The sequence below is a fragment of the Catellatospora bangladeshensis genome (assembly GCF_016862575.1).
Classification (GTDB): domain Bacteria; phylum Actinomycetota; class Actinomycetes; order Mycobacteriales; family Micromonosporaceae; genus Catellatospora; species Catellatospora bangladeshensis.
Genome location: NZ_BONF01000062.1, coordinates 1 through 50162 on the forward strand (window position 1 = coordinate 1; position 50162 = coordinate 50162).

Below are 50162 nucleotides of genomic sequence, written 5' to 3' on the forward strand. Positions count from 1 at the left end.
TGTCGTCGTTCGCCGACGAGGTGACGCGCGTGGCGCGCGAGGTGGGTTCCGAGGGCAAGCTGGGCGGTCAGGCGCAGGTGCCCGCGGTCGCCGGCACGTGGCGCGACCTGACCGACAACGTGAACTTCATGGCGTCGAACCTGACCGGTCAGGTGCGTAACATCGCGCAGGTCACCACGGCGGTGGCCAAGGGCGACCTGAGCCAGAAGATCACGGTCGACGCGCACGGCGAGATCCTGGAGCTGAAGAACACCGTCAACACGATGGTGGACCAGCTCAGCTCGTTCGCCGACGAGGTCACGCGCGTGGCACGCGAGGTCGGTTCGGAGGGCAAGCTGGGCGGTCAGGCGCAGGTGCGCGGGGTGTCCGGCACCTGGCGGGACCTGACCGAGAACGTGAACCAGCTCGCCTCGACGCTGACCATCCAGCTGCGCGCCATCGCGCAGGTGTCCACGGCGGTGACCCGCGGCGACCTCACCCAGCGCATCTCGGTCGAGGCGCTGGGCGAGGTGGCCGAGCTGAAGGACAACATCAACCAGATGATCGTCACCCTGCGCGACACCACGAAGAAGAACGCCGAGCAGGGCTGGCTGGACTCCAACCTGGCCCGCGCCGGTGAGCTGCTACAGGGCCAGCGGGACCTGGAGCAGGTCTGCCGCATGATCATGTCGGATGTGACGCCGCTGATCGACGCGCAGCTCGGGGCGTTCTTCCTCGGCGAGCCGGACGGCGAGGAGGTCCGGCTGCAGCTGGCCGCCGCGTACGGGTACGCCGGGGGCGGCACCGAGACCGGCTACGCGGCGGGGGAGGGCCTGGTCGGCCAGGCCGCGGTGGACCGGCGCACCATCCGGGTGGGCGCCGGGCGGACCCGGATGACGGTGCGCTCGGGCATCGCCGACACGAAGGTGTCCGACCTGATCGTGGTGCCGATCGTGTTCGAGGGCGAGTCGCTGGGCGTCATCGAGTTCGGCAGCGTGGGCACGTTCTCCGAGCTGCACCTGGACTTCCTGGACCGGCTGGCGGGCACGCTGGGCATCGCGCTCAACACGATCCTGGCCAACCGCCGCACCGAGGAGCTGCTGGCCCAGTCGCAGCGGCTGGCGCAGGAGCTGCGCGACCGGTCGGTGGAGCTGCAGCGCACCAACAACGAGCTGGAGGAGAAGGCCGCCCAGCTTTCGGAGCAGAACCGCAACATCGAGATCAAGAACCGGGAGATCGAGCTGGCCCGGCTCGGCCTGGAGGACAAGGCCCGGCAGCTGTCGGCGGCCTCGCAGTACAAGTCGGAGTTCCTGGCGAACATGAGCCACGAGCTGCGTACGCCGCTGAACTCGCTGCTGCTGCTGTCGCGGCTGCTGGCCGACAACCCGGAGGCCAACCTCACCCCGAAGCAGATCGACTTCGCGCGCACCATCCACAGCGCCGGGTCGGACCTGCTGGCGCTGATCGACGACATCCTGGACCTGTCGAAGATCGAGGCGGGCCGGATGGACGTCGAGCCCGGCGAGGTGCGCTTCGCCGACATCTGCGAGTACGTGGAGCAGGCGTTCCGGCCGCAGACCGAGGAGAAGGGGCTGGACCTGCAGGTCAGCCTGTCCGAGGCGCTGCCCGCCGGCATGATCACCGACTCGCAGCGGCTCCAGCAGATCCTGCGCAACCTGCTGTCCAACGCGGTGAAGTTCACCGACACCGGCACGGTGCACCTGGAGATCGGGCCGGCCCCGGCCGACCTGGTGTTCGAGGAGGCGTCGCTGAGCCAGGCCGGCGAGGTGGTGATGTTCGGCGTGCACGACACCGGCATCGGCATCTCGGCGAGCAAGCTCGCGCTGATCTTCGACGAGTTCCAGCAGGCCGACGGCACCACCAGCCGCAAGTACGGCGGCACCGGCCTGGGTCTGTCGATCAGCCGGGAGCTGGCCCGCCTGCTGGGCGGCACGATCACGGTCACCTCGGCGCCGGGCCAGGGTTCGACGTTCACGCTGTACCTGCCGGGCATGCTGACCGGCCCGACGGCGCCGCCGCTGCTGCCCGCGCTGCCGCCCCCGGCGCCGATCGCCGGGGGGCCGATCGGGGCGGTCCCGGTCGGGCCGACGGCGCAGCCGGTGTACGCGACGCCGAGTTCGCGGCCGATCATCAGCCGGGCGTCCAGCGACGTGGTCAGCGACGACGTCGCGGCCACCCTGGACGGGGCCCGGGTGCTGATCGTCGACGACGACGTGCGCAACGTGTTCGCCCTGGCCAGCGCCCTGGAGCACCACGGCATGCAGGTGCTGTACGCCGACAACGGCAACGACGGCATCCAGTTGCTGGCCGAGCACCCGGACATCGACATCGTGCTGATGGACGCGATGATGCCGGAGCAGGACGGCTACGAGACGACCCGGATCATCCGGCGCAACCCGCACCTGACGGCGCTGCCGGTGGTCTTCCTGACCGCCAAGGCGATGCCCGGCGACCGAGAGGTCGCGCTGGGCGCGGGGGCCAGTGACTACATCACCAAACCGGTGGACCTCGACGAGCTGCTGCGCCTGATGGCGCGCTGGGTCGGGCAGGAGAAGTGAGCATGAGCGAGCGCAGCGGAGCGGGTGCATGAGCGAGCGTAGCGAGCGAATCATGTTGGCCGGGTCGGCTCAGGCGGCCGCGGAGCGCAGCGGAGCGGACGCATGAGCGAGGAGATGGTCTTCGCGACGGCGAAGGTGCTGCTGGTCGACGACCGGCAGGACAACCTCGTCGCGCTGGAGGCGATGCTGCAGGGGCTGCCGGTGGAGCCGGTGGCCGTGAGCAGCGGCGAGGCGGCGCTGAAGCGGCTGCTGGTGGACGACTTCGCGGTGATCCTGATGGACGCGCAGATGCCGGGCCTGGACGGGTTCGAGACGGCCGGGCACATCAAGCGCCGCGAGCGCACCCGGCACATCCCGATCATCTTCCTGACGGCGGCGGACCGGGACGCGCGGCTGGCGCTGCGCGGTTACGCGGCGGGCGCGGTGGACTACCTGACCAAGCCGTTCGACCCGTGGGTGCTGCGGGCGAAGGTGGCCATCTTCGTCGACCTGTGGGTCAAGACGCAGCAGCTGCGCCACCAGGCGCAGCAGTGGGCGCGGCTGGCCGGGGCGGCGCGGGAGGCGGTGCGGCTGCTCGGCGAGCCGCACCTGGGCGCCCAGGCCGAACAGGCGCGGGAACAGCTGCGCGCCGCGCTGCCGCTGGAGGCGGAGCCGGCCACGATCCGCCACCTGCGCTAGCTTCTCGTGATCGAAAGCTCCCGACGGGCCGTTCTGGCGGCCTGGCGGGAGCTTCGCTCATGGGGCGGGGGGTACGTCGAGGATGAGCAGGCAGGCCTCGTCGTCGCGTTCGGGCGGGGTGAGCTGCCACAGCTCCTGGGTGCCGCCCGCGCGGTGGGCGGCCGCGACCCGCTTGCCGAAGTCGGCCAGCGGGTCGCGCTTGCGCTTGTGCAGCACGCCGTCGGTGAACGAGACGAAGGTGTCACCGGGCCGCAGGTGCAGCGTGTGGGTGTCGAAGCGCTGGCCTTCGAGCAGGCCGAGCAGCGGCCCGGCCGGGTCGTCGACGACGTGCGCGGCGCCGTCGCGGACCAGCAGCGGCTGCAGGTGCCCGGCCGAGGCCCAGTGCAGGATGCCGCCGGCCGGCTGGTAGTGGCCGATGAGGAGGCTGGCCAGCGGCCCGTCCGGCGCCTGCATGATCATGCCGTTGACGATGCGGAGGATCTCCGCCGGTGCGGTGCCGGCCGCGCCGAGCGTCACCACGGGGAAGCGCAGCCGGACCACCGCCGCGGCGGCGACCAGACCGGTGCCGAACGCGTCGCCGATGACGAACAGCAGCGACCCGTCGTCGAGGCGCTCGGCGTCGCAGAAGTCGCCGCGCAGCTGCGTACGCGGGGACGTGGCGGCGTAGTGGCGGCCGGTCACCCGGGCGCCGGACGTCGCCAGCTCCAGGTCGCGGCCGGGGTAGAGGAGCCGGGTCAGGTTCGCGGTGAGCGACTGCTCGGCGGCGAGCTGGATCTGCCGGGACGCGGCGACGGTCTCGCTGCGCATGGAGCGGTCCTCGGCGGCGTACTTCTCGCTGACGTCGTGCAGCACCAGGCGCAGCAGGCGGACCTCGCCGTCGACGAGGTCGGCCTCGGCGAACACGCGCACCGGGGTGGGCCCGTTCGGCGTGTTCAGGCGCAGGTCGGCCAGGTCGGGGCGGCCCTTGGCGAGCCCGGCGCGCAGCTCGCGGAACAGGCCCCGGTCGGCCGCGGCGAAGAACCCGGCGAACTTGTCCAGCGTGGTGGGCCCGTGCGCGGGGTCGCGCCCGACCAGGCCGTACAGGCCGGGGGACCAGACCGCGTCCCCGGCGCGCAGGTCCCACTCGGCCCAGCCGGAGCGGCTCAGCGTCTCCAGCCGGCCGATGCGCTCGTCGTTGCTGACGGCGTCGTCGATGCGCTCCCAGGAGGCGAGCAGGCCGTCGCCGAGCCGGGCGGCGCGGCGGTTCAGGATGACCCGGCGCGGCTTGCCGTTGACGAACACGTCCTCGGCGACGCCGACCCGGGCGAACGGCGCGTCCTGCGCCAGCACCCGCACGTAGTCGTCGAACACGCCGTTGACCCGCAGGCCGGGGTAGACGTCGAGCAGGCGGCGGCCCACGGTGTCGCCGTCGGTCTGGCGTACGCCCCGGTTGGCGGCGGTGATGGTGAAGTCGGTGATCGCGCCGTGCTCGTCGTGGACGGGGGCGAGCAGGTGGCTGTGGCCGCCGGCGACGTCGAGGGCGGTGGCGAGCCAGACCGGGATGCCGGCGACGCCGGTGTCGGCGGTCGCGTCGTCCCACAGCCGGCGCAGCGCCCGCCCGGCGGCGACGGCGAGCCGGTCCAGGTAAGCGCGGTCGGTGTCGGTGAACTCGCGGGGCTCGCCCCACAGCAGGGCGAGCGCGCCGACGGTGTGCTCGCCGGCGGTCAGCGGGTACACCACGCGCATCGCGCCGGGTCCGATGAGGACGAAGTCGTGCGGGTCCCGCACGTCGAGCAGCAGGGGGCGGCCGGTGCGCAGTGCGGTGCCGACCATGGTGTTGAGGGAGCTGGGGGAGCGGCGCCATTCGCCGGCGACCCGGGCGGGCCAGCCGTGGCTGGCGATGAGGCGGACCGTGCCGTCGGTCTCGGCGGCGAACACGGCGGCCACGCCGCCGGGCGGGTCCTCCAGCCCGACCTCGACCAGCACCTCGACCAGGGCGGACAGGTCGGTGGCGGCGTCCATGGCGGCCGTGCAGCGGCGCAGCAGGCGCGACCTGGGCTGCGGCAGTGGCCGTGCGGGGTCGTGGTCGAGGCCGGCGGCGGTGCGCAGCTCCACGGCGGCCGCCTGGGACAGCGCCAGCTCCGGCGGGGTCGGCGGGTCCTGGGCGGGGACGGTGTCGGGCACGGTGGCGCCGACGAGGTCGGCGGCCAGGTCGACCACGCTGATGTTCTGCCGCTGCGACATCACGGACAGGTGCTTGAACGCGGTCTCCGGATCGCAGCCCAGCCGCTCCGCGAGCAGGCCCTTGGCCTGGTCGATGAGGCCGCGGGTGCGCATCGCCCGGCGCAGCCCGGACAGCTCCGACTCCAGCCGCTGTACGCGCGCGACCCAGTCCGCGTCCCCGGGCCGCTGTTCGGCGTGCCGTGCCATGATTCGTACTCTGCCCATCGTCTTGAGCGCCGAAACGGAGATCACACTATTGTCCGGTAGGGCGGTGCCCACAAGGTGGGCGGGTGTGCGAAACGCGCCGAGCGTGCGTTAATGGAACTGTTCCTGGGTGGTGGAGGGATAGCCGGATGAACCGAGGTTTCGGTGTCGAGCGGGTGGTGGACGCCGACCGCCTCGTGGTCAAGGTGCGGGGCGAGATCGACCTGATGACCGCGGGCACGCTGCGCGACGAGCTCGTCGACGCGGTGAAGCAGTCGCCGGAGGTGATGGTCGACCTGTCGGAGGTGGGCTTCCTGGACTCGACCGGGGTGCGGTCGCTGTTCGACGCCTACCGTGCCGCGGGTGAGCTGGGCCACCGCTTCTACGTCTCCGGTGCGCGGCAGTGGGTCGCGAAGGTGCTGGACGTGACGGGGGTCGGCAAGCTGCTGGCCCCGCCCGGCTGAGCCCGGCCCCCGGCTGAAATTCCCGTTGGATCCGAAAAAATCGTGGGCGCAGGCGTGGCCGCCGTGCCGGAAGGGCACTTGGAGCTTATGTCCATGCTGGTGTGCCACGTGCGACGGCAACAGCCGTACGCAGTGATCGCGATGGCGGGCACCCTCGACAAGGATTCGCTGATCCAGGCCGGGGTGACCCTGGCCGACTGCCTGGCCGACCAGCCGGAGGCGGTGGTGCTGGATCTGAGCGGCGCCCGGTGCGCCGACGACCGGCTGCCGGGCTGGCTGCATCGGGCCGCGGTGGGCGCGGCCCGCTGGCCGGGGGCGCCGATCATCGTGGCCGCGCCGCCGTGCCCGGTGCCCGACGGCCAGGACGGCATCGCCGTGTACGACGACCTGGCCGAGGCGGAGAAGGCGGCCGCGGTCCTGCCGGTGAGCCCGCGCCGGGCGGTGACGCTGCCGCCGACGGCCGCCAGCTGCGCCCGCGCCCGTGACCTGGCGCAGCGGGCGTGCACCGCGTTCGGGCTGCCCCGGCTGGGCCAGCTGACGCAGTTGCTGGCCTCGGAGCTGACGGCCAACGCGGTCACCCACGCGCGGACCGAGATGGAGCTGACCCTGCGCCGCTCCGGCGAGTCCGTGATCGTGGCGGTGCGCGACGGCGACCCGCGCCTGCCCCACGAGGCCGGGCCGGAGGACCGTGGCGCCGGGCTGGAGCTGGTTTCGGCAATGGCCACGGACTGGGGCAGCCTGCTGACCAGCGCCGGGAAGGTGGTCTGGGCACGGGCCTCGGTCGACAAACCGGTGCGTGCCGCGGACCTCTGAACAGCGGCGTTCGACGTAGACTGGTGGTGCCGCTCCGGCGGCGATGCCGCGACCTGAGCTTCGGCTCCAGGCTGCGGCGGGCGCTCCAGCAGCAGGGCGCCGACCAGCCAGGATATGCCTGCCGGCCCGTGCGGGGCACGGGTGACGCGACGCAGGCGAATGGCAGGTGCGACGGCGATGCCGAACGCGACTGTTTCACCCGAGACGTCCTCGGCGAGCGCGCTCGACGTGTTCGCGAAGTTCCAGGACTCTCTGCTGCTCCTGCACCGCCTGCCCGGCAGTGACGCGGGCCGGGCGGCGCTGCGTGACGAGATCATCTGTGGCTGTGCCCCGGTGGCGCGTCGGCTGGCGATGCGTTTCCGCAACCGGGGTGAGGACGTCCAGGATCTCGTCCAGGTGGCCATGATCGGTCTGATCAAGGCCGTGGACCGGTACGAACCCGACCGCGGGGTGCCCTTCGCCAACTACGTCATGCCGACGATGCTGGGCGAGATCAAGCGCTACTTCCGTGATCGGACCTGGACCCTGCACGTGCAGCGGTCCCTCCAGGAGCTGCATCTGGCGGTGTGCCGGGTCATCCCGGAACTCAGCCAGACCCTGCAGCGCACGCCGACGGTCGAGGACATCGCCGACCATCTGGGCGTCAGCGAGGACGAGGTGCTGCGCGGCATGCGATGCGCCTCCGCGTACACCACCAGCTCGCTGAACGCGCCCGCGACCGCGGACGACAACGAGGGTCAGCTGCAGGACCTCATCGGGGAGTACGACGGCGCCCTGGAGGCGCTGCCCGAACGCGAGGCCCTGCGCCAGGCCATCGACACGCTTCCCGAACGCGAGCAGCGGATCCTGCGGATGCGCTTCGTGGACTGCATGACGCAGTCGGAGATCGCCGAACAGGTCGGAGTCTCCCAGATGCACGTGTCGCGCCTGCTGACGCGCGCGTTCGAGGTCCTCAGAGAGGAGCTCACCGCGGCGGACGCCGTCTGAGGCGCCCGCCGGGCGGACCGCCGGTCCGCGGGTCCCGTCTCACGGGGACCCGCCGGGCGGGCGGTCCTCCCATGGCTGGCCCATGTCGGGGCCGTACTCGTCGAGCCCGATCGGGGGCAGGCTGGGGTCGGCGGGCTCGGCCGGCGGCTGGTGCAGCGGCTCGGCGTCGGCCGGGGGCTCGAAATCCTCGGCGGGCGGCACGAACCGCGGGCCGCTCATGCGGGCATCCCGGGCCGTGCCGGGTCCGGCTCGCTGCACTGGCTCATGCGCCCAGTGTCGCCCCGCCCCCGCGGCGGCGCGGCCGTTTCGCGGGGGCGGAGCGCACCTCACATCCGGGTCGGCGCCTGGATGCCGAGCAGGTCAAGGCCCTGCGCCAGGGTGCGGGCGGTCAGCTCGCAGAGCAGCAGCCGGGAGGCGCGCAGCGCGTCGCCGTCGGCCTTCAGCACCGGGCAGGCCTCGTAGAACGCCGTGTACGCCCCGGCCAGCCCCTGCAGGTAGCCGGTGATCCGGTGGAACTGCAGCGTGCGGCCCGCCTCTGCGACGACCGCCGGAAAGCCCAACAGCTCCATCGCCAGGGCCCGCTCCGTCGGGTGGTCCAGCACGACCGCGGCGTGCGGGTCGGCGGCCACCTCGCCCCGGCGGAAGATGGAGCAGATCCGGGCGTGGGTGTACTGCAGGTAGGCCCCGGTGTCGCCGGAGAACGACAGCATCCGGTCCCACGCGAACGTGTAGTCCTTGATCCGGTCGCCGGCCAGGTCCACGTACTTGATCGCGCCGATGCCGACCATCCGGGCCACCTCGGCCTGGGTGTCCGCGTCCAGGTCGGGGTTCTTCTCGGCGACGATCGCCGCGGCCCGGACGACCGCCTCGTCGAGCAGCTCGACCAGCTTGACGCTCTGCCCCGCCCGCGACGCCAGCTTCTTGCCGTCGGCGCCGAGCACCTGCCCGAAGCCGACGTGCTCGGCCCGCGCGGGCTCGGCCAGCCAGCCGGCCTCCCGCGCGGTCTGGTGCACCATCGCCAGGTGCTGGTGCTGCGGGGTGCCGACCACGTACAGCAGCCGGGTCGCGGCCAGGTCCTGGGTGCGGTGCCGGATCGCGGCCAGGTCGGTGGCGCCGTACCCGTAGCCGCCGTCGCGCTTGCGCACGATCAGCGGCAGCGGCTCGCCGTCGCGCCCGGTGAACCCCTGCGGGAACACGCACAGCGCGCCGTCGCTCTCCCGCAACAGGCCGAGCCCGTCCAGCGCGTCCACGACCGGGGCGAGCAGGTCGTTGTAGTAGGACTCGCCGTAGAAGTCCGCGGCGGTCAGGGTGACGCCGAGCTTGTCGTACACCGCGAGGAAGTACTTCTCGCTCTCGTCGACCAGCAGCCGCCACAGCCGCAGCGTGGTCGCGTCGCCCGACTGCAGCGCAACCACCCGCTGCCGGGAGCGCTCGGCGAAGCCCGGGTCGGCGTCGAACTTCGCCCGCGCGCCCTGGTAGAAGCCGTTCAGGTCACCGACCGACAGCTCGTGCGCGGCCTCGGTCTCACCCAGGTCGAGCAGGTGCTCGATGAGCATGCCGAACGGCGTGCCCCAGTCGCCGACGTGGTTGGCCCGCCGCACGTCGTGGCCGAGCCAGGTCAGCGTCCGCGCCGCCGCGTCGCCGATCACGGTCGAGCGCAGGTGCCCGACGTGCATCTCCTTGGCCACGTTGGGCGCCGAGTAGTCGACGATCACGGTCTCCGGGGCGCCGGTGACGGGCACGCCCAGCCGCTGGTCGGTGCTCATCGCGGTGACCAGCCCGGCCAGCGCGTCGTCGCGCAGGCGCAGGTTGATGAAGCCCGGTCCGGAGATCTCGGCGGTGGCGACCAGGCCGGCCAGGTCCGCGCGGCCCAGCGCGTCGGCGGCGACCTCGCGCGGGGCCCGGCCCAGCCGCCGGGCCAGCGGCAGCGCGCCGTCGGCCTGGAAGTCGGCGTGCTGCGAGCGGCGCACCACGGGGTCCACCCGCTCACCGGCGACCGCCGCGAAGGCGTCCGCCAACCGCTCGCTGAGCAGATTCTCCAGATCAGTCACGTCAGACCGGCTTTCTTGCACCATGGGTGCAGGCAGGATGGCACGAAGATCGACATCAGGGTCGACCCCGCGGGAAACGTGGAGAAGGGCAGCGCCGGACGCGGCGAAGGCGTCAGCGAGCTGCCGTGATTCGTCGTCGCGCGATGGCGGCGACGCGCCCCGGCCGGCGCAGCGCGACGAGGCCACGAACGTGGCCGGCGTGCACAACGGCGGGGAACATGCCCAGCACCATACCAAAGAAAGGAAGGGCACCTTGTTATCGGAATCTGTAGTAGAAGGTGCCCTTCCTGACGTCTCGGCGGTCGTGGAGCGCGCACCGCACGTGGCGCACCGCCGGTAGGCTCGCCCGCGACACGACCGGCCACCCCCCACCCCGGAGGTTCTCCCGATCATGCTCGGCCGCCCCTCGCCCCGCCCCGCCCTGCTCGCGGTCACCGCCGCCGCCACCGTGCTCGCGCTGAGCGCCTGCACCGGTCACGGCGAGCACGCCGCCCCGGATCCGTCGGCGACCGCCAGCTCTGCGGTCGGGGTGTTCAACGGCGCCGACACCGCGTTCGCGCAGGGCATGATCGCCCACCACCAGCAGGCGGTGGAGATGGCCGAGCTGGCCGCGCAGCGGCAGGCCGGGCCGCAGGTGGCGGCGCTGGCCGCGCGGATCAAGCGGGCGCAGGAGCCGGAGATCGCCACCATGCGGATGTGGCTGGCCGCCTGGGGGCAGCCGACCGCCGGCCCCGCCCACGGCGCCGCCCACCCCGACACCGGGATGCTGACCGACGCGCAGCTCAACAAGCTGCGCGTGGCCTCCGGCGCGGACTTCGACCGGCTCTTCTGCGAACTGATGATCGTCCACCACGAGGGTGCGATCGCCATGGCGCAGCGGGTACGCGCCGACGGCGCCAGCCCGCAGGCCGAGCAGCTGGCCGCCAACATCGTCACCGCCCAGCAGGCCGAGATCGGCGAGATGCGGGCGCTGCTGCGCAAGTGAGACCGGTCAGGCCCGGCAGATGATCTCGCCGTGCGGCACGATGAACCAGCCGTCGTCGGCCGCGGCCCACTCCCGCCAGCCGCCGGCCATCCGGCGCAGGTCGTCCGTCGTGGCCAGACCCAGCGAGACGGCCTTGCGGGCCAGCGCCGACTGCACCACCCGGTCCGCCCACATGCCGCCCCACCAGGCCCGCTCCTCGGGCGCGGCGTAGCACCAGACGCTCGCCGTCGCGGTCACCTCGGTGAAGCCGGCCGCCCTGGCCCAGGCGTGCATCCTGCGCCCGGCGTCCGGCTCGCCGCCGTTGTGCCGGGCGACCGTACGGTAGAGCGCCAGCCACTCGTCCAGCGCGGGGATCAGCGGATACCAGGTGAACGCGGCGTAGTCGCCGTCGCGGGCGGCCACCACGCCGCCGGGGCGGCACACCCGGCGCATCTCGCGCAGCGCCGCCACCGGATCGGCCAGATGCTGCAGCACCTGGTGCGCGTGCACCACGTCGAAGCTGCCGTCGGGCACGTCGAGGGCGTGCACGTCCCCGGTGCGGAACTCGACGTTGGCCGTGCCCCGCGCGGCGATCTCGGCACGGGACAGGTCCAGGGCGTCGTCGGTCAGCTCCAGCGCGGTGAGCCGGCCGGGCGCGACGGCGTCGGCCAGCTCGGCGGTGATGGTGCCCGGCCCGCAGCCCACGTCGAGCAGCGCCTGCCCGGGGCGCAGGTGGGGCAGCAGGTATGCCGCCGAGTTGGCCGCGGTGCGCCAGCGGTGCGACACCAGCACCGTCTCGTGGTGGCCGTGCGTGTACGTCGTCATGTCCCATCCCTCCTACCAGGACGACACTAGATCTCCGTCCCGTGATACGGGAGAAGAATCCTGAATAGTGGACATGTTTGAGAGATGCGCAGGTGAGGGAATGCATGTTCGGTGAGAAGCGGGCGTCGAATGACGTCGGCCGATGCCTTCCGCTGGGGAGCGGCGGGCGCGGGGGGCGTCGCGGTGGTCGTGATCGCCCTGGCCGCGGTCTGGGCGGTGCGCGGCATCCTGGTCCTCGTGCTGGTCGCGCTGTTCGCCGCGGTCAGCCTCGATCCGGCCGTACGCTGGCTCGTCCGGCACCACGTGCGCCGGCCGTACGCCGTGGTGATCATCCTGGTCGCGACGCTGGCCCTGATCGGGGTCCTGCTGGCGGGCATCGGCCCGCCGCTGGTGCGCCAGGCCGGGCAGCTGTCCACCGACCTGCCCGGCTACATCGACGACCTCGACGAGCGCTCCCGCGCGTTCCGCGAGCTCAGCGCCCGCTACGGGCTCGGCGACCGGCTCAACGAGCTAGCCGCGACCGTGCCCGAGAAGGTCGGCACCAGCCTGCTCAGCCTGTTCCGGACCTTCCTCGGGGTGCTCGCCGCCGCGCTGACCGTGCTGGTGCTGGCGCTGTACTTCCTGGCCGACATGCCCCGGCTGCGGCGCCGGGTGCAGCTGCTCGCCCCCGACCGGCACCGTGAGCGCACCCGCCGCATCGTCGACGTGGTCGTGGACAAGGTCGGCTCGTACATGATCGGCAACCTGCTCATCTCGCTGATCGCGGGCGTCGTGGCGTACGTGGGCCTGCTGGTGCTGGACATCCCGTTCGCGCTGCCGCTGGCGCTGATCGTCGCGGTGACCGACCTGATCCCGCTGGTCGGCGCCACCCTCGGCACCGCCGTCTGCGGCATCGTCGCGGCGATCGCCGCCGGGCTGTGGCCCGCCGCGGTCGGCATCGTCGTCTGGCTGCTGATCTACCAGCAGATCGAGAACTACGTGATCGTGCCCAAGGTGATGAAGCAGAGCCTGGACATGCCCGCGCTGGAGGTGCTGCTGGCCAGCCTGCTCGGCGCGGGCCTGCTCGGCCTCGTCGGCGCGCTGATGGCCATCCCGCTCGCGGCCACCTTCCGGGCGATCCGCGCCGAGCTGCGCACCCCGCTGCCGCCGGAGCATCCACCCGTCGCCGCCCATGATTCAGAAGCCGGACCTGCGGGTACGCACTGACGCATGCGAGTCGTCGTGGTGGGGGCGACCGGCAACATCGGCACCGCGGTGCTGCGCCGGCTGCTCGACGGGGAAGAGTTCGACCAGGTCACCGGGATCGCGCGGCGCCTGCCGAGGGAGGGCGCCGGGCCGCCGTACGACCGGGTCCGCTGGCACGCCCTCGACGTGGGCGCGCCCGGCGCGACCGCCGAGCTGACCAGCCTGTTCGCCGGGGCCGCGGCCGTGATCCAGCTGGCCTGGCAGATCCAGCCCAGCCACGACCGGGCACGCATCCGGCAGACCAACGTCACCGGCACGGCCAACGTCGCCGCCGCGACGGTCGCCGCGTCGGTGCCGATGCTGCTGGTCGCCTCGTCCGTCGGCGCGTACGCGCCCGGCCCCAAGGACGACCGCGTCGACGAGGACTGGCCGGTCACCGGCGTGGCCGGCTCCACCTACAGCGAGGACAAGGCCGAGGTCGAGGCGCTGCTGGACGTGCTGGAGCAGGAGCACCCGCAGCTGCGCGTGGTACGCGTGCGCAACGGCCTGGCCTTCCAGCGCTCCGCCGCGGCCGAGATCGCCCGGCTGTTCATCGGGCCGCTCGCGCCGCTCAGCCTGCTGCGCCACGGCCGCATCCCGCTGCTGCCCGGCGGCAAGGCGCTGCGGGTGCAGGCGGTGCACAGCGACGACGTCGCCGAGGCGTACGCCCGCGCGATCCTGGCCCGCGCCCACGGCGCCTTCAACATCGCCGCCGACCCGGTGCTCGACGCGGCCAGTGTCGGCGCCCGCTTCCACGGCCTGGCCGTGCCCACCCCGCCCGCGCTGCTGCACGCCGCCGCCGCGCTGACCTGGACCGCCCGCCTGCAGCCGACCGAGCCCGGCTGGATCCGGCTCGCCGCGAACTGCCCGCTCATGTCCTGCCACCGCGCGGAGGTCGAACTCGGCTGGCGGCCCCGCACCGATGCCCTGGACGCGTTCACAGAGTTGATCGAGGGGATGGCCGACGGCACCGGCGACGGCTCGGCCCCGCTGCGGAGCCGGCCCAGCGCGACCGCCCGGCTGCTCGCCATGGCCGGCGGGCGGCTGCCCGGCCACGGCGACCCGTACTGAGCACAACCGGGGGAGACCCATGTTCCTGCGACCGAAGACCGACGAAACGCCGCCCGAGCGCCCCACCAAGCTGACCAAGCGCGACTGGAAGGACGTGCTCAAGCGGACCGTCAAGGAGTACCAGGTCGACAACCTCAGCGACTGGGCCGCGGCGCTGACCTACCGCGGCGTCATGTCGCTGTTCCCGGGCATCCTCGTGCTCGTCGCGCTGCTCGGGCTCACCGGCCAGGACACCGCCCAGCGCGCCGTCGACCAGGTCGGCCGGTACGCGCCCGGCGCCGTCCGGCAGGTCGTCGACAACGCGCTCACCGAGCTGCAACGCGGCCGCCAGGGCGCCGCCGGGCTGGTCGCGCTGCTCGGCGTGCTGCTGGCGCTGTGGTCGGCGTCCGGGTACGTGTCCGCGTTCATGCGCGCCGCCAACGCCATCTACGACGTGCCCGAGGGGCGGCCGTTCTGGAAGACGCTGCCGATCCGGATCGGCGTGACGGTGGTGGCCAGCCTCGCCATCACCGCGGTCGCTATGGCCCTGGTGTTCACCGGGCCGGTCGCGCAGCAGGCCGGGGAGTTCATCGGCCTCGGCACCGGCTTTCTGAAGGTATGGGACATCGTGAAGTGGCCGATCGTGCTCGGCGTGGTCGCGCTGATCTTCGCGCTGCTCTACTGGGCCTCGCCCAACGCCCGGCAGGGCGGCTGGCGCTGGGTAACCCCCGGCAGCCTCGTCGCCGTGCTGCTGTGGATCATCGCCTCCGCCGGGTTCGCGCTGTACGCGGCCAACTTCGGCTCGTACAACAAGATCTACGGCAGCCTGGCCGGCATCATCGTGTTCCTGATCTGGCTCTGGATCGGCAACATCGCCCTGCTCCTGGGCGCCGAACTCGACGCCGAACTCCACCGCGAACGCGCCGTCGCCGCCGGCCACCCCGAGGGCGAGGAGCCCTACATGGAACTCCGCGACGAGCCCAAAAACAAAGACCGCTCCGACACAGATCTCCGCTGACCCCGGGGTCGCCGCTCGCCGCGGCTGCCCTGGTGCGTCGATCTTGCGTGAACTGTGGGTGCGACACGCACTATCCGGGCAAAAGGGCAACACTTCGCGCAAGATCAACGCGATCTTGAGGCCGTCGCGGGGTCCGGGGCGGGTGGCGAGCGCCATGATCGCGGTTTCGTGGCAAAAGGTGAGGTCACGCTGCACTTTTGGACACGAAACCGCGATCATGGCCGGAGCCGGAGCCGGAGCCGGAGCCGGAGCCGGAGCCGGAGCCGGAGCCGGGGTGTTAGGCGGTGGTGGGGACGGGGGTGGGGGTGGGCAGGGGCGGGGGGCTGGTGGCGCGGCGGAGGTTGCGGATGGGGCGCAGCAGGAGCAGCAGCGCGCAGCCCGCGACGCCGACCGCCGCGGACGTGCCCAGTACCAGCTCCGGTCCGACCAGCCCGCCCACGGGCCCGGCCAGCACCTGCCCGATGGGGATGCCCATGATCGAGCCGGCGACCTCGTACGCCGAGACCCGGTTGAGCACGTCGCGAGGCACCTGGGTCTGGATGCTGGTCGCCCACATGACCGACCAGAACGCCCACGACGCGCCGCCGACCGCGTGCGCGGCGAGCAGCAGCGGCAGCGGCGCCTGCACCGAGATCGACAGCGGGATCAGCGCGAACCCGAACAGCGCGGCCGCGCCCGCGGCCAGCGGCCGGTCGGGGCGGACCCGCATCGCGACCAGCCCGCCGAGCACCGTGCCGGCGCCCATGGCCGACATCGCCCACCCGTACGCGTTCTCGCCGAGATACCCCGTGATCAGGCCGGAGCCGAGCGGGATGATCGGCCCGAAGACGAGGATGCCGAACGCCACCCAGACCAGGATCACGCTCCACATCCAGCTGCGCGACCGGAACTCGTGCCAGCCCTCGCGCAGGTCGTGCCGCATGCTCGCGATGCCCTGGCGGGCGGCGCGGGCCACCGGCGGCAGCCGCAGCGCGAGCAGGCAGGCGGCGCTGACGGCGAAGGTCGCCGCGTTGATCGCGTACACCGTGCCGGGGCCGGTGAGCACGACGAGGGTGGCGGACAGGGCGGGACCGAGCAGCTGCGCCCCGGCGTCGGCGACGCGCAGGACCCCGTTGGCGCGCTGCACGTCCGCGGCGATGAGCGGCACCATGCTCGCGACGCCGGGCTGGAACATCGCGGCGGCCCCGCCGGCCACGGCCGACATCGCCACCAGCAGCCACAGCGGGGCGTTCCCGCTGATCAGCGCGTACGCGACGACGGCCTGGGTGGCCACGCGCACCACGTCGGCGCCGATCATCATGCGCCGGGCGCCGAACCGGTCGGCGAACACGCCGCCGAACAGGATGAGCGCCACGGCCGGGGTCATCCAGGAGGCCAGCACGAGCCCGACGCCGCTGTCGCCGTGCCCCGCGTCGCGCACGGCGAGCGCGACGGCGACGGGCAGCATCCCGTCCCCGAGCAAGGCTACGGCGCGCCCGGCGAAGTAGAGCCTGAAGTCGCGCGTCCACATACGACCTGCATTACCGATAGTCACGTCGATCATGAACGCGGAACAGTAAACAACCCTTCCCGATTGCACGATCTTTTTGCGTACCACTTGACAGGCATATAACCAGAGGGGCATGTTAGCTGGGTGACGGTGGTGGGCGCGTTCGCGGTGCTGGGTGAGGCCAACCGGCTGCGCATCCTGGAGCTGCTGCGCGGCGCGGAGCTGAGCGTCGGCGAGCTGGTGGACCGGCTGGGCATGAGCCAGCCGGCCGTCTCCAAGCACCTCAAGGTGCTGCGCGAGGCCGGTTTCGTGTCCAGCCGCATCGCCGCGCAGCAGCGTTTCTACCGCATCGAACCTGAGCCGTTCGCCGAGGTCGAGCTCTGGCTGGCGCCATACCGCAGGATCTGGGACCGCCACCTCGACGCTCTGGAACGCCATCTCGACGACATGGAGTGACCGATGAACCCCATCGACCCCGGCCCGCTCGCGCCCGTGCAGGTCGAACCCGCGGCCGGGCGCTGGACCCTCGTCATGCGGCGCGACCTGCGCCACCCGCCCGCGAAGGTGTGGGCGGCGCTGACCGAGCCCGGACAGCTGGAGCGGTGGGCGCCGTTCCTGGCCGACCGCGACCTGGGCCGCCCCGGCGCCGTGACGCTCACCATGGTCGACGGGGACGAGCGTCACCCGATGCCCGCGACCGTGCAGCGGGCCGAGCCGCCGCACCTGCTCGTCCACACCTGGGGCGAGGACCTGCTGCGCTGGGAGCTGACCCCGGCCGAGACCGGCACCCGGCTGGTGCTGCGGCACACCCTGGCCGACCGGCACTGGGCACCCAAGGTCGCCGCGGGCTGGCACCTGTGCCTGGTGGTGGCCGAGCGCCTGCTCGACGGCGCGCCCGTGCCGCCGATCCGGGGCAGCGAGGCGAAGGAGCACGGCTGGCGCGAGCTGAACGAGGCGTACGGCAAGGAGCTGGGCATCCCCACCGACGACGACACCGGAGAGGCTGACTCGCAGTAACCGTATACGCTCCTGCGCTGACGGTTTCCGGTCCAGGCGGACGGGTCTGGCCACGGCGATGGGGAGAGCTGAACGGGCATGGCGGCAGACAGCGGTTACCTGAAGGTCCTGTCCTGGAATCTGTGGCTGGCGGGCGGCTGCGTCGACGACGCCCGCCCCAAGCAGCTGGCGTTCCTGCGCGAGCACGCGCCGGACGTCGTCGGGCTCCAGGAGACGCTCGGCTTCGCCGCGCGCGAGCTGGCCGAGGAGCTGGGCTGGTCCTATCAGCAGGGCGGTAGCTGCGGCGTCATCTCGCCGCACCCGATCGTCGAGCGCTACGGCGACGAGCAGATGTGGGGCGTGGGCGCCCGGCTGCGCCTGCCGGACGGCGCCGAGCTGGTGGCCTGGAGCGCGCACCTCAACTACGACCCGTACGGGCCGTACGACTACCACCTGGCCGGGATGCGCGTGCCCGAGGTGCTGGCCCGCGAGGCCGACTCGGGCCGCCCCGCCCAGATGGACGAGATCCTGGCCGCGATGCGCCCGGCGCTGGCCGAGCCGGGCCTGCCGGTGCTGCTGACCGGCGACTTCAACGTGCCGTCGCACCTGGACTGGCCCGAGCTGCCCTGGCAGGTCAGCGTCGCGGTGGAGCAGGCCGGGCTGCGCGACTCCTACCGGGTGGCCCACCCGGACCCGGTGGCCGCGCCCGGCCACACCTGGTCACCGCTGAACCCGTGGCACGAGCAGCGGCCCGGCATCCCCGAGCCGCAGGACCGGATCGACTTCGTGCACTTCGCGGGGCCCCTGCGCGTGGTGACGTCGGATACCGTCGGGGTGGGCCGGCCGCAGCCCATGCCCCACCACGCGGACAATGACTGGACCTCGGACCACTGGGCGGTGCTCAGCACCTTCGCGCGGGAGTAGTGATGATCGACCTCAGCACGTACGACGCGGTACTGCTGGACATGGACGGCACGCTCGTCGACACCGAGTCGCTGTGGATCCAGGCCGTCGTCGAGGTCGCCACCGGCCTCGGCGCCGCCCCGCTGGACCAGACGCGGCTGATCGGCGGCACGGTCGCGAGCATCGTCGCCGTCGTCGGCGCCGCCCTCGGCGGCCGGGTCGCCGCCGCCGAGCTGACCGTCCTGATCGACGAGGGCGTCAAGCGCAAGGTGGCCCAGGCCGGCATCGTGCTCCGGCCCGGCGCCCGCGCGCTGCTGGACGGCCTGATCTCCGCAGGTATGCCGTGCGCGCTGGTCACCTCGTCGGGCCGGGCCGACACCGAGCTGATCCTCGACGTGCTGGGCCGGGACGCGTTCGCGTACACGGTCACCGCCGACGACGTGCCCCGCCACAAACCGGACCCGCTGCCGTACGCGACCGCGGCGGCGCTGCTCGGCGCCGAACCGTCGCGCTGCGTCGCCGTCGAGGACTCGCTCGCGGGCCTGGCCGCCGCCGAGGCCGCCGGCTGCGCCACCATCGCCGTGCCGCATCTGCAGCCCGTCCCGGCCGCGCCCGGCCGCCTCGTGCTGACGAGCCTGGAGCAGATCCGCGTGACCTCGGCTAAGGTGACTCGATGATCCTCACCGTCACCCCCAACGCCGCCCTGGACGTGACGTACCAGGTGGACAGTCTCACGCCGTACGCGACGCACCGCGTCTCGGCGGTGGCGGAACGGGCCGGTGGCAAGGGGGTCAACGTCGCGCGGGTGCTGCACAGCCTCGGCGAGCCCGTGCTCGCCACCGGCCTGGCCGGCGGGCCGACCGGCGTACGGCTGCGTGAGCTGCTCGCCGCCGACACCGTCGCCGAGGCGTTCCTGCCCGTCGCCGGGGACGCGCGGCGCACCGTCGTGGTCGCCGACCGGGCCGACGCCACCGGCTTCTGGGAGCCCGGCCCGATCGTCACCGCCGCCGAGTGGTCGGCGTTCACCGCGCACTTCGCCTCGCTGCTGCAGGGCGTGCGGGTGGTCGTGCTGTCCGGCTCGCTGCCGCCGGGCGTGCCCGCGACCGCGTACGCCGAGCTGCTCGCGCTCGCCCACGCGGCCGGTGCGGCGACCATCCTGGACGCCGACGGCGACCCGCTGCGCCAGGGCCTGCGCGTGCAGCCCGCCCTGGTCAAGCCGAACGCGGCCGAGCTGCACGCGCTCACCGGCGTACGCGTCGACGGGCCCGACGCCGCTCGCCGCGCCGTCGAGACGCTGCGCGAACTCGGCGCGGGCGACGTGGTGGCCTCGCTGGGCGGGGGCGGCCTGGTGGCGGTCTGCGCCGACGGGGTGTGGCGGGCCCGGCTGCCCGAGCCGCTCGACGGCAACCCGACCGGAGCGGGGGACGCCTGCGTCGCGGCGCTGGCCCGCGGCCTGCTCGCCGGGCAGCCCTGGCCCGAGCGGCTGCGCGACGCCGTCGCCCTGTCCGCCGCAGCGGTGCTGCACCCGGTCGCCGGCACGGTCGACGTGGACAGCTTCCACCGCCTGCGCACCCAGGTCATCGTCGAATCCTGCTGAGCCTGCGCATCAACTGCGATCCCGGTCCAAACGGGACGTCATCTAGGCTCGCCGGCATGACCGCAGTCCGCCTGGCCCACTCGTGGCGCGTCGATGCCGCACCCGAGACGGTGTTCGCGCACCTGTCCGACCCGTACAGCTACCTCGGGCTGTCGCCGCTGCTCGTCGAGGTCCGCGACGTGCGTCCCGGCGCCGACGAGCAGGGGCCGCTGACCGACTACGTCGCCGTGGAGCGGTTCCGGTTCCTGGGCGTGCTGCGCTGGGACAACCCGATCCGGGTGCGTATGCGTGCCACCGCGCCCGGTCTGGTGCGGCAGAGCGTGGTCAGCCCCGGCGGGGTGCGTCTGGAGTCGACGGTGCGGCTCACTCCCGACGGCGAGGGCACCCTGGTCGATGAGGAGATCGAGCTGACGGCCGCCGCCCCGCTGCGCCGGTTCGCCGCCGGCCAGGCGCGCTCCGTGCAGCTGCACCGGGCCGGAGAACTCACGCGACGGATGGCCCGGCCCGGCCCTAGTCTGGCGGCGTGAACCGGCGCCGTGCCAAGAAACTCGCCCACCGGCTGGTGATCGCCGGTCTGACCAGCGATACCGCCGCCGCGGCCAGGCTGCTGCGCGCCGGAGCCGATCCCGACCGGCCCAACGCCGAGGGCACGACCCCGCTCTACCAGGCCGCGGTGCACGGCGTGGCCCCGATCGTCGCGCTGCTGCTCGCCGCGGGCGCGACACCGGACCTGGAGAGCGGGCACGGCACCGAGGGCACGCCGCTGTGCGCCGCCGCCCTCTGGGCGCACGACGACGTGGTACGCGAGCTGCTCGCCTACGGCGCGGACCCGGAGCTGCGCGAAGACGGCGGCACCGGCCACACCCCGCTGGACTGGGCACGCCACTTCGGCCACACCGAGACGATCCGGCTGCTCGAAGCGGCTCGGCGTCTCAGCTGACGGCCCACGGCGGCCACCCGCCCCGCCTGGTGGCGCGGCCTTTCCGGGTAGCTCGCCGGCCCGCCCGGGGTCTCTGCGGCGGCGTGGCGGCCGAAGATCGCTATCTCGTGTCAAGATCTGCGGTCAGACCGCAGATCTTGACACGAGACGCCGATCATCCCCACCCGCGACGAGACCCGGCACCGTCAGCGGGCGGCCACCTCGGCGAGCATTGCCGCGACGTGTGGATCGCCGCCGCTCTGCGTGAGGTCGTCGGCGAACACCGCGATCGCGTGCTCGTCCTCGCCCAGCTCCGCGCGCAGCGACTGCCACGCCCACAGGTTCGGGTGCGGGATCGAGGTGCACGCGTTGGCGGGGGCGAGCATCGTGATCGCGCGGTCCAGCTCGGCGGGGGAGAGGCGGTAGGAGGCCGGGCCGCTGACGTGGCCCACGACCGTGCCCAGCACCACGGCGGGCAGGAAGCCGTCCCCCGCGGCGATGCGCGCGAACTCGGGCCTGCCCTCCACCAGCCGCGCGATCCCGAACGCGGCGGGCCGCCGCCAGCCCGGAACCGCCGCCTCGAACCTGTCCCGGGCCGCGTCGATCTCCGCGATGGTGCTCCACTGCTCGCTCATCAGCGGATCATGGCACGCCCGCCGGGGCGAGCGGGATGCGGGCCACGGGGGTCCAGTGGTACGAGGCGGTGCGCAGGTCCTGGGTGACGTCGAGCAGGTGCACGGCGCGCACGGTGAGGGCGGCATGGCTGGGGCGGACCTGCTGGCGCAGGGCGGCCTGGACCCGGCCGGAGTCGCCGGTGCCGGTGGCGTAGGCGAGGGTCAGGTGGCCCGGCATCGCCTCGTACGCGACCGCCTCGGACCCGAGCACGCCGGAGATCGCATCCCGGCAGCGGGCGTGCACCGTGTGCAGCGGCTGTCCGGGCAGGTCACCGTCGAGATCGGCCAGCACGACGGTGACGCTGGCCAGCGCCGATCCGGCGGTGAGGGTGAACGCGGGCACGTCCGCGAGCGCCTCGGTGAGCCGGTCGGTGAGCTTGGCGCGTTCGCCGGGGCCGATCTCGGCGGCGGGGATGCCCATCACCGGCTGGACCGTGACGTGCAGCCACGGGTCGGGCACGGGCGCCAGGAACGGGAACGGCGCCATCGCCGCCCGGCAGCCGTGCACCAGCCGGGCCAGGTCACGGTCCTGTGCGAAGTCCGGCAGCAGGTACACGTGCAGCCGGGTCCAGCCCGCGGGCCAGACCCGCCCACCGGTCAGGAAGGGTTTCACTTCCCGCGCGGCGGCTGCCACAGCTCGAAGCGGTTGTCCTCGGCGTCGTACGCCCAGCCGAACCGCCCGAACTCCCCGTCCTCGACCTCGTCGGCGACCTTGACCCCCGCCTCGCGCAGCTGCGCCAGCATGGCGTCCAGGTCGTCCACCCGATAATTGATCATGTATGGCTGCTCGGGCCGCCCGAGGTAGTCGGAGTCCTGCTCGAAGACCGACCAGGCCGTCGAGCCGCCCGCGTGCCAGCGGAAGGTGAACCCGCCCCACTCGCTCACGTCGATGCCGAGATGCTCGGCGTACCAGGCCCGCAGGGCTGCGGCATCGCGGGCGCGGAGGAACACCCCGCCGATTCCGGTCACTCGCTGCATTCGGACATTCTGACATGAAAGTCCAGAGAGCGCCGGACCTTGGCGGGCGGGCCCGGCGGGAGCATGATGCTGGCATGCTCTCATCGATGATCGACGGCGTTGCGGTGGCCGGCGGCGCGCGCGTGCAGGACAGCCGCAACCCGGCCGACCTCGCCGACGTGGTCGGGCAGGTCGCGCTCGCCGACGCGGACACCGTGACGGCCGCCGCCCGCTCGGCGCACGCCGCGCAGCGCGCCTGGGCGGACGTGCCCGCGCCGGTGCGCGGCCAGGTGATCGCGAACATCGGCGCGCTGGTCGAGGCGAACGCCGAGGCACTGGCCCGGCTGGTCACCCGCGAGATCGGCAAGCCGCTGGCCGAGTCCCGGGGCGAGGTGCAGGAGATCGTGGACACCTGCCGCTTCTTCCTGGGTGAGGGGCGGCGCCTCTACGGCCAGACGGTGCCCTCGGAGATGCCCGACAAGCAGCTGTTCACCTTTCGCGAGCCGGTCGGCACCGCCATGATCATCACGGCGGGCAACTTCCCCGTCGCCGTACCCTCCTGGTATCTGGTGCCCGCGCTGCTGTGCGGCAACACGGTGGTGTGGAAGCCCGCCGCGTACGCGGCCGTCGCCGCCGACGCGCTCTACCAGCTGTTCGTCCGGGGTGGACTGCCCGCCGGGGTGCTCGACCTGGTGCAGGCCGACGGCCCCGAGACCTTCGCCGGGCTGTCCGCCGCGCTGGACGCGGGCCTGGTGCAGAAGGTCGGCTTCACGGGCTCGACCGAGGTCGGCCGCGCGATCGGCGAGCTGTGCGGGCGCCACCTGCAGAGCCCCTGCCTGGAGCTGGGCGGCAAGAACCCGATGGTGGTCACCGAGGACGCCGAGCTGGACCTGGCCGTCGAGGGCGCGCTGTTCGCCGGGTTCGGCACCGCGGGCCAGCGCTGCACCTCGCTGGGCACGGTGCTGGTGCACGAGTCGGTGCACGGCGAGTTCCTGCGCCGCTTCGCCGCGGCGACCGCTGCCGCCGCGATCGGCGACCCGACCCGCGAGGTGCTGTACGGGCCACTGCTGGACGAACGCTTCGCCAGCTCGTACGAGAAGTATCTGGGCTGGATCGAGGGCGGGCACCGGGTGCTCGGCGCGTCCGGCCGGATCACCGCGGACAACCCGCGCGCCGGGTTCGTCGGCGACCCGGCGGCCGGCCTGTACTACCACCCGGTCGTCGTGGACGGGGTGCGGCCCGGCGACGCCCTGTTCGACAACGAGACGTTCGGCCCGATCGTCGGCGTGACCGCGTACCGCTCCCTGGACGAGGCGATCGACCTGGCCAACGCCCCCGGCTACGGGCTGTCCAGCGCCATCTACACCACCGATCCGGCCAAGGCGTTCGCGTTCCGCCGCGGCATCGGCGCGGGCATGGTCAGCGTGAACAACTCCACCTCCGGCGCCGAGGCGCACCTGCCCTTCGGCGGCAACGGCCGCTCCGGCAACGGCAGCCGCCAGTCCGGCATGTGGGTCCTCGACCAGTTCACCCGCTGGCAGGCGATGAACTGGGACTACTCCGGCCGCCTCCAGAAAGCCCAGCTGGAGGTAGCCGTCCTCCCCGCCGACCTCGACTTCCGTTTGTAAGGAAGGGCACCTTCTTATCGTTATCCGTAGAGGAAGGGCACCTTCTTAACCGCTCGCGGAAACGGGTGTGCGCGGCGGCGGGGTGAGCTGCGATCGTGTGACGATGCAGTCGTACCCGCCGCCGTCCGCGCAGACCCTGGCCTGGCTGCGCGAGGCGCTGGGCGTGGCCGTCGCCGCGACGGCGCCGCTGACCGGTGGTATCTCGCAGGCCGTCGACGTGGTGGACACCGCCGACGGGCGGCGGTACGCGCTGCGCCGCTGGTGCCGCCCAGGCTGGCAGGCCGACGGCCCGTGGTTCACCCCCGAGAACGAGGCGGCGGCGCTGACCTCGCTGTCGGGCACGGGGCTGCCGGTACCCGAGATCGTCGCGCTCGACCCGGCCGGGGCCGAGGCCGGGCACCCGGCGCTGCTGATGACCTGGCTGCCGGGGGAGATGCTGCCCAGCGCCACCCACCGCGACGCCGCCGTCCCGCCGCCCACCCCGGACATGCTCGCCCGGCTCGTCGAGGCGGCCCACGCGATCCATGCCGTGGACGGCCGCGGCGTGGCGCCGTTCGAGCCGTACGTGGTGCTCGCCGAGGCCCGTCCGCCGGCCGCGAGCACCCGTCCGGAGCTGTGGGAACGCGCGATCGCGGCGGGGCTCGCGGCACCCGCCCCGGCACGGACCACCCTGGTGCACCGCGACTACCACCCCGGTAACACGCTGTGGCGGGACGGGACGCTCACCGGCATCGTGGACTGGACCAACGCCTCCCGCGGAGCGCCCGGCTACGACTTCGGCTACCTGCGGGTCAACCTGCTCATCACCTACGGCCAGGAGTACGCCGACTCGCTGCTGCCGCTGCTGGACGGGCAGGACCCGGCCGGCGACCTGGCCGCGTTCCTCGACATGGAGTGGGAGGGCCCGCACGCCGCGCCGCTCCCGGTGATGGAGTCCTACCTGGAGCGCCTGGTCTAGCCGAGGCGTTAAGAAGGGCACCTTCCTATACGGAAAGCGTTAAGAAGGTGCCCTTCCTTATCGCGGTTTGGGCTTCGGTGGCGGAGGGGCCGTCGGTGGCGGCTACCTGTTCCAGGGCGGCGCGGTACGCGGTGGGCAGGGCGTCGTCGGCGGGGACGGGGAGGTCGGGGACGACGCCGGTGCCCTCCCAGTTGGTGCCGGTGGCGGGGTGGATCGCGCGGGCGACGGGGATGGTCGCTTCGAGGTGGGGGTGCAGGCGGAAGGCTTCGCGGGGGTGGGCGCCGCCGCGGGTGCGCTCGCCGACCAGGGTGCCGCGGCCGGACTGCTGCACGTCGTAGGCGAGCGCCTCGCCGCCGGAGAAGGTGGCCGGGCCGGTCAGCACGTAGAGCGGCTTGCTACGGCCGAAGCGGCGGCCGGGCACGTGCGCCGACGTCCACGACTGGCGTACGCGGTCGGTGGCGCGCTCGTAGGTGCCGGTCAGCTCGACCGGCTCGTGGTCCCACAGGTAGCTCATCAGCAGGGCCACCGCGGACGGCTCGCCGCCGAGGCAGCCGCGCAGGTCGACGATGAGCGCCCGGGTCGGCGCGAGCAGCGTCAGCGCCGCCGCGTACACGTCGCCGACCAGCGCCGCCGGGAAGATGAGCGGCTGGATCTCCAGCAGGCCCACGTCGCCGGGCAGGCGCCGGGCGCCCGCGACGCCGCCGCAGGTGCGCTCGGCCCACTCGGCCATCGCCGCGTACTCCGCCGCCTCGTCCTGCTCGGCCCGCTCCGGCTGGGGCTCGTCGTGGTGCACCAGCCGCAGGTGCAGGTCGCCGTTGACGGCCTGGAGGTCGGCGGTGACGGCGGCGGCGAGGGCGGCCGGGTCGGCGGGGTAGCCGGCGGCGGCACCGGCCAGCCGTGCGGAGATGGCGGCGGCGGCGTCGGGAAAGACGTAGTGCTGCTCGACAAGCGTGCGCAGGCGGTCGATCACGCTGTCCGTCTCGGTCTTCTGCATGGCACCAGGGAAGCACGCCGTCCGACCAAGCGTCAAGAGTTCTTGACGCTTGGGTGCGCCGGGCGGCACACTGGTGTGGGGACGGCAGGTATTGCCTCCGCATCCCCCAGGTTTCGAGCCGTCCGGCAGTACACCCACGGCGCAGGAGGCGTGACATGACGAGCGAGGCCGTCGGCGACGGTGACGAGGTGATGCCGGTCAGCGCGGCCGAGCAGCACAAGGCGCTGGCCCACCCGATGCGCCACCGGCTGCTGTTCGCGCTGGAACGGCCCGCCACGGTCAGCGGGCTCGCCGCGTCCCTGCGTACCAACAAAGGGAACGTCGCCCACCACCTGAAGGTGCTGGCCGATGCGGGGTTGGTGCGACCGGCCGGGACCCGGACCGTGCGCGGCGGCACCGAGCAGTACTACGCCCGCGCCGCGAAGGCCCTGCATTACACCGGGCCCGGCGCGGCGGGCACCACCACGGCCGCTTTCCAGGCGCTCGGCGAGGAGATCGCCGCCGCGCAGGACCCGCTGCTGGTGCTGCGGCACCTGCGGCTGACCGAGGCGCAGGTCCGGGAACTCACCGCGACGCTCACCGCGCTGGCCCGCGACACGCCTGACGCGGGCGACGGCGCGACCCGCTACGGGCTGCTCGTCGGCCTCTACGAAGCCCCGGGGCCACACAGCCAACAGTGATCTCCCCATCAGCGTTTTCACAGCTTACGGCCGTTGAGGTGTGGAAGTACGCGAGCAAGAGGGGGTACGCGGGGGATGAGCACTGTGTGGCGGGAGCGGCTGCGGGCGGACGTGCCGGCCTCCCTGGTGGTGGTGCTGGTGGCGCTGCCGCTGTCGTTGGGCATCGCGGTCGCGTCCGGTGCGCCGGTCCTGGCGGGACTGATCAGCGCCGTGGTCGGCGGGGTCGTGGCGGGCGCGCTGGGCGGGTCGGCGGTGCAGGTCAGCGGCCCGGCGGCCGGGCTGACCCTGATCGTGGCGCAGACCGTGGCGACCTTCGGCTGGCGCGGGGCGTGCGCCATCACGATGGCGGCCGGGCTGCTCCAGCTGCTGCTGGGCGCGGCCCGGGTGGCGCGGGCCGCGCTGGCCGTCTCCCCGGCGATCATGCACGGCATGCTGGCCGGGGTGGGCGTCGTGATCGTCCTGTCCCAGCTGCACGTGCTGCTCGGCGACGCGCCGCAGGCCTCCGCGCTGGCGAACCTGCGCGCGCTGCCCGGCGAACTGCTGCACAACCACACCCCGGCCGTGTTCATCGGCGTGCTGACGCTGGCCGTGCTGTGGGGCTGGCAGATGCTGCCGCGGGTCTCCACCTACGTCCCGGCGCCGCTGGCGGCCGTGGTCATCGGCACCGCCGTCGCCGCGTTCACCGGCTGGGAGCTGCGGCGCGTCGACATCCCCGACGACCTGCTCGCGTTCGATGCCGGGCCGCTGTGGCCGGACGCGACCGCGCCCACGATCCTCGCGGCGGTCGGCGCGGTCGCGCTGGTCGCGAGCGTCGAGTCGCTGCTGTGCGCGGTGGCCGTGGACCGGATGCACGACGGCCCGCGCGTCAATCTGGACCGGGAGCTGGCCGGGCAGGGCGCGGCCAACGTGGTCGCCGGAGCGCTGGGCGGGCTGCCGGTGGCGGGTGTCATCGTGCGGTCCACCACCAACGTGCGGGCCGGGGCGCGGTCGCGGCTGTCCGCGGTGCTGCACGGCGTGTGGATCCTGGCGCTGGTGCTGGCCGCCGCGCCGGTCATCGAGCTGATCCCGCTGCCCGCGCTGGCCGCGCTGCTGGTCTACACCGGCGTGAAGATGGTCAACCTGACCCACGCCCAGCAGGTCCACCAGCACCGGGAGATGCCGGTCTACGTGCTCACCCTGGTCGCGGTGGTGGTGCTCGGGCTGTTCGAGGGCGTGCTGGTCGGCATGGTCTGCGCGCTGCTGCTGTCGGTCTGGCGGCTCACCCACGCCACCGTGCGGGCGTACCACGACGAGCACGGCTGGCACGTCGCCATCGAGGGCTCGCTCACCTTCCTCGCCGTACCGAAGCTGACCCGGGCGCTGGCCGAGGTCCCGGCGGGCACGCCGGTCGCGGTCGAGCTGAACGCCGACTTCATGGACCACGCCGCGGTCACCGCGCTACACGACTGGCGCACCGGCCACGAGCGCGGCGGCGGCACCGTCGAGGTGCACGAGCTGCACCACCACTGGTACGCCGAGGCGATCACCGGCCAGCGCCCACCGGCCCGCAAGGTGCACCCCACCGCCTGGCTGCTGCCCCGCATGCACCGCGCCGTCCCCTCCGGCGCCCGCGAGCGCCTGACCCGCGGCGCCCGCCTGTTCCACCGCCACGGCGCCCGCCGCGTCGGCCCCCTGCTCGCCGAGCTGGCCCGCACCGGCCAGCAACCCACCCAGCTCTTCATCACCTGCGCCGACTCCCGCATCGTGCCCAGCCTCATCACCGCCACCGGCCCCGGCGACCTGTTCACCGTCCGCAACGTCGGCAACCTGGTCCCCCGCCACGGCGACGACCACGACGGCAGCGTCCACGCCGCCGTCGACTTCGCCCTCCAGGTCCTCCAGGTCCGCACCATCACCGTCTGCGGCCACTCCGGCTGCGGCGCCCTAGCCGCCCTCCTCCGCCCCGACCCCCACCCCACCCCCATGCCCCACCTGCGCCGCTGGCTCCACCACGCCCAGCCCAGCCTGCACCGCACCGACCCCCACCCCACCTCCCCCGGCGACCACCTAACCCGCCTCTGCCAGCAAAACGTGATCCAGCAACTCGACCACCTGATGACCTACCCACCCGTCGCCGAGCGAGTCCACGACGGCCGCCTCGACCTCGTCGGCATGTACTTCGACATCGCCGCCAGCCAAATCCACCTCCTCGACCCCCACCACCACACCTTCACCCCCGTCTCCTCCCCCACCCCCCACTGACCCGCCCCTCTCCCGCGCCGATCTTGCGTGGACTGTGGGTGCGACACGCACCTTTCGGGCTTATCCCACACAGTTCACGCAAGATCGACGTGATCTTCAGGGCGGGCGGCGGCGAGGAGCGCGGCGGCGAAGGCGGCGGCGGGGGTGCCGGTGGCGTCGGGGGTACGCAGGGCGGCGTAGACGTTGCGGGTCGGGGGGTCGCGCAGCTCGCGGACCGCGATGTCCGGGCGCAGCGCGGGGACCAGCAGGCCGGGCACCAGCGTGACGCCGAACCCGGCCGCCACGAACGCCTGCTTGCCCAGCCAGCCGCCGCACTCGATGTCGATGCGTGGGGTGAACCCGGCCCGCCCGCACGCGCTGACCAGCATCGCGGCCGCCCCCGCGTAGTCCTCGACCCACGTGTCACCGGCCAGTTCGGACAGGTCGACGACGTCACGTCCGGCCAGCCGGTGCCCGGCCGGCAGCGCCGCGTACAGCGGGTCGTCGCGCAGGTGGAGCAGGCGTACGCCGTCGTGCGGGGGCAGGCCGGGCGGGTAGTCGGTGACCACGGCCAGGCCGAGTTCGCCGTCGAGCAGGCGGGGCAGCAGCTGCGGGGTGACGCCCGCCGCGAAGACGACCCGGGCCTGCGGGAACGCGGCGGTGTACGCGGTCAGCGCGCGCGGCATCAGATCCGCGGTGACCGTCGGCACCGCCCCGACGCGCAGCGGCACGGACTGGAGCCCGCCCGCGGCGGCCACCTCCTCGGCGGCCCGCTCGGCCCGGGACAGGATCACGGCCGCGTGGCCCAGCAGCACGTCCCCGGCGGGCGTGGGGCGTACGCCGCGCGCGTGCCGCCGCAGCAGCGGGCTCTTGAGCTGCGCCTCCAGCACGGCGATCTGCCGGGACACGGCCGACTGGGTGTAGCCGAGGGCCTGCGCCGCGGCGCTGATCGAGCCGAGCCGGCACACCTCATGAAACGAACGGAGCGCGGTGAGATCCACGGCGGCCATGCTAGCTGCGGCTATGACGGACACGCATGGCTCGCATCGCGATCATGCGCTGGTGCGATGGCCACGCTCGGGACAGGATGGTCGGGAACCCGAGGACAGGAGAGACATGCCGCACGTCGTACGCGTCCGCGCCCCCGAAGGCGTGGCGCAGGCCCCCGGTTACAGCCACACCGTCTGGGGCACCGGCCGGATCGTCGCGATCGCCGGTCAGGTCGCCATGGACGAGCAGGGTCAACTGGTCGGGCCGGGCGACCCCGCCGCGCAGGCCCGCCAGGTGTTCGAGAACCTGCGCCGCTGCCTGGCCGCCGCCGGGGCGACCTTCGCCGATGTGATCAAGCTGAACTACTACGTGGTCGACATCGGCCACCTGCCCGCGGTCCGCGCCGCGCGGGACGCGGCCATCCCCGCCGACCAGCTGCCCGCGAGCACGGCGGTGCAGGTGGTGGCGCTGTTCGACCCCGGTTACCTGATGGAGGTCGAGGCGTGGGCGGTCGTGCCGGAGGACCGGGCATGACGCGCGTCGCGGTGTGCGGGCTGGGCCGGATGGGCACGGCCATGGCGCAGACGCTGCTCGCGGCCGGATACCCCGTCACGGTGTGGAACCGCACCCCGGCGGCCGCGGCGGACCTGGCCGGGCAGGGCGCGGTCCCGGCGCCGAGCGCGGCGGAGGCCGCCGCCGGGGCGGAGACCGTGGTGCTGATGCTGTTCGACGGCGCCGCCTGCGCCCAGGTGCTGTCCGGACCGGACGGGGTGCTCGCCGGTGCCGCGCCGGGCACCCTGGCGATCAACCTGAGCACGATCGGGCCGGAGGAGTCCACGGCCCTCGGCGCGCAGGCCCGCGCGGCTGGGCTGCGCTACGTCGAGGCGCCGGTGCTGGGGTCGGTGCCCGCGGTGCGGGCCGGTTCGCTGAACATCCTGGCCGGTGGCACGGCCGAGGATGTCGCCGCGGCCACGCCCGTGCTGTCGGTCTGGGGGAAGCCACGCCACACCGGAGACGTGGGTACGGCCACCGCCCTGAAACTCGTGGCGAACCTCGCGCTGGGCGTCGTCGCGGCCGGCATGCGCGACGCGGTCCGCCTCGGCGAGGACTTCGGCCTGCCCCGCGAACTGGTGCTGGACACCCTCGCCGTGGGCGCGTTCGAGCGCATCGCGGGCCGCAGCCGCGAGCGCCTCGGCGCCGACGACTACGACGGCGCCCCGTTCACCCTCGGCGCGCTGGCCAAGGACCTCGATCTCGCCCTGTCCCGCGCCCGCCGCCCACTCCCGGTCGCGGCCGCCGCCCGGGACACCGCGCGGGACGGGGTCACGCACGGCGACGCCGACTCCGACATCGCCGCGCTCGCCCGCACCACCGTCCGCTGAGGCGGTAGGGGCGGGGCGAGTCGCGGTTCATGTCGGCGCGGCCGCCCTTCGGGTACGCCGCCCAGAGCACTTGGTGCTCACGGGTGGTTCCTCTCGGACGGTGCGGGATCAGGCGCGGGTGTAGGTCAGGTTGAGCACGCCGGTCTTGAAGGTCTCGGACCTCACCAGCGTCAGCGGGACGGTCTCGCCCTCGTCGAACAGTCGCTCGCCGTGCCCGACCCAGATCGGGTGCACCATCAGGTGCAGCTCGTCGAGCAGCCCGGCCCGCAGCAGCGAGCGCACCAGGACGAGGCTGCCGGTGATGCCGATGGTGCCGTCGCCCGGCTCCTCCTTGAGCGCGCGGACCCCGTCGAGGTCACGCACGATGGTGCTGTTCTGCCAGGTGGCCTCCTGCAGCGTGGTGGACACGACGACCTTGCGCGCGTTGTTCATCTGCGCGGCCATCTCGTCCTCGCTGTTCGGCCAGTACGCCGCGAAGCCCTCGTAGGTGGTGCGGCCGAGCAGGGTGACCTCGGCGTCGGACATGAGCGCGCCGACGGCGGCGCCCATCTCGTCGTTGAAGTACGGGAAGTGCCACGTCTCCGGCGCCTCGGCGACGCCGTCCAGCGACAGGAAGATGCCCGCGACGATCTTGCGCATGATGACTCCTCTGGGTCGTCCCGCGCCCTGCCTCGGTGGCTTGGCGTCGGTCTCACCCGGTCAGACGAGCGGCCCCGCCGGAACTCATCGGTCCCCCGAGAAAAAACTTGTCGGTGGAAGTGCGGGCCGCCGCGGCGATGAGTACAACGGGCAGGAGCCGTCTGATGTACGGGGGCACCGCGGGTGCTCCGTGGAGGAGGCGGCGGTGGGCGCGCACGGTCGGGAGTCGTACACGGTGCTGGTCCTCGGCCCCGTGGTGGGCGCGGGCGACCTCGCCGGACTGTGCGCGCTGGTGGACGAGGCCGCCCGGGGCACGCCCGACGGGGACCTGCTCGTGGTGCTGTGCGACGTCAGCGCGCTGACCCGCACCGACCTCGCGACGCTGGACGTGCTCGGCCGGCTGCGCCTGCACGCCGTACGGGCCGGGGGCACGCTGCGGCTGTGGCGGGCCGGCCCCCGGCTGCGGCTGCTGCTGGAGCTGACCGGGCTGCGCGCGGTGCTCCCGTCGCACCCGGACGGGTCAGCCGACGAGCTCGGCGGGCTCGTCGCGCAGCAGCACGGGCGGCAGCCCGAACAGCGGGAACAGCCGCTCGGTGTCGAGGAAGTTGTTGACCCCGGCGATCCGCCCGGCTGAGATCTCCAGCACGATCAGCGCCCACGGCTCGTGCCGGCCCGGGTCGTCGGTGGGCCGGTACTGCCCGAAGGAGGGCAGGCCGCTGGCCCCGGCGACGGGCACCAGGCGCGAGCCGCGGCAGCCGCAGCCGAGGCCGAGCATCCACTCGCGGATGTCGGCGAGCCCGCGGAACCACAGGTCCAGCGGCGGCATGGACAGCGTCGCGTCCTCGTGCAGCAGCTTGGCCAGCGCCTCCATGTCGTAGCTCTCGAACGCGGAGACGTACCTCGTCAGCAGCGCGAGCTGGTCCTCGTCGGTCGGCGCGAGGGTGTCCGCGGCGGCCGGGCCGAGCGCGGTCAGGGTGGCGCGGGCCCGTTGCAGCGCGCTGTTGACCGAGGCCACGGACAGGCCGAGCAGCTCGCCGGTCTCGGCCGCGGTCCAGGCCAGCACCTCGCGCAGCACCAGCACCGCGCGCTGCTTGGGCGGGAGATGCTGCAGCGCGGCGACGAACGCCAGGCGGACGCTCTCCCGGGCGACGGTCAGCTCGGCCGGGTCGGCGTGCTCGGGCAGCAGCCGGTCGTCGGGGGCCGGGCCGACCCACACCGACTCGGCCAGCGGCACCGGCGCCGCGGTCACCTGCGACGGCGTGCCCGCCGAGGCGAGGTCCATGGGCCGGGCCCGGCGCTGCGCGCTGCCGAGCATGTCCAGGCACACGTTGGTGGCGATGCGGTAGAGCCAGGAGCGGACCGCCGAACGGCCCTCGAACCGGTCGAAGCTCTTCCAGGCGCGGATCAGGGTCTCCTGCACGGCGTCCTCGGCCTCGAACGCCGAACCGAGCATGCGGTAGCAGTACGCCGTCAGCTCGCGCCGGTGGCTCTCCAGCATCTCCTCCACGTTCCGCAACCTACACCCGCGCTCCGACACGGAACCGCATCCGCCACTAACGTGTGCGCGTGATCTGGTACGGCACACCGGCCTCGGACTGGGAACGCGAAGCGCTGCCGATCGGCAACGGAGCCATGGGCGCGATGGTGTTCGGCGGGGTGGGCGGCGAGCGGCTGCAGTTCAACGAGAAGACGCTGTGGACCGGCGGTCCCGGCGCCGACGGCCACCGCCACGGCGACTGGGCCGGACCCCGGCCGGACGCCCTGGCCACGGCGCGCGCCCGGATCGACGCCGCCGGGCGGCTGGCCAACGACGAGGCGGTGGCGCTGCTGGGCGAGCCGCGGCGCGGCTTCGGCGCGTACCAGAACTTCGGCGACCTGCTCCTCGACCTGCCCCACGGCGACGCCGCCACCGGCTACCGCCGCGAACTCGACCTGGCCGACGCGCTCGCCCGCGTCCGCTACGAGCTCGACGGCGTCACCTACACCCGGGAGTACTTCGCCAGCCACCCGGCCGGCGTGATCGCCGGACGGCTCTGGGCCGACCGGCCGGGCCTCCTGTCGCTGACCGTGCGGATCGCGCCCGCCCAGAACGGAGCCCACCTGACAACGGAAAGGAGGGGCACCTTCTTATCGTTTTCCGAGGTAGAAGGTGCCCTTCCTAACCAGGGTCGGCTCACGGTGCGCGGTGCGCTGGCGGACAACGGTCTGCGCTACGAAGCCCGGGTGGGCGTGCTCGCCGAGGGCGGCGAGCTGACCTGCGAAGGTGACCGGATCAGCGTCACCGGCGCCGACAGCGTGGTGTTCGTGCTGGCCGCGGGCACCGACTACGCCGACGTGTACCCGCACTACCGGGGCGCCGACCCGCACGCGCGGGTGTCCGCCGCGGTCGAGGCCGCCGCCGCGCGTGGCTACGCCGAGCTGCGCGACGAGCACGTCGCCGACCACCGGGCGCTGTACGGCCGGTGCCGCCTCGACCTCGGCGGCACGCCGCCGGACCTGCCCACCGACCGGCTGCTCGCGCGGGGCGGGCCGGGGCTCGCCGAGCTGCTCTTCGGGTACGGCCGCTACCTGCTCATCGCGTCGTCACGGCCCGGCTCGCTGCCCGCGAACCTGCAGGGCGTGTGGAACAACTCGAACCTGCCGCCCTGGTGCGGCGACTACCACGTCAACATCAACCTGCAGATGAACTACTGGCTCGCCGAGACCACCAACCTCGCCGAGACGGCCGGGCCGCTGTTCGCGTTCATCGACGCGCTGCGCCCGCCGGGCCGGGCCACCGCACGGCTGATGTTCGGCAGCGACGGCTGGGTGGTGCACAACGAGACGACCCCGTACGGCTTCACCGGCGTGCACGACTGGCCGACGGCGTTCTGGTTCCCCGAGGGCGCGGCGTGGCTCTGCCAGCACCTGTACGAGCACTACCTGTTCAGCCTCGACGAGGAGTTCCTGCGGGCGCGGGCGTATCCGGTGCTGCGCGAGGCGGCCGAGTTCTGGCTGGCCAACCTGCATACCGACCCTGACGGCAGCCTGGTCGCCTCGCCCAGCTTCTCGCCCGAGCACGGCGAGCACGTCGCCGGGGCGGCCATGTCCCAGCAGATCATCGGTGACCTGCTCACCAACACCCTCGACGCGGCGCGGAACCTGGACACCGACCCGGAGCTGCGAGAACGGCTGGAGTGGACGATCGAGCGGCTCGATCCCGGGCTGCGGGTCGGGTCGTGGGGGCAGCTGCAGGAGTGGCGGGCCGACCTCGACGACCCCGCCGATGAGCACCGGCACGTGTCCCACCTGTTCGCGCTGCACCCCGGGCGCCGCATCGGACGGCTCGGGCCGGGCGGGGACGGCGCGCCGGCCGGCGACGAGGCGCGGCTGGTCGAGGCGGCGCGGGTGTCGCTGGCCGCGCGCGGCGACGGCGGCACGGGCTGGAGCAAGGCGTGGAAGGTCTGCTTCTGGGCACGGCTCGGCGACGGCGACCGGGCCTACCGGCTGCTGAGCGAGCAGCTGCGGCACAGCACGCTGCCTAATCTGTTCTGCGACCACCCGCCGTTCCAGATCGACGGCAACTTCGGCGCGACCGCCGGCATCGCCGAGATGCTGTTGCAGAGCCACCGGTACGGCGTGATCGAGGTACTGCCCGCGCTGCCCGCCGCCTGGCCGGACGGCTCGGTCACCGGCCTGCGCGCCCGCGGCGACGTCACCGTCGACCTCACCTGGCACGACGGTCAGGCCACCGACGTCGTCCTCACCACCGGCCGGGCGGGCACCGTGACCGTGCGCACCACACTCGCCCAGGTCACCGATCTCACCACCGGCGCGCCGATCCCCGCCCACCGCGACGGCCTCCACCTGACCTTCCCCACCTCACCCGGTCATCGCTACCACCTCGCCACCGCCCCGGGGTCCGCCTCCACCGGGCGTACCCTCCCTGCTTGATCACGGTCTCGTGGCAGAACCTGAGGCGTGGCCTCACTTTCTGACACGAGACGGCGATCTTCCTTCCAGCGCAACCACAGCGTGGCGGCACCCCGGTATTCCCCCTCCGCCGACGTATCCTTCGGGGCGATGGACAGCCGTGAGATCTGCACCGACCGCCGCCTCGCCGACTTCCTCGTCGCCTACCTGGGCGCGTGGCCGGACGAGGAGGGACTGACCGTCGTCGGCAGTGACGAGCGGACCCGCCCCGGCTGGGACGGCACCGTACGTGACGTCGTCGGCGTGGCCACCCCCACCGGCGGCGTGCTCTCCGTGCGGCCGTCTGTCGCCGATGCGGTACGCGCTGCCGTGCCGACCTGGGCCGACGTGCCCGCCCGGCTGCCCGCCGCGCTGGACCGGCCCGACGCGGTCGTGTTCTCCGGCGTGTTCCGCTGGACCATGGACCCGGCCGCGCTGCCGGACGTGGGGGAGTGGGTGCCCGCCCTGGACCCGCGGGTGCCGCAGTGGCTGCACCCGTTCGGCGGCCAGGTGCTGGTCAGGTTCGACGAGGACGGCCGGTACGCCGCCGGGGTCGGCATCAAGCGCCACAACAGCGCGGGCATGGAGATCTCGGTCGGCACCGAGGAGGCGCACCGCGGGCGCGGCCTGGCCACCGCGCTGGTCGCCCAGGCCGCCCGCTGGATCATCGCGGCCGGCGCCGTGCCGATCTACCTGCACGACCCGGCGAACATCGCCTCCGACCGCACCGCCCGCAGCGCGGGCTTCCCCGACCTCGGCTGGCGCATCATCGGCGTCGGCACTCCTCGCTGACCCACGGCGGTCCTGAGCACACCCGGGCCGGTGTCCGGGGTCGTCCGGATGTGGACACGGCACGTGACCGGCCGCACACGATCCGATGTGATCGGCGGGTCCAGCCATCCGGCAGCGAAGGAAGCACCGCATGACCACCCTGCACGCTGAACTCGTACTCGTGCGTCACGGTGAGGCCGTCTGCAACGTCACCGGGGTCGCCGGCGGCGAGCGCGGCTGCACCGGGCTGACCGAACTCGGCCGCTGGCAGGCGGCCCAGGTCGCGGCCCGGCTCGCCCGCGAGCACGCGGACCGCCCGTTCGACGTGCTGTACACCAGCCCGCGCCGCCGGGCGGCGGAGACGGCCGCGGCCATCGCGGACCGGCTCGGCCTGCCCGTGCTCGCCGAACCCGGCCTGCGCAACCCCGACCACGGGTCGGCGGACGGGCTGCCCTGGGCGCAGGCGCGGGCGGGGCTGACCGGGTCGGCCCGCCACCACCCGGACCGGGTGCCCGCGCCCGGCGCCGAGACGTGGAACGGCTACCTCACCCGCTCGGCCACCGCGCTGCGCACGATCATCGAGCGCCATCCCGGCCGCCGGATCCTGGTCGCCGGTCACCGCGAGACCGTCGAGACGGCGCAGCTGGCCATGGTGTGCCACCCGGACTGCGCGGGCAGGGGCCCGGTCGGGGTGGTCGCCGACCACACGGGCGTGACCCGCTGGCGCCACGAGACCGACCGGCACGGCTACGGCACCTGGCTGCTCGCGGTGCACAACGACATCGGCCACCTGGCCCCCGACTGAGCGGCCACGCCGTGGCGGCCCTGGAAGGAAGATCGCGGTCTCGTGTCGGAAACCGAGGCCACGCCACAGGTTCTGACACGAACTCGCGATCATGCCGCGATCGCACGCGGCGGTGGTGAGGCGGAGGCCTCGATCACGCCGGGAGTGCGGCGAGCCGGTGGGCGGCCACGGCCTGCGCGGTCTCCTCGGTGACCAGGTCGGCGTTGATCTGGGCGGCCGCGGCGGCGCCCGCGGCCGCGGCGGAGCCGACCTGGGCCACGAGGTCAGCCGCGTTGCCGGCGACCCACACCCCGGGCACGTCGGTGCGGCCGGACGGGTCGGCCGGCAGGTGCTCGCCGACGCCCGCCGGGTGCGGCACGGGCCGCAGGCCGAGCCCGTCAAGGAAGCCCAACCGCGCGACCATGCGCGTCGCCACCGCGACCACCTCACGCGCGACCAGCGTGCCGTCGGCGAGCCGCACCCCGGCCAGCCGGTCGCCGCCGACCTCGACCGCCGCGACCTCACCGGACACGACGGGGATGCCGCGTGCGGCGAGCTGCTCGGCCTGCTCCTCGGTCGGCGGCACCAGGTGCGCGAAGTACGTCACGTCCGCGCTCCACTGCCGGAACAGCAGCGCCTGGTGCACCGACATGGGCCCGCTGCCCAGCACGCCGACGGCCCGGTCGCGCACCTCCCAGCCGTGGCAGTACGGGCAGTGCACCACGTCCCGCCCCCAGCGCTCGCGCAGCCCCGGCAGCTCGGGCAGCTCGTCGACCAGGCCGGTCGCGACGAGCAGCCGCCGCGCCCGGACGGCCCGGCCGCCGGCGAGGATGACGGTGAACCGGTCGCCGTCGCGGCGCACGTCCTCCACGGTGCCGGACATGACCTGGCCGCCGTAGCCGCGCACCTCGGCCCGGCCGCGGGCCAGCAGTTCCGCCGGGGGCATGCCGTCGCGGGCCAGCAGCCCGTGCACGCCGTCGGCGGGGGCGTTGCGGGGCGCGCCCGCGTCGATCACCACCACCGACCGGCGGGCCCGGGCGAGCATCAGCGCCCCGCTCAGCCCGGCCGCCCCGCCGCCGACGACCACCACGTCGTACTCGTCTCTCCACTGCTCGGTCATCGTGACCACCTCCACGGCAACCATGCGAGCTGCCGTACGAAAGTGGCAAAGTTTGTTGCCGTCCTGGCAAGCTAGATGCATGGCGGATGAAGACGAGCAGACCCTGGACGGTGTCGGCGCCCGGCTGCGCGCGCTGCGCCAGCAGCGGGAGACCACGCTGGCCGAGCTGTCGGCCGAGACCGGCATCTCGGTGAGCACGCTGTCCCGGCTGGAGTCCGGCAGCCGCCGGCCCACGCTGGAGCTGCTGCTGCCGCTGGCCCGCGCGCACGGCGTCACGCTGGACGAGCTGGTCGACGCCCCGCCGACCGGTGATCCGCGGGTGCACCTACGGGCGGTCTCGCATCACGGCATGACCATGCTGCCGCTGACCCGGCGCGCGGGCGGCATCCAGGCATACAAGATTATTATTCCGGCCGGCAAGGGCAGGCGGGAGCCGGAGCCCAAGACGCACGAGGGTTACGAGTGGCTGTACGTGCTCAACGGCCGGCTGCGGGTGGTGCTCGGCGAGCACGACCTGGTGCTCGCGCCGGGCGAGGCGGCGGAGTTCGACACCCGGGTGCCGCACTGGTTCGGCGGCGCCGACGGCGAGCCCGTCGAGTTCCTCAGCCTGTTCGGCCGCCAGGGCGAGCGCGCCCACCTGCGCGCCCGCCCCAGCAGCCCCCGTTCGTAGGGTCAGACGCGGGTGAACCGGACCGCGTCGGCGATGACGTACCCGGTGCCGCTGGTCCACCGGCTCACGCCGACCTTGTCGCCGTCCCCGGCGGCCAGCGTGAACACGCCCAGTGACACCCACTGCCCACCGGTGAGCCGCTGGTTCACCTGCACCGACTGGTTGCCGCTGCTGGTGGCCACGATGAACGGCGTCATGTTGTTGTAGCCGGGGTCGGCCGGATACCAGACGGCGACCTCGTAGGTGTCCGTCGCCGGGATGTTCGCCTTGAACCAGGCCACGTCGCTGGACGAGACCGGGCTGGCGAAGCGGTAGTCGGCCCCGAACCGCTGCGCGGAGAACGCCGAGCTGCCCCAGTTGGCGCTGGCGGTGAACCGGCCGCCGGTGGCGTTGTCGACGGTGACCGTCCACTCCTGCGACGGCGGCGTCTGGTCGGTGGACACGTCGAGGTAGTTGCGGTCGATGTGCATCGTCACCCCGCCCCAGGTCTCGTTCACGTCCCCGGCGTACTGGTGCAGCCGCTGGTGGTTCGCCCAGTACGCGTCGTCGCAGTAGGTGCCCGCGTCGGTGTCGGCCACGCCGTTCCACCACGCGATCCAGAGCTGGTCGATCCTGGTGTACGCGGGATTGTCGTGCTCGGCGCACACGTCGCGGATGCCGGACGAGCCGCTGGAGTACATGCCGGACAGGTAGCCCCGGGCGTGCAGCTGCTCGGTCCAGCCGGACAGGAACGACAGCACCGCGGCCCGGCACGACGCCGTGGTCGGGTAGTGCTCGATGTCGTTGTAGATGGTGCTGCCCGCGCCGATGCCCAGCGCCTGCGCGGCGCTGACCGCGCTGTTCGCGGCGGTGACCCCCTGCGAGCGGGCGGTCGTGGTGTTGCTCGACATCTTCGGCGTACGCGTCCCGCACGGCGCCTGGTAGCCCAGCTCGATCGGGATGAGCCGCCAGCCGTTGTTGGTCTGGTTGGTCACCCAGGTCGCGGTCAGGTTCGGCTGGGCGCAGGAGCGGCTGGTCCCGCTGATGTAGATGCCCACGGCGCGGTACGGCGAGCTGTTGCGCCACGCGTTCATCGCGGACTGGGCCGGGGCGGTGCAGGTGTCGAAGCCCTTGCCGGTGTACGTGCCGGGCTGCGGCCCGGCCGCGGCGAGCGGGGCGGCCGCCGTCGTGGCGGCGCGGGGCGCGGCGGCGGGCACGGCCGCGCGGGTGAGGGACGCCGAGCCGAGCACGGTGCGCACGGCGGCCTCGGTGTCGGGGGTCTGCACGGCGGTGACCAGCACGCCCGCGCCGCGTACCGCGACGGTCACGGTGTCCGCGCCGGCCGGCACGGCCGCGACGGCGCCGGTGGCGGGGGTGGCCGCGGCGGCGCGCTCGGCGTTGGCCGCGCTGAACGGTTCGATGACGAGCCCGGCGGTGCGGCCGCGCAGGCCGGCCGGGCAGGAGGACTGGTCGCCGATGCGGCCGAGGTAGACGGCGGGCCGGTCGAACCGCACGCACGCGGCCGGGTCGGCGTCGAGGTCGACGACCGTCCAGGCGGCGGGCACGGCGACCCGGTAGCCGCGGTAGGTGACGGTGCGCGTGGCGTCGGCGGTGGCCGCGGCGGCGGGCGCGGCGGCGATCGCGAGGGTCGCCGCGGCGGTGAGTCCCGCCATCCGCGCAAGGATCCTGCTCATCCGGACTCCTTGAAGGTTTTCTTGCTCCGATGGGAGAAAGTTGGAAGGTTTTTACCACACATCGACACCGGTGGGTAGAGATCCGCGTCGTTCCGGCGCGAGGACCTGCTCGCGGAGAAGAGAGATCGCCATCTCGTGTCGAGAAGTGCGGCCAGAGCGCAGGTTTCGACACGAGACGGCGATCTTCGCGCGATGGTCGTGGGTGCGCTTTGCCCTGTCCGTCAGGATCGGATGAGTGATCCAGTCACCATCGTGGATGGCGGATACGCTCGCGGTACACCGCCCGGCAGGGCGGTGACGGGGAGGGAGCCGCCGTGTCCGCGCCGTCCGAAGCCGCCGAGCCCGGCCCCGCCGCCTCGGTCCTGCCCGAGCTGCGGGTGATGTGGTGGGAGGAGGGCGTCCGTGCCCGCGCCGAGGCGGGACTGCGGGCGGTGGCGCAGGCGCTGCCCCGGCTGGTGCGCACCGCGTTCCGCATCGCGTGGCAGGCCGACCGCGCCCGCACCGCGATCGTGCTGACCTGCACCCTGGTGGCCGGTGCGATGTCCACCGCGGGCCTGTTGGCCACGCAGCAGGTGCTGGTGGGCCTGTTCAGCGCCGGGCCGACCCCGGACCGGGTGTCCGCGGCGCTGCCCGCGCTGGCGCTGCTCGCGGGCGCGGCGGCGGTCCGCGCGGGCATGGGCATCGCCACCGGGTACGCCCTCAACGGCCTGACTCCCCGGGTTGACCGCACGGTGCAGCGGCGGCTGTACGAGGCGACCACGGCGGTGCGGCTGGACGCGTTCGACGAGGACGCGTTCGCCGACGACATGGAGCGCGCCGGGCGCGGCATGGACTCGGTGATCGGGCTGGTCAACGCGACGATGGCGCTGGCCGCCGGGGCGATCGGGGTGCTCTCTGTCGCGGTGGCGCTGGTGGTGGTGCACCCGCTGCTGCTCGGCGCGATGCTGCTGGCCACCCTGCCCAACGCGTGGTCCGCGCTGCGCGCCGGGCACCTGGAGTATCAGACGTACGTGGCGGGCTCGGTGCGCCGCCGCCGGCTGTGGATCCTGAACCGGCTGATGGCCGACCGGCTGACCGCCGCCGAGCTGCGCGCGTACGGGCTGCGCGGCTTCCTGCTGGGCCAGTTCGACACGGTGATGGAGACCGAGACCCGCATCCAGCTCGACCTGGCCCGCCGGGTCACCACCACCAACGCGCTCGGCGCGGTGACCGGCGGCCTTGCGTCCGGCGCGGTGTACGTGCTGCTGGGCTGGCTGCTGCTGAGCGGCTCCATCCCGCTGGCGGCGGCGGCCACGGCGGTGATCGCGCTGCAGGCGGCGCGGCACTCGCTGAACACCGTGACGTACCAGGTGGACACGCTCTACACCGAGGGGCGGCACTTCGACGACTACACCGGGTTCATGGAGCGGGCGCGGGGGCACCTGCCGGCGGGCGACGGGCAGGGCGAGGCCGGGCCGCTGCGGGAGCTGCGCGTGGAGGCGGTGCGGCTCAGCTATCCCGACCGCGACCGGCCCGCGCTGGACGAGGTGAGCCTGACCGTGCGGGCCGGGCAGACGGTCGCGTTCGTGGGGGAGAACGGGTCGGGCAAGACCACCCTGGCCGCGGTGCTCGCGGCCCTGCGTACCCCCTCGTCGGGTGGGGTGAGCTGGAACGGGACGCCGCTGCCGGAGCTGGACGCGGGGCGGCTGCGGGCCCGGATCGCGGTGGTGTCGCAGGACTACTGGAAGTGGCCGTTCAGCGCGGGGGTGAACATCCGGCTCGGCGACCCGGACAGCCCGGCCGATCAGGAGCGGGTCGAGGCCGCCGCGCGGCGCGCGGTGGCCCACGACATGATCATGCAGCTGCCGTTCGGGTACGACACACTGCTGGACCGGACCTTCGCCGACGGGCAGGACCTGTCCGGCGGGCAGTGGCAGCGGATCAGCGCGGCGCGCGGCTTCCTGCGCGACGCCGACCTGCTCATCATGGACGAGCCGTCCTCCGCGCTGGACCCGCGCGCCGAGGACGCCCTGTTCCAGGCGATCCGCGACCGGCAGGGCACGCTGACCACCATCCTGATCACGCACCGGCTTGCCAACGTGCGCCACGCCGACATGATCTACGTCCTGCACGAGGGGCGGCTGGTCCAGTCGGGGCGGCACGCCGAGCTGATGGCGGCGGGCGGCCGGTACGCCGAGCTGTTCACGCTCCAGGCGCAGGGCTACCTCGACCCGGCCTGAACCGCCCATATCATGGCAAGGTGGGCGAGGTGCCGGAGGAGACCGTGCGTGAGCTGTACACGGCCCTGCCCGAGGAGTTCGTCGCGGCGCGCGACGCGGCGGCGGCCGCCGCCAAGGCCGCCGGGCACGGCCCGCAGGCCACCGCGATCAAGCGGCTGCGCCGCCCGACCGTCGCCGCCTGGCTGGTGAACCTGCTCGCCCACCGCGCGCCCGAGCGGATCACCGAGCTGGCCGAACTCGGCACCGAGCTGCGCGAGGCCCAGCGGCGGCTGCGCGGCGACGAGCTGCGGGCGCTGACCGTACGCCGCCGCGAGCTGCTGTCCCGCCTCGCCGACGAGGCCGAGCAGCTCGCGGTCAAGGCCCAGCCCTCGCTGACCCCCGCCCGCCTGCCCCGCACCGAGGTCGAGGAGACCCTCGCCGCCGCGCTCGCCGACGACGACGTAGCCGCGCAGGTCCGCGCGGGCACGGTGATCAAGGCGGTGTCCTACACCGGCTTCGGCACCGTCCTGCCGACCGGCGACGAGCCCGGCGAAGCCGACGAGCCTGACGAGGCCGAGACGGCGGCTGAGTCCGCCGGCGAAGGCAGGGATCACGCGGCCCGCAATCGTGCTGACAAGGCGGTGCCCGGCAGGCGTGCTGCGCGGTCCGTGGCCGGTGTCCGGCCCTCGCCCGGCACCGCGGTGACGTCGGCAGCCGGAGCGCGGCGTGCGCCGACCCCGCCTGCGGAGCGGCGGCTGCGGGCGGTCCCCGCGCCCGAACCGGCCCCGGCTGACGAGACGGACACGGAGGTCCGGGCAGCCGCGCCGCCCCGGGTGCCCGCCGGGCTGCGGCGCGCGCTCGACGCGGCGCAGTCGGCCGAGGAGCAGGCGCGTACCGAACTGGACGCGGCGCGCGAGGCGGAGCAGGCGTCCGGCGCCGAGGTGGTAGAGGTGCGCGCGGCGCTGGCCGCGCTGGAGGAGCGGCGCGACCGGGCGCAGCAGGAGGCCAACCGGCGGCGGGCCGCACGCCACGCCGCCGAGCGCGCGCTGGCGACGGCGGTGCGGCGCACGGCGAAGGCGCAGGCGGCGATCGACGCGCACGGCGGCTGAACGGCCGGTACGAAATCACGAATGACTACAGGAGGGACGGAAATGCTGGGCAGGACGCGGGCTTTCTCAGGCTTCTCGGTCGACGACACCGAGGCGGCGAGGCGGTTCTACGGCGAGACGCTGGGGCTGGAGGTGACCGATCTCGGCGGCGGCATGCTGCGGCTGGAGCTGGCCGGCGGCGGCCAGGTGCTCATCTATCCCAAGCCCGATCACCAGCCCGCCACGTACACCATCCTGAACTTCCCGGTCGTGGACCTGGCGGCGGCGATGGCGGAGCTGCACGGGCGCGGGGTCGAGTTCGAGCGCTACGACGTGCCGGGCCTGCGGACCGATGCGGACGGGATCGCCGAGGGCGAGGGCCCGCGGATCGCGTGGTTCAAGGATCCCGCGGGCAACATCCTGTCCATGCTGGAGGAGGACTGAGCCGGTCGCGTACGATGTGGACCGTACTCGAACATGTGTTCTAAACCACAATCCGTATATTAACCGACTACTGGTTGACACCTTAGAGACGTATCTATATATGCTGCTGGTGCGCGGATAACCAGCAGTTTGTTTGGCGGCCTTCGGGAAAACCGCTGGTTGTGCCGGTGTGATTCGTCGCGTCCGTTCCGGGTGCGGGCCCGGGCCGGACACGGTCGGCTCCGCGCTGCTCACCACTGCGAGACGGAGGCGAACGTGTCAGACAGTCCAGGAGCGACCACCACGGCCACCAGCGCGTACGAGCTCATCGGCGGAGCCCCGTCGGTGCGCGAGGCGGTGGACCGGCTCTACACCTACCTGCTCGCCGACGAGCAGCTCAGGGAATACTTCGACGGCGTCGACCTGCCCAGGCTCAAGGGCCACATGGCGATGCTGCTCAGCCACGTGCTCGGCGGCCCGGCCACCTACCCGGTGGAGCACCTCGGGTCGGCGCACGCGGGGCTGGGCGTCAGCCCGGCGCACTACGAACGGGTGGTGCAGTACGCCGCCGGAGTCCTGTTCGAGCTGCACGTCCCGATGGACATCATCCTCCAGGTCGGACAGGTGCTGGCCAGCGTCCAGCCCCTGATCGTCAGGCCGGCGGCGGCCTGAGGATGGACGCCCACCGCCTGCAGCGCAGCTTCGCCGTGGTGCAGTCCCACGGCGATCGTGCCGCACAGCACTTCTACGCCTTCCTCTTCGTGGCGTATCCGGAGCTGCGCGATCTCTTCCCGGTGTCCATGGCCGGCCAGCGGGAGAAGCTGCTGCAGGCGCTCGGGCACGTCGTGTCGCACGCCGACCGCCTCGACCAGGCCATGCCGTACCTGGAGGGCCTGGGCCGCGACCACCGCAAGTTCTCGGTGGTCGGGGGCCACTACGCGCAGGTCGGGCAGGCGCTGCTGGCCACCCTGGAGCACTTCCTGGGTGAGCAGTGGACTCACGACCTGGCCGCGGAGTGGGCGGCGGCGTACGACAGGGTGTCGGGCATCATGCTGCGGGCGGCCGAGCACGCCGCCCGCAGCCAGCCCGCCTGGTGGACCGCGGACGTGCTGGAGCACGAGCGCCGCGGCACCGACCTGGCGGTCTTCACGGTGCGGCCCACCATGCCGCTGTACTACCGGCCGGGGCAGTCGGTGTCGCTGGAGTGCGCGCTGCGCCCCCGGGTGTGGCGGCTGCTGTCGCCCGCGAACACCCCGCGCGCCGACGGCACGATCGAGTTCCACGTCCGCGCCCAGCCCGGCGGCGAGCTGAGCCCGGCGCTGGTGCACCAGCTGCGCGAGGGCGACCAGGTGCGGCTCGGCGCGCCGGTGGGCCGCCGGCTCACGCTGACCCCCGGTGGCGGCCGGGACCTGCTGCTCATCGCCGCGGGCACCGGCCTGGCGCCCCTGCGTGCGCTGGCCGAGCAGGTCGAGGTCGAGGCCGGCGCGGGAGTGCCGCCCCGGTCGGTGCACCTGTTCCTGGGTGCGCGCAGCGTGTCCGACCTCTACGACCTGCCGACGCTGCGCGGGCTGGAGGCCGCCCACCGCTGGCTGACCGTCGTGCCGGTCACGCCGGAGGACCACGGCGGCGACGACGTCCTCGGCGCGGCGCTGCGCACCGCCCGCCTGGCCGAGCGTGAGGTGTACGTGTGCGGCCCGCCCGCGCTGACCGGCTACGCGCACGGCGCGCTCGCCGCCGCAGGGGTGCCCGCAAGCCGGATCCACATCGAGGAGTACGACGGCGGGCGCTACCTGCCGTCGCCGACGCCCGCCGCGGTCAACGCGGTCCGGTGAGACAGGGGGAACCGTGACACCAGTCAGCGCACTCGGCACCCAGGACGCGCCGGACCTGCGTAAGCGCGTGCCGCACACGCCCGAGTCGATCGTCCGGCACCACCTGCCGGACGCGACCGGCCGCCGCCGCGGGTACGACAAGGAGGCCGTCGACCGGCTGCGCCGCACCGTCGCGGAGGACGTCGACGCGCTCAACGCCTACATCGTGATGCAGCAGGCCGAGCTGGACCGGGTCAAGCGGCTCGGCGACCGGCTGGGCGCCGCCGACCCGGCGGTGCGGGCCCGCCAGGTCGCCGCCGAGGCGGTCACCCTCACCGCGCGGGCGCAGGCCCAGGCCGACACCGTGATCGCCGCGGCGCAGCAGCAGGGACGCCTGATCGTGGAGACCGCCGAGAAGCAGGCCGCGAACATCCTGGAGGCGGCCCGGCGCGAGGCCGACCGGGCGGCGGCCAGCTACCGGGCCACGGCCGGCGTCGCGTACAGCGCGGAGAGCGAGCGGCAGGCCCGCGACGTCGCGATGCTGGCCACCTGCCTGCGCTCGCTGGAGGCGGCCCGCTCCAACCTGCCCGCCATCGAGGCGCAGTTCGACGCGGTGATCCTGGCGTTCCAGCACCAGCTGCAGCACCTGCACCCGCAACCCGAGTGAGCACCCGAGCCGGTGTGACGTGTCCGAAGTGGAGTGAACATGACCGGCCCGGCCTGCCCGTCCGATGATGGACAGATGCCCTCCCGACAGATGCCGCACTTCGCCGAGCGATACAACCGCCTGGTCGAGGCGATCCGGCCGGGCGGGGTGCGCCAGACCGACGAGCTGGTGGCCCGCGCCGTCGACGTGTCCGCGCAGTACATCGGGATGCTGCGCACCGGCAAGCGGGCCAACCCCAGCCACGGGCTGCTGCGCCGCATCGCGGCCCACTTCGGCGTGGACGTGGCCTACTTCCTCGACCCGGCCCGCGCGGCGGCGATCGACCACGAGCTGGACCTGCTCGGCGCGCTGCGCGACGCCAGGGTGCGCCGGGTGGCGTACCGGCTGACCGGGCTCTCCCCGGCGAGCCTGGACCTGGCCGCCGAGGTGGTGGAGCGGCTGCGCGCGCTGGAAGGCCTATACGACGATCAGTAAAAGATCGGTAACGTGCGCGTGCGAGACTTCGCAGCGCCGCAGGCCGCCCGGCCGCGCGGCGACGTTAGTGAGGCGGTCACGTGGCGGATCACACGGCGCGCCGGCCCTCGGCTCCGGTGGGGCTGGCCGCGAACCTGACGATCGGCATGAGCGTGCACCTGCTCGCCGCCGTCGTCTACGCGGTCCTGTCCCTGCTGCGCCTGGAGGGCTGCGACCGGAGCGACGGGCTGGCGGCCGGCTGGACGCTGGCCGTGCTGATCGACCTCATGCTCGGCGGGATCCTGCTGGCCATGGCGCTGCGCCGGGTCGCCGGCGGCAGCCGGTGGGCGGTGCTGGCGGGCTGGGCGGTGAGCTTCGTGCCGTTCGTGGTGGCCGCCGCCGTCTCCATGCGCTACCTCAACAGCCTGCCCAGTGGCTGTGAGTAGTGCGAGACCGGGAGATCGGGCGCCTGGTCCGCACCGCCGGGTACGCCGACCGTGAGGCGCTGGTCGTGGGCCTGTCCCGCCGCGGTGCGGGGCCGGTGTTCGTGTGCCGGGGGCCGTACACGGCGACCAGCCTCGTCTACGCCGCGTCGCTGGCCAAGCAGGTCGTGGCCGCGTGTGCGCTGCTGCTCGCGCGGCGCGGCGTGCTGGCGGCCGACGAGCCGCTGTCCCCGCGGCTGCCGGAGCTGCCCGGCTGGGCGGCGCGCGTACGGCTGCGGCACCTGGTCCACCACACCGGCGGCCTGCCGGACGACGAGCTGGTCGACGCGCGGCTCACCGGGGACCGGACCGCCGCCGCCGTGCTCGGGGCGCTGACCGCGCTGCCCTTCCCAGCCCGGCCACCCGGCACGGCGTACGCGTACTCCAACGCCGGATACGTCTGCCTCGCCGAGGTGGTGCGCCGCGCGGCGGGCCGCCCGCTGCCGGGCCTGGCCCACGAGCTGCTGTTCGCCCCGCTCGGCATGCGCATGAGCCGGTTCTGGGACGGGCCCGGACCGGCTCCGCCCGGCGCCCGGCCGCTGGCGCCGCTGCACCCGGCGCCGCTGTCGCTCGGCGACGGCGGCCTGTGGACCACCGCCGCCGACCTGCTGCGCTGGGCGGACGCGCTCAACACCGGCGCGCTGGGGGAGAGCGGGCTGCTGCAGACGCCCGGCCGGCTCGACGACGGCACCCCGCTCGACTACGCGTGGGGCATGGGCGTACGCCGCCGCCACGGATACACGCACTACCGGCACGGCGGCGGCTGGCCGGGCGTACGCACCGTGCTGGCCCGGGTGCCCGACCGCGGCCTCGGCCTGGTCGTCGTCGCGCCGGGAGACGCCACCGAGCGCGCCGCGGCGCTCACCGACCTGCTGCTCGACCGGCTGCTGAGCTAATACCAGGTTTGACTTATATAAGCTGCGGCTGTAACTTCGAGCCGTGCACGCCTTCGACGTACTGGGGGACCCGGTCCGGCGCCGGATCCTCGAACTGCTCGCCGACGGCGAACAGTCCTCCGGTGCGCTCACCGAGGTGATCCAGGCCGAGTTCGGCATCTCGCAACCCGCCGTCTCCCAGCACCTGAAAGTGCTGCGCGACAGCGGGTTCGCCACGGTGCGCGCGGTGGGTACCAGGCGGCTGTACACCGTGGACACCACCCCGCTGCGGGAGGTGGACGCCTGGCTCGAACGGTTCCGGGGCTTCTGGAGCCAGCGCCTGGACGCGCTGGAGACCGAACTCGCGCGCGGCCGCCGGGAACGCCGGCAGCGCGAACCACAGCGACGAGGAGACGACGATGAAGGACATCACCGAGCAGCTTGAGGCGATCCGCCGCCGGGTGGAACGCGCCGACACCGACGAGGGAGAGGGCGTCGCCGTCGTCATCCGGCGCACCTACCGCGGCGAGGCCGAGGACGTCTGGGACGCGATCACCAGCCCCGAGCGGCTGCCGCGCTGGTTCGCCCCCGTCACCGGCGACCTGCGGGAGGGCGGCACCTTCCAGGTCGAGAACAACGCGGGCGGCGACATCCAGCGCTGCGACCCGCCCCGCCTGCTCCGCCTCACCTGGGGCGCCCCCAACAGCATCGTCGAGGTCACCCTCACCGCCGCCGGCTCCGACCGCACCGACCTCGAGGTCCGCCACACCGTCCCCCTCTCGGTGGCGGGCAGCGCCGCAGGCGCCCTCTACGTCGGCCCCGGCTGGGACCAGGGCCTGCTCCGCCTGGCCCAGTACCTCTCCGGCGAAGACCTCGGCGACCTCACCACGGCGGAGAACTCCATCGAGGGCCAGGAGTTCTCCCGCGGCTCCATCGCCGCCTGGGCCGACGCCGTCCGCGCCTCCACCCTCGCCACCGAAGACCAGACCACCGCCGCCATAACCGCCGCCACCACCCACTTCGCCCCCAACCTGTAACCCCACCCCACCCCACCCAACCCCACCCCACCGCGCGCCAGCCCCACCCACCCCTCCCGCGTCGATCTTGCGCGAACTGTGGGTGCGACACGCGG

Annotated in this window: 52 protein-coding genes; 38 read left to right on the plus strand and 14 right to left on the minus strand. The window is 73.6% G+C overall.

The features are described 5' to 3' along the window. Together Cba03nite_RS37460 and Cba03nite_RS37465 are read left to right on the plus strand one after the other, a co-directional pair. Nucleotides 1–2558: ATP-binding protein (locus Cba03nite_RS37460; RefSeq protein ID WP_203757001.1), on the plus strand; the 2558-nt coding region annotated here is incomplete at its 5' end. 102 nt (nt 2559–2660) lie between these two features. Beyond that, nucleotides 2661–3236 (plus strand): response regulator, encoded by a 576-nt coding sequence (locus tag Cba03nite_RS37465; protein ID WP_239126310.1) that lies wholly within the window; start codon nt 2661–2663, stop codon nt 3234–3236. 57 nt (nt 3237–3293) lie between these two features. Here the strand turns inward: Cba03nite_RS37465 and Cba03nite_RS37470 are convergent, their stop codons facing one another. Then, the gene (locus Cba03nite_RS37470) at nt 3294–5645 is read right to left on the minus strand and encodes a SpoIIE family protein phosphatase (RefSeq protein ID WP_203757003.1); all 2352 of its coding nucleotides are present in this window, start codon (nt 5643–5645) and stop codon (nt 3294–3296) included. A gap of 146 nt (nt 5646–5791) precedes the next feature. Here Cba03nite_RS37470 and Cba03nite_RS37475 point away from each other — a divergent pair, with 146 nt between their 5' ends. From Cba03nite_RS37475 to Cba03nite_RS37485, 3 genes are all read left to right on the plus strand, one after another. Beyond that, a complete protein-coding gene (locus Cba03nite_RS37475) occupies nt 5792–6106 on the plus strand; it encodes an STAS domain-containing protein (protein WP_203757005.1) in 315 nt (104 codons plus the stop codon). Between the two features lie 108 nt (nt 6107–6214). Then, complete coding sequence (locus tag Cba03nite_RS37480) at nt 6215–6919, plus strand: ATP-binding protein (protein ID WP_203757007.1); 705 nt, start codon at nt 6215–6217, stop codon at nt 6917–6919. A 177-nt stretch (nt 6920–7096) separates the two neighbouring features. Continuing rightward, nucleotides 7097–7906, plus strand: coding sequence for a SigB/SigF/SigG family RNA polymerase sigma factor (locus tag Cba03nite_RS37485; RefSeq protein WP_203757009.1), 810 nt, complete (start codon nt 7097–7099; stop codon nt 7904–7906). Nucleotides 7907–7945: 39 nt separating this feature from the next. On the opposite strand, the gene Cba03nite_RS37490 is transcribed toward Cba03nite_RS37485, so the two are convergent. Both Cba03nite_RS37490 and argS read right to left on the minus strand, forming a co-directional pair. Next, the gene (locus Cba03nite_RS37490; RefSeq protein WP_203757011.1) at nt 7946–8125 is read right to left on the minus strand and encodes a hypothetical protein; all 180 of its coding nucleotides are present in this window, start codon (nt 8123–8125) and stop codon (nt 7946–7948) included. Nucleotides 8126–8232: 107 nt separating this feature from the next. Then, nucleotides 8233–9957: an arginine--tRNA ligase gene (gene argS / locus Cba03nite_RS37495; RefSeq protein ID WP_239126311.1), complete on the minus strand. Its 1725-nt coding sequence runs from the start codon at nt 9955–9957 to the stop codon at nt 8233–8235. Between the two features lie 391 nt (nt 9958–10348). Between argS and Cba03nite_RS37500 the strand changes: the two genes are divergently transcribed. Continuing rightward, nucleotides 10349–10942 carry a DUF305 domain-containing protein gene (locus Cba03nite_RS37500; protein WP_203757015.1) on the plus strand — a complete coding sequence of 198 codons (594 nt, stop codon included), beginning with the start codon at nt 10349–10351 and terminating at the stop codon, nt 10940–10942. A gap of 6 nt (nt 10943–10948) precedes the next feature. On the opposite strand, the gene Cba03nite_RS37505 is transcribed toward Cba03nite_RS37500, so the two are convergent. Further along, a complete protein-coding gene (locus tag Cba03nite_RS37505) occupies nt 10949–11746 on the minus strand; it encodes a methyltransferase domain-containing protein (protein ID WP_203757017.1) in 798 nt (265 codons plus the stop codon). 129 nt (nt 11747–11875) lie between these two features. Between Cba03nite_RS37505 and Cba03nite_RS37510 the strand changes: the two genes are divergently transcribed. From Cba03nite_RS37510 to Cba03nite_RS37520, 3 genes are read left to right on the plus strand one after another with little or no spacing between them, the layout of a single operon-like run. Continuing rightward, nucleotides 11876–12952 carry an AI-2E family transporter gene (locus tag Cba03nite_RS37510; protein ID WP_203757018.1) on the plus strand — a complete coding sequence of 359 codons (1077 nt, stop codon included), beginning with the start codon at nt 11876–11878 and terminating at the stop codon, nt 12950–12952. Between the two features lie 3 nt (nt 12953–12955). Then, the gene (locus tag Cba03nite_RS37515) at nt 12956–14041 is read left to right on the plus strand and encodes an NAD-dependent epimerase/dehydratase family protein (RefSeq protein ID WP_203757019.1); all 1086 of its coding nucleotides are present in this window, start codon (nt 12956–12958) and stop codon (nt 14039–14041) included. Nucleotides 14042–14060: 19 nt separating this feature from the next. Beyond that, complete coding sequence (locus tag Cba03nite_RS37520) at nt 14061–15038, plus strand: YihY/virulence factor BrkB family protein (RefSeq protein WP_203757020.1); 978 nt, start codon at nt 14061–14063, stop codon at nt 15036–15038. Nucleotides 15039–15315: 277 nt separating this feature from the next. Here Cba03nite_RS37520 and Cba03nite_RS37525 read toward each other — a convergent pair whose 3' ends face one another. Beyond that, nucleotides 15316–16548, minus strand: coding sequence for an MFS transporter (locus Cba03nite_RS37525; protein WP_239126312.1), 1233 nt, complete (start codon nt 16546–16548; stop codon nt 15316–15318). Nucleotides 16549–16671: 123 nt separating this feature from the next. On the opposite strand from Cba03nite_RS37525, the gene Cba03nite_RS37530 reads away from it, so the two are divergent. The 7 genes from Cba03nite_RS37530 to Cba03nite_RS37560 all read left to right on the plus strand — a co-directional run bounded on the left by Cba03nite_RS37530 (nt 16672) and on the right by Cba03nite_RS37560 (nt 20963). After that, nucleotides 16672–16983 (plus strand): ArsR/SmtB family transcription factor, encoded by a 312-nt coding sequence (locus Cba03nite_RS37530; protein WP_239126313.1) that lies wholly within the window; start codon nt 16672–16674, stop codon nt 16981–16983. 3 nt (nt 16984–16986) lie between these two features. Continuing rightward, on the plus strand, nt 16987–17544 hold the full coding sequence (locus Cba03nite_RS37535) for an SRPBCC family protein (RefSeq protein ID WP_203757022.1): 558 nt from the start codon (nt 16987–16989) through the stop codon (nt 17542–17544). A 78-nt stretch (nt 17545–17622) separates the two neighbouring features. Further along, nucleotides 17623–18447: an endonuclease/exonuclease/phosphatase family protein gene (locus tag Cba03nite_RS37540; RefSeq protein ID WP_203757023.1), complete on the plus strand. Its 825-nt coding sequence runs from the start codon at nt 17623–17625 to the stop codon at nt 18445–18447. Nucleotides 18448–18449: 2 nt separating this feature from the next. Beyond that, nucleotides 18450–19103 (plus strand): HAD family hydrolase, encoded by a 654-nt coding sequence (locus Cba03nite_RS37545; RefSeq protein ID WP_203757024.1) that lies wholly within the window; start codon nt 18450–18452, stop codon nt 19101–19103. Then, complete coding sequence (locus Cba03nite_RS37550) at nt 19100–20023, plus strand: 1-phosphofructokinase family hexose kinase (protein WP_203757026.1); 924 nt, start codon at nt 19100–19102, stop codon at nt 20021–20023. The genes Cba03nite_RS37545 and Cba03nite_RS37550 overlap by 4 nt, the downstream gene beginning before the upstream one ends. A gap of 56 nt (nt 20024–20079) precedes the next feature. After that, entirely contained in the window at nt 20080–20550 is a 471-nt protein-coding gene (locus Cba03nite_RS37555) for an SRPBCC family protein (protein WP_203757027.1), read from the plus strand. Next, nucleotides 20547–20963: an ankyrin repeat domain-containing protein gene (locus Cba03nite_RS37560; protein WP_203757028.1), complete on the plus strand. Its 417-nt coding sequence runs from the start codon at nt 20547–20549 to the stop codon at nt 20961–20963. Before Cba03nite_RS37555 ends, Cba03nite_RS37560 begins: the two co-directional genes overlap by 4 nt. 185 nt (nt 20964–21148) lie before the next feature. Here the strand turns inward: Cba03nite_RS37560 and Cba03nite_RS37565 are convergent, their stop codons facing one another. Genes Cba03nite_RS37565 through Cba03nite_RS37575 form a run of 3 tightly spaced genes read right to left on the minus strand, consistent with a single transcriptional unit; the run spans nt 21149 to nt 22594 of the window. Further along, nucleotides 21149–21577 (minus strand): hypothetical protein, encoded by a 429-nt coding sequence (locus tag Cba03nite_RS37565; protein ID WP_203757029.1) that lies wholly within the window; start codon nt 21575–21577, stop codon nt 21149–21151. A 7-nt stretch (nt 21578–21584) separates the two neighbouring features. Further along, the gene (locus Cba03nite_RS37570; protein ID WP_203757030.1) at nt 21585–22229 is read right to left on the minus strand and encodes a 2'-5' RNA ligase family protein; all 645 of its coding nucleotides are present in this window, start codon (nt 22227–22229) and stop codon (nt 21585–21587) included. Continuing rightward, nucleotides 22226–22594 carry a VOC family protein gene (locus Cba03nite_RS37575; protein WP_203757034.1) on the minus strand — a complete coding sequence of 123 codons (369 nt, stop codon included), beginning with the start codon at nt 22592–22594 and terminating at the stop codon, nt 22226–22228. Before Cba03nite_RS37575 ends, Cba03nite_RS37570 begins: the two co-directional genes overlap by 4 nt. A gap of 86 nt (nt 22595–22680) precedes the next feature. Here Cba03nite_RS37575 and Cba03nite_RS37580 point away from each other — a divergent pair, with 86 nt between their 5' ends. Both Cba03nite_RS37580 and Cba03nite_RS37585 read left to right on the plus strand, forming a co-directional pair. Further along, on the plus strand, nt 22681–24201 hold the full coding sequence (locus Cba03nite_RS37580; RefSeq protein ID WP_203757035.1) for an aldehyde dehydrogenase family protein: 1521 nt from the start codon (nt 22681–22683) through the stop codon (nt 24199–24201). Between the two features lie 103 nt (nt 24202–24304). Beyond that, nucleotides 24305–25159 (plus strand): phosphotransferase family protein, encoded by an 855-nt coding sequence (locus Cba03nite_RS37585; RefSeq protein WP_203757036.1) that lies wholly within the window; start codon nt 24305–24307, stop codon nt 25157–25159. Nucleotides 25160–25184: 25 nt separating this feature from the next. Here the strand turns inward: Cba03nite_RS37585 and Cba03nite_RS37590 are convergent, their stop codons facing one another. Next, complete coding sequence (locus Cba03nite_RS37590) at nt 25185–26153, minus strand: S41 family peptidase (protein ID WP_203757037.1); 969 nt, start codon at nt 26151–26153, stop codon at nt 25185–25187. A gap of 155 nt (nt 26154–26308) precedes the next feature. Here Cba03nite_RS37590 and Cba03nite_RS37595 point away from each other — a divergent pair, with 155 nt between their 5' ends. Next, a complete protein-coding gene (locus Cba03nite_RS37595; protein ID WP_239126314.1) occupies nt 26309–26833 on the plus strand; it encodes an ArsR/SmtB family transcription factor in 525 nt (174 codons plus the stop codon). Nucleotides 26834–26908: 75 nt separating this feature from the next. Next, a complete protein-coding gene (locus Cba03nite_RS37600; RefSeq protein WP_203757038.1) occupies nt 26909–29074 on the plus strand; it encodes a SulP family inorganic anion transporter in 2166 nt (721 codons plus the stop codon). 74 nt (nt 29075–29148) lie between these two features. On the opposite strand, the gene Cba03nite_RS37605 is transcribed toward Cba03nite_RS37600, so the two are convergent. Further along, complete coding sequence (locus tag Cba03nite_RS37605) at nt 29149–30054, minus strand: LysR family transcriptional regulator (protein WP_203757040.1); 906 nt, start codon at nt 30052–30054, stop codon at nt 29149–29151. Nucleotides 30055–30169: 115 nt separating this feature from the next. Here Cba03nite_RS37605 and Cba03nite_RS37610 point away from each other — a divergent pair, with 115 nt between their 5' ends. Together Cba03nite_RS37610 and Cba03nite_RS37615 are read left to right on the plus strand one after the other, a co-directional pair. Then, nucleotides 30170–30577 (plus strand): RidA family protein, encoded by a 408-nt coding sequence (locus Cba03nite_RS37610; protein WP_203757041.1) that lies wholly within the window; start codon nt 30170–30172, stop codon nt 30575–30577. Next, a complete protein-coding gene (locus Cba03nite_RS37615; protein ID WP_203757042.1) occupies nt 30574–31425 on the plus strand; it encodes an NAD(P)-dependent oxidoreductase in 852 nt (283 codons plus the stop codon). Before Cba03nite_RS37610 ends, Cba03nite_RS37615 begins: the two co-directional genes overlap by 4 nt. 108 nt (nt 31426–31533) lie before the next feature. Here Cba03nite_RS37615 and Cba03nite_RS37620 read toward each other — a convergent pair whose 3' ends face one another. Further along, the gene (locus tag Cba03nite_RS37620; protein WP_203757043.1) at nt 31534–32064 is read right to left on the minus strand and encodes a dihydrofolate reductase family protein; all 531 of its coding nucleotides are present in this window, start codon (nt 32062–32064) and stop codon (nt 31534–31536) included. 205 nt (nt 32065–32269) lie between these two features. Between Cba03nite_RS37620 and Cba03nite_RS37625 the strand changes: the two genes are divergently transcribed. Beyond that, nucleotides 32270–32698 (plus strand): STAS domain-containing protein, encoded by a 429-nt coding sequence (locus Cba03nite_RS37625; protein WP_203757044.1) that lies wholly within the window; start codon nt 32270–32272, stop codon nt 32696–32698. On the opposite strand, the gene Cba03nite_RS37630 is transcribed toward Cba03nite_RS37625, so the two are convergent. Continuing rightward, nucleotides 32585–33562: a sigma-70 family RNA polymerase sigma factor gene (locus Cba03nite_RS37630; protein ID WP_203757074.1), complete on the minus strand. Its 978-nt coding sequence runs from the start codon at nt 33560–33562 to the stop codon at nt 32585–32587. The genes Cba03nite_RS37625 and Cba03nite_RS37630 overlap by 114 nt on opposite strands. A 68-nt stretch (nt 33563–33630) precedes the next feature. Between Cba03nite_RS37630 and Cba03nite_RS37635 the strand changes: the two genes are divergently transcribed. From Cba03nite_RS37635 to Cba03nite_RS37645, 3 genes are all read left to right on the plus strand, one after another. Next, entirely contained in the window at nt 33631–35997 is a 2367-nt protein-coding gene (locus Cba03nite_RS37635) for a glycoside hydrolase family 95 protein (protein ID WP_239126315.1), read from the plus strand. Nucleotides 35998–36126: 129 nt separating this feature from the next. Then, nucleotides 36127–36807, plus strand: a complete 681-nt coding sequence (locus tag Cba03nite_RS37640; RefSeq protein ID WP_203757046.1) for a GNAT family N-acetyltransferase — start codon at nt 36127–36129, stop codon at nt 36805–36807. Nucleotides 36808–36937: 130 nt separating this feature from the next. Beyond that, a complete protein-coding gene (locus Cba03nite_RS37645) occupies nt 36938–37591 on the plus strand; it encodes a histidine phosphatase family protein (protein ID WP_203757048.1) in 654 nt (217 codons plus the stop codon). A gap of 133 nt (nt 37592–37724) precedes the next feature. Here Cba03nite_RS37645 and Cba03nite_RS37650 read toward each other — a convergent pair whose 3' ends face one another. Continuing rightward, nucleotides 37725–38690 (minus strand): NAD(P)/FAD-dependent oxidoreductase, encoded by a 966-nt coding sequence (locus tag Cba03nite_RS37650; protein WP_203757075.1) that lies wholly within the window; start codon nt 38688–38690, stop codon nt 37725–37727. A gap of 79 nt (nt 38691–38769) precedes the next feature. Here Cba03nite_RS37650 and Cba03nite_RS37655 point away from each other — a divergent pair, with 79 nt between their 5' ends. Then, entirely contained in the window at nt 38770–39360 is a 591-nt protein-coding gene (locus tag Cba03nite_RS37655; protein WP_203757050.1) for a helix-turn-helix domain-containing protein, read from the plus strand. Between the two features lie 2 nt (nt 39361–39362). Here the strand turns inward: Cba03nite_RS37655 and Cba03nite_RS37660 are convergent, their stop codons facing one another. Then, nucleotides 39363–41033: a glycoside hydrolase domain-containing protein gene (locus tag Cba03nite_RS37660; protein ID WP_203757052.1), complete on the minus strand. Its 1671-nt coding sequence runs from the start codon at nt 41031–41033 to the stop codon at nt 39363–39365. A 380-nt stretch (nt 41034–41413) separates the two neighbouring features. Between Cba03nite_RS37660 and Cba03nite_RS37665 the strand changes: the two genes are divergently transcribed. The 11 genes from Cba03nite_RS37665 (at nt 41414) to Cba03nite_RS37715 (ending at nt 50067) form a co-directional block, all read left to right on the plus strand. Beyond that, nucleotides 41414–43252, plus strand: a complete 1839-nt coding sequence (locus tag Cba03nite_RS37665) for an ABC transporter ATP-binding protein (protein ID WP_203757076.1) — start codon at nt 41414–41416, stop codon at nt 43250–43252. A 20-nt stretch (nt 43253–43272) separates the two neighbouring features. Then, complete coding sequence (locus Cba03nite_RS37670) at nt 43273–44340, plus strand: hypothetical protein (RefSeq protein WP_203757054.1); 1068 nt, start codon at nt 43273–43275, stop codon at nt 44338–44340. Nucleotides 44341–44382: 42 nt separating this feature from the next. Further along, entirely contained in the window at nt 44383–44763 is a 381-nt protein-coding gene (locus tag Cba03nite_RS37675; RefSeq protein ID WP_203757056.1) for a VOC family protein, read from the plus strand. Nucleotides 44764–45018: 255 nt separating this feature from the next. After that, entirely contained in the window at nt 45019–45414 is a 396-nt protein-coding gene (locus tag Cba03nite_RS37680; RefSeq protein ID WP_239126316.1) for a group I truncated hemoglobin, read from the plus strand. 2 nt (nt 45415–45416) lie between these two features. Next, the gene (locus tag Cba03nite_RS37685) at nt 45417–46574 is read left to right on the plus strand and encodes a globin domain-containing protein (RefSeq protein WP_203757058.1); all 1158 of its coding nucleotides are present in this window, start codon (nt 45417–45419) and stop codon (nt 46572–46574) included. A gap of 13 nt (nt 46575–46587) precedes the next feature. Continuing rightward, nucleotides 46588–47220 (plus strand): hypothetical protein, encoded by a 633-nt coding sequence (locus Cba03nite_RS37690; protein ID WP_203757060.1) that lies wholly within the window; start codon nt 46588–46590, stop codon nt 47218–47220. Nucleotides 47221–47295: 75 nt separating this feature from the next. Then, nucleotides 47296–47694: a helix-turn-helix domain-containing protein gene (locus tag Cba03nite_RS37695; protein WP_203757062.1), complete on the plus strand. Its 399-nt coding sequence runs from the start codon at nt 47296–47298 to the stop codon at nt 47692–47694. An 80-nt stretch (nt 47695–47774) separates the two neighbouring features. Beyond that, nucleotides 47775–48119 carry a hypothetical protein gene (locus tag Cba03nite_RS37700; protein WP_203757064.1) on the plus strand — a complete coding sequence of 115 codons (345 nt, stop codon included), beginning with the start codon at nt 47775–47777 and terminating at the stop codon, nt 48117–48119. Next, on the plus strand, nt 48119–49051 hold the full coding sequence (locus tag Cba03nite_RS37705) for a serine hydrolase domain-containing protein (RefSeq protein ID WP_203757066.1): 933 nt from the start codon (nt 48119–48121) through the stop codon (nt 49049–49051). Before Cba03nite_RS37700 ends, Cba03nite_RS37705 begins: the two co-directional genes overlap by 1 nt. A gap of 43 nt (nt 49052–49094) precedes the next feature. Then, nucleotides 49095–49475 carry an ArsR/SmtB family transcription factor gene (locus Cba03nite_RS37710; RefSeq protein WP_203757068.1) on the plus strand — a complete coding sequence of 127 codons (381 nt, stop codon included), beginning with the start codon at nt 49095–49097 and terminating at the stop codon, nt 49473–49475. Beyond that, a complete protein-coding gene (locus Cba03nite_RS37715) occupies nt 49450–50067 on the plus strand; it encodes an SRPBCC family protein (RefSeq protein WP_203757070.1) in 618 nt (205 codons plus the stop codon). The genes Cba03nite_RS37710 and Cba03nite_RS37715 overlap by 26 nt, the downstream gene beginning before the upstream one ends. Nucleotides 50068–50162 lie beyond the last annotated feature (95 nt).

Bases quoted from the DNA above. Each gene is read 5' to 3' on its own strand.
- Cba03nite_RS37465 (WP_239126310.1), top strand. From the start codon at position 2,661: ATGAGCGAGGAGATGGTCTTCGCGACGGCGAAGGTGCTGCTGGTCGAC.
- Cba03nite_RS37470 (WP_203757003.1), bottom strand. From the start codon at position 5,645: ATGGCACGGCACGCCGAACAGCGGCCCGGGGACGCGGACTGGGTCGCG.
- Cba03nite_RS37475 (WP_203757005.1), top strand. From the start codon at position 5,792: ATGAACCGAGGTTTCGGTGTCGAGCGGGTGGTGGACGCCGACCGCCTC.
- Cba03nite_RS37485 (WP_203757009.1), top strand. From the start codon at position 7,097: ATGCCGAACGCGACTGTTTCACCCGAGACGTCCTCGGCGAGCGCGCTC.
- Cba03nite_RS37490 (WP_203757011.1), bottom strand. From the start codon at position 8,125: ATGAGCGGCCCGCGGTTCGTGCCGCCCGCCGAGGATTTCGAGCCCCCG.
- Cba03nite_RS37500 (WP_203757015.1), top strand. From the start codon at position 10,349: ATGCTCGGCCGCCCCTCGCCCCGCCCCGCCCTGCTCGCGGTCACCGCC.
- Cba03nite_RS37505 (WP_203757017.1), bottom strand. From the start codon at position 11,746: ATGACGACGTACACGCACGGCCACCACGAGACGGTGCTGGTGTCGCAC.
- Cba03nite_RS37510 (WP_203757018.1), top strand. From the start codon at position 11,876: ATGACGTCGGCCGATGCCTTCCGCTGGGGAGCGGCGGGCGCGGGGGGC.
- Cba03nite_RS37515 (WP_203757019.1), top strand. From the start codon at position 12,956: ATGCGAGTCGTCGTGGTGGGGGCGACCGGCAACATCGGCACCGCGGTG.
- Cba03nite_RS37520 (WP_203757020.1), top strand. From the start codon at position 14,061: ATGTTCCTGCGACCGAAGACCGACGAAACGCCGCCCGAGCGCCCCACC.
- Cba03nite_RS37525 (WP_239126312.1), bottom strand. From the start codon at position 16,548: ATGTGGACGCGCGACTTCAGGCTCTACTTCGCCGGGCGCGCCGTAGCC.
- Cba03nite_RS37535 (WP_203757022.1), top strand. From the start codon at position 16,987: ATGAACCCCATCGACCCCGGCCCGCTCGCGCCCGTGCAGGTCGAACCC.
- Cba03nite_RS37540 (WP_203757023.1), top strand. From the start codon at position 17,623: ATGGCGGCAGACAGCGGTTACCTGAAGGTCCTGTCCTGGAATCTGTGG.
- Cba03nite_RS37545 (WP_203757024.1), top strand. From the start codon at position 18,450: ATGATCGACCTCAGCACGTACGACGCGGTACTGCTGGACATGGACGGC.
- Cba03nite_RS37550 (WP_203757026.1), top strand. From the start codon at position 19,100: ATGATCCTCACCGTCACCCCCAACGCCGCCCTGGACGTGACGTACCAG.
- Cba03nite_RS37555 (WP_203757027.1), top strand. From the start codon at position 20,080: ATGACCGCAGTCCGCCTGGCCCACTCGTGGCGCGTCGATGCCGCACCC.
- Cba03nite_RS37565 (WP_203757029.1), bottom strand. From the start codon at position 21,577: ATGAGCGAGCAGTGGAGCACCATCGCGGAGATCGACGCGGCCCGGGAC.
- Cba03nite_RS37575 (WP_203757034.1), bottom strand. From the start codon at position 22,594: ATGCAGCGAGTGACCGGAATCGGCGGGGTGTTCCTCCGCGCCCGCGAT.
- Cba03nite_RS37580 (WP_203757035.1), top strand. From the start codon at position 22,681: ATGATCGACGGCGTTGCGGTGGCCGGCGGCGCGCGCGTGCAGGACAGC.
- Cba03nite_RS37585 (WP_203757036.1), top strand. From the start codon at position 24,305: ATGCAGTCGTACCCGCCGCCGTCCGCGCAGACCCTGGCCTGGCTGCGC.
- Cba03nite_RS37590 (WP_203757037.1), bottom strand. From the start codon at position 26,153: ATGCAGAAGACCGAGACGGACAGCGTGATCGACCGCCTGCGCACGCTT.
- Cba03nite_RS37595 (WP_239126314.1), top strand. From the start codon at position 26,309: ATGACGAGCGAGGCCGTCGGCGACGGTGACGAGGTGATGCCGGTCAGC.
- Cba03nite_RS37600 (WP_203757038.1), top strand. From the start codon at position 26,909: ATGAGCACTGTGTGGCGGGAGCGGCTGCGGGCGGACGTGCCGGCCTCC.
- Cba03nite_RS37610 (WP_203757041.1), top strand. From the start codon at position 30,170: ATGCCGCACGTCGTACGCGTCCGCGCCCCCGAAGGCGTGGCGCAGGCC.
- Cba03nite_RS37615 (WP_203757042.1), top strand. From the start codon at position 30,574: ATGACGCGCGTCGCGGTGTGCGGGCTGGGCCGGATGGGCACGGCCATG.
- Cba03nite_RS37620 (WP_203757043.1), bottom strand. From the start codon at position 32,064: ATGCGCAAGATCGTCGCGGGCATCTTCCTGTCGCTGGACGGCGTCGCC.
- Cba03nite_RS37630 (WP_203757074.1), bottom strand. From the start codon at position 33,562: ATGCTGGAGAGCCACCGGCGCGAGCTGACGGCGTACTGCTACCGCATG.
- Cba03nite_RS37640 (WP_203757046.1), top strand. From the start codon at position 36,127: ATGGACAGCCGTGAGATCTGCACCGACCGCCGCCTCGCCGACTTCCTC.
- Cba03nite_RS37645 (WP_203757048.1), top strand. From the start codon at position 36,938: ATGACCACCCTGCACGCTGAACTCGTACTCGTGCGTCACGGTGAGGCC.
- Cba03nite_RS37650 (WP_203757075.1), bottom strand. From the start codon at position 38,690: ATGACCGAGCAGTGGAGAGACGAGTACGACGTGGTGGTCGTCGGCGGC.
- Cba03nite_RS37655 (WP_203757050.1), top strand. From the start codon at position 38,770: ATGGCGGATGAAGACGAGCAGACCCTGGACGGTGTCGGCGCCCGGCTG.
- Cba03nite_RS37660 (WP_203757052.1), bottom strand. From the start codon at position 41,033: ATGAGCAGGATCCTTGCGCGGATGGCGGGACTCACCGCCGCGGCGACC.
- Cba03nite_RS37665 (WP_203757076.1), top strand. From the start codon at position 41,414: ATGTGGTGGGAGGAGGGCGTCCGTGCCCGCGCCGAGGCGGGACTGCGG.
- Cba03nite_RS37675 (WP_203757056.1), top strand. From the start codon at position 44,383: ATGCTGGGCAGGACGCGGGCTTTCTCAGGCTTCTCGGTCGACGACACC.
- Cba03nite_RS37685 (WP_203757058.1), top strand. From the start codon at position 45,417: ATGGACGCCCACCGCCTGCAGCGCAGCTTCGCCGTGGTGCAGTCCCAC.
- Cba03nite_RS37695 (WP_203757062.1), top strand. From the start codon at position 47,296: ATGCCCTCCCGACAGATGCCGCACTTCGCCGAGCGATACAACCGCCTG.
- Cba03nite_RS37715 (WP_203757070.1), top strand. From the start codon at position 49,450: ATGAAGGACATCACCGAGCAGCTTGAGGCGATCCGCCGCCGGGTGGAA.